Genomic DNA, 57,671 nt, shown 5'->3' on the forward strand with positions numbered 1-57,671 from the left:
CCGAGTCAACAAGAGACACATCAATATACTGCCCTTTTCCGGTTTTCAACCGGTAAATGTAGGATGTCAAAATGGATTGAATGGCTGTTTGGGCGGCAGCCAAGTCGTGAATGGCAATTCCGACTTTGACTGGCTTTCCGCCTTGTTCGCCTGTCATTTCCATGAGACCGGACAATCCTTGCGCCATAATATCGAACCCGCCTTTATTTCGATAAGGACCGGTTTGGCCATATCCCGATATGGAGCAATATATGAGCGCGGGATTTAATTCTTTTAAGGTGTCGTAGTCGATCCCGAGCTTCTTCGCTACCCCCGGGCGAAAGTTTTCTACGAAAACATCTGCTTTTTTGACTAATTCATATAAAATGTCTCGGCCTTCTTCCTTTTTGACGTTCAGGCACATGCCGCGTTTATTGCGATTGACCATCATATACATATGGCTTTCATTGTTGTGAAACGGTCCCATGGCCCGCGTATCATCGCCATTTGGATATTTTTCGATTTTAATGACATCTGCTCCCATATCGCCGAGCACCATCGTGCAGTATGGTCCGGCCAATACTTGTGACAGATCAATCACTTTCATGCCTTGTAATGCTTGATTCATGTCGTTTTCACCTGTTTCTAACTCTGTTAAAGTTCGGACGGCGCTTCTCTAAAAACGCCTGAATGCCTTCCTCGTAATCTTCGGAGCTGAACGAATCGAGAATGGATTTTGCCAATTCTTCATCTTCATCGGTGGCTCCGTCTATGATCTTGTGGATCACCTGTTTTATTCCTGAATTGGCCACCAAAGATTTTTCGGAAATGTTACGAGCAAACTGGATGCATTGTTCCTCCAGTTCGTCAGAAGCATACACATAATCGATCAAACCGATGTCGCGCGCTTCTTCCGCCCCGATTAATTTTGCCGTATAAAGCAATTCTTTTGTCTTAGTTACCCCAATTAGATTCATAAGCCGCTTCGTGCTTTTTACATTATAGATAATCCCGATATTGGCGGCTGTAATGCCGAATGTTCCGTCAGCAGATGAAAAGCGGAAATCGCATGAATTGGCCAGTTCCAGTCCACCGCCAATCGCAAGCCTTTGTATAAGGGCGATCGTTGGCCGGGAAAATCGGTACAACTTTTCAATCGCTTCTAGCGCGGCTTTATTATAGGCTTTTGCTTTTTCGGCCTGGTAGCGGACATCAAGAAATTCGGTAATGTCCGCTCCGGCGGAGAAGGCTGTTTTATCAACGCCGCGGACGATTAAAACTCTAATGGCGGGGTCCTTTTCCAGTTCATCCAAAATAGAAGACAGCTTGCGAAACATCTTGAGCGTAATGGCGTTTTTTTTCTCAGGGCGATTCAAAACGAGAATGGCAATATCTTTATTTCTTTCTACGTATAAAGGATTTGTCATTTGAAACCTCCGGTTGATTAATCGTTTCACTCTTACTCCCAGCTTACGATGATAGAGCCGCGGAACTCTTCTTCGATGAATGTTTTCACCTCATCAGATTGGTAAGCTTTCACAAGCTTTTTCACTACAGCGTCATCTTTATTTTCGTCCCTTACAGCAATGACATTTGTATAGGGCGAGTCCGTTGATTCCAGAAGGATGGCGTCTTCTTTTGGGTAAAGGCCGGCGTCGATGGCAAAGTTTGTATTGATCGCTGCCGCGTCGACCTCGCTGAGCTGCTTGGGAATTTGTGCGGCATCAAGCTCGATAAATTCAAGGTTTTTCGGGTTTTCTTTTATGTCTTTCAGTGATGCTGTCTCTTTCGCATCATTAGCCAGTTGAATGTGGCCGGCTTTTTCCAAAATAAACAGCGCCCGGGAACCGTTTGTCGGATCGTTGGGTAGTCCAAACTTGGCTCCCTTTGGAAGGTCATCAATACTTTGATAGTCTTCCGAATAAACCCCCATTGGATTTAAAATCGTTTTGCCTACAGATACCAAATCGGTATCGTGGTCTTTATTAAACTGATCCAAGAAGGGCTGGTGCTGATAGCTGTTCGCATCCAGTTCACCGTCAGCCAATGTTTTGTTTGGCAGGATATAATCAGAAAAAATCTTTAACTCAATGTCCAATCCGTCTTTTTTCGCCACTTCTTTAACCTTTTCCATAATTTGCTCATGGGGGCCGGCTGTAGCGCCCACAATAAGCTTTTCTTCTTCCGTCTTTGTTCCCGTCGCATTGTTTCCACATCCGGAAACAATAACAGCCAATAGTAATCCTAGTAACAATATTCTAATGTTTTTCATTTTCTTCCCCCCAGTTTTTTGGGGAATATCAAGAAACAAAAAAGCCTCTCTTCTTAAAAAAAAGAAAGAGAGGCTTAGTCATATACTCATCATAACTGGTTCCTCTCTTATCTTTCAAAACACATTCATGTTTTGCAGGATTTAGCACCTTTCTATTTTTAATAGATGGTTGCCGAGCTTCATTGGGCCAGTCCCTCAGCTACTCTTGATAAGAGAACGCTATTTCATTTACTTGTATTTCCCTATTATTTAAGAATGTAAAGCATGGGATAGATAATGTCAAGTTCATTTTTGGAAGTGGGCGAATATGGTACATTGTCAAAAGGCAGTGGTATAATGGACACATCAATATGCGGGAGAGAATGTAATGAAGAAATACATTGAGGCTTTAAAACCAACGGTTTACTCGTTGTTTGACCATTTTCACAACCATCCGGAGGTAAGCTGGAAAGAATATAAAACGACTGAATATATCCGGGATTTTTTAGTCAAAGAAGGATTTGCCGTTCAAACATTTGATGATGGCACTTGCACCGGTCTTGTAGCTGAAGTTGGAGCAGGAGAGCGGTGCGTTGCTTTGCGTACGGATATAGATGCTTTATGGCAGGAAGTCAATGGAAAATTTCAAGCAAATCATTCATGTGGTCACGATGCCCATATGACGATGGCAATTGGAACGATGTTGTTGCTCAAAAAAGTGGGATTTCCCGAAAATGCCAAGCTGAAATTTATTTTTCAACCGGCAGAAGAAAAAGGAACAGGCGCTTTAAAAATGTTGGAGAAAAAAGTGCTCGATGATGTAGATTATTTATATGGTGTTCATTTGCGACCTATCCAGGAACTGGAAGATGGTTATGCGGCACCTGCGATCCTTCATGGCGCCGGGATGTTTTTATCAGGTGAGATCAAAGGGGACGATGTTCATGCAGCAAGGCCCCATCTAGGAGCGAATTCCATTGAAATTGGCGCATCCATCGTGCAGCAAATCCAAGGCATTCATCTTGACCCGATGGTTCCCTATTCGGCAAAAATGACCAAATTCCAGGCAGGCGGCGCAGCGAGTAATATTATCCCTGGCAACGCATCCTTCAGTTTGGATGTAAGAGCGCAGACAAATGAAGTACTTGAGCAATTGGCCACAAAAATTGAACATATCGTCGCATCACTTGAAAAGCTTCACAACGTTAACATTCAGTTGGAGACGAAAGCGCATATCGCGGCTGCGAAAGCGAATCATGATGCCATTCGTATGATGAGAAAGGCGATTGTTGCAGCACTCGGAGAGGACAGATTGGAAGAGCCCATTGTTACATCCGGAGGGGAAGATTTTCACTTTTACACATTAAAAAAGCCACAGCTTAAAGGAACCATGCTAGGGCTCGGGTGCGGGCTTGCACCTGGTCTTCATCATCCGGAAATGACGTTTAATCGTGAGGCCATGCTTTCAGGTATAGAAGTTTTAGCTTACGCGATATTGAAGACATTGGAGGGAGGATTCAAGCATTGAGTTCGGAAGTACTCATTAAAACACTACAAAGTGTGGAGGAAATGGCTCTTGTAAAAGAATTGGAAGAATTGGTATGGAAGTGGGATGCCATTCCTGTTCACCAAACGGTTACGGCCATAAGAAATGGGGGCCTCATCGTAGGTGCCTTTCATGACGAGAAACTTGTTGGTTTCAGCTACAGTTTTCCGGGATTCTTGAATGGAAAGGTTTATTTATGCTCTCATGCGCTTGGCATCCATCCTGATTATCGGGTAAAAGGGATCGGCTATCAGTTGAAAGAAAGGCAGAAGTCTGAAGCAAGAAAGTTGGGCTATGACATGCTCACATGGACTTATGATCCGCTTGAAAGCCGAAACGCCTATTTGAATTTGACCAAACTTCGCTCAGTCTGCAATACTTATATCGTCAATTCATATGGCGAGGGGAAAGACGAGCTGAACAATGGCTTGCCGACAGACCGATTCAAAGTAGAGTGGTGGATCAATAGTGATCACGTAGAAAAGCCGTCTTCTTTTAAAGTAGATAAGAGTAACGCTTTTCAGGTGCCGTATCAGGAAGGTGAGGGAGGTTTACCGCGACTGGGAAATTTGGACCTTCCTTTTTCCGCCGAACAAATAGTAGTTCCCGTGCCTGCATTTTTCCAACAAATGAAAAAAGAAGACATGGGGCTCGCCATAGATTGGCGAATGAAGACAAGATCGATCTTCCGACAGCTTTTTAATGCTGGATACACGGCTGTGTCACTCATTCGCCATGAAGATGCGCCAGTTCATCACTACCTGCTTGTGAAAAGGTCTGAGCTGCAATTGGATGAAAAAGCAAATTAGTTAAACCGATTGCGGGGGTGAGAAAGTCCTCGACAGCCTCATTCGGCTTTTGATTGTGCCCAGTTTTCTGGAACGAAGAGGAGCCCTATAAAAAAGCTTGTAGAGAAAGAAGCGATTTTCTCTGCAAGCTCTTTTTTTACGGTATTGGGTGTGCCGTTTCAGCTGTTGAAATCCGTTCTTTATGGATGGTAACCCGATCCAATTTTTCACGGTCGACAGCAAAGCCGATCCCGGGACCAGTTTGCACTTGAATAATCCCGTGGTCCATCGTTACTTCCGGCTGGATGATGTCCTCAGTCCAATAATGGGAAGATGGCGCCGTATCTCCCGGAATCGTAAAGTTCGAGAGGGATGTCAAGGCGATATTGTGTGCCCTGCCAATCCCCGTTTCAAGCATGCCGCCGCACCAGACGGGAACACCGTTGTCTTTGCAAAGGTCATGGAGCCGCACCGACTCGCCAATTCCTCCTACGCGTCCAATTTTAATATTGATAATCCGGCAACTCCCCAACTGTAGTGCTTTTCTCGCATCTTCCAGGCTGTGGATGCTTTCATCGAGGCAGACAGGGGTTTGCAATTGTTCCTGAAGGGTGGCATGGTCGATAATGTCGTCATGGGCAAGCGGCTGCTCGATCATCATGAGATTGTATTGATCAAGTTTCTTCAAATGATTAATGTCATTTAATGTATAAGCAGAGTTGGCATCCGCCATGAGTGGAATATCCGGAAACTCTTTGCGTACGGCATCTATATAATCAAGGTCGGCGCCTGGAGCAATTTTCACTTTTATTTTCCTGAAGCCTTCATCCACATATTCAGCGACTTTTTCAACGAGTTTTACAGGCGAGCTTTGTATGCCGATGCTTTTGCCCACTTCAATCTCTGTTTTTGTGCCGCCGATCAATTCGGATAAAGCGATGTTGTTTTTCTTGGCAAATGCGTCCCAGATCGCGGTCTCAATCGCCGATTTGGCAATTTGATTTCTTCTGACAAAAGTCAGCATATCATGCACTTCAAGCGGATGTTGAATCGTTTTGTGCATCACTTTCGGAATGAGAAAATCTTTTAACATATATGTGGCTGTATACGTTGTTTCCTCATTATAATACGGCTCATCACTCGTAACCGTTTCGCCCCAGCCGGATACACCTGATTCGTCGACCGCTTCTACAAGGCACACATGTTTTTCCAATGCGGTGCCAAAGCTTGTCGTAAAAGGCGCAATCAATTTCATTTTAATCGTATGAAGAACAACCTCTGTCAATATGACGGGTTTCATTGTGACTCCCCCTTTGATTATTCGTAAATAAAGCATACGCTACTATCATCGCATTTTCAATTGACCCCGCAGGGCATTTTTATCTTCTAAACCAATCTGCATGTTCATCCATATGAACAAACGGGATGTCTGTATCCACTTCGCCTGTGATTCGTTCCATGGAAATGTCTTTTCCCGCGAGCCAAGCGCCAAAATCCAAGACAGTGGGAAATTGATCACCGCCAAGCGCAAACCAGACTTTCAATTCATTTGGAAAATAAGCGGCCGTATGAATCGTCCCTGCCCAGCTTGCATATAAATCGGAAAATATGCCTTTATCCGTGTCATTAAGCAGATGAAAGGCTTCTCGCGCTTCGCTCAAATGGGCCTGGTGTTCTTCCAAGATGGCAAGCCTTCTCTTTGAGTCGACGAGATGCCCCCGGTTTTCATGTTGTAATAGTTCAAAATGATTCGTACATATGCGTGATTCCCGAACTTTTACTTCACGTGGTGTCGCTTCTGCGATGAATGTTCGGCCACTGCGATCATGCATAATGTAACTAAAAGAATGCCGGTGGGGAATTTCTTTTAAAAGAGCCACGGCCTCCTCTACATGTGCACACGTTTCCAAAACAGTCCTGTTGATCATGCTGCAAATGAATCCGTCACCAGGTTTCTTCCGATTCATGAAATTATACCCCATAACCAATCCTTTTTCGTTCATCCCATCGGAGCGGCCCGTTATTCTTTGGCTTGGCCCGGCCGTTGCATATCCATGATCGGAAGGATGGAAAAATACAAACCGCCCTTCATATGTTTTCGGGTGGTAATCGTAATTACGTATAAAATAATCATTTCCCGTCAAAATTGAGCAACCGGAGCGGGGAATTTCCAGGCGGTAACCACCAAATTCCGTCAATACTTTTTCAATCGGCCACTGAAGCGCTTCTTGAAAACCAAGAAGCTCCTCCCAAATCGCGGGAGCAAACGAAGCGATCGCCTGTTTTGCTTCCGCGGCATTTATCTGAAATCTGGGTCTGCGGACTTTCCATTGATTCTCCCGATTTATAAGTGTAAGCGAGTCCTTTAAAAGCTGGCCTTGCATTTTGCCAAAATCGTAGTGCGTTCCGCGAAACGGGATGATGTCGCTATAAATAGTTTTCAAGGTATGCAACCTTCCTTTCCATTCTATACGGTTCATTTTATGGAAAGGAGGAAAGGAAAACAAATGGGAAGTCTTTAAGATAAAGTCAATGGTAAGTGAATGATAACAAGCGTTTTTACTTTTTCGATTAAAAAACCTTATCAGCAAAGTATTTTGACAGCGGGGAAGCAATCCTCGTATCTATTCTGGGTTCGCGCTTTGAGAATATTGGGGAAGAGAGAGAAGACGAAGAAACCTCGTTAAAAGTTCGAACGGCTTCACGCTCGCAGGCATGGTTGGTTTTCTGAAAAATAGAATCAAGATGAAGATGAACGGCTTTGACCTTGCCTTATTTTTGAAAACTCTTGGCAAGCGGTCCGACAATTGATCACCACTTGAATTGGAACGATTTCCTATTACTTTACTGTTGGAGTGTGGCAATGGCACATATTCCAGAAAGTGGCGGCAATCCTAAATGAACATCGGGCGGATCATCATTTATCTCAATGACAAAAGGAGCCGGGGATAAGAAGTCTTAAATGAACCTATATGAGTTTTCATGATGTAAAGAGGCATGGTGTCCAGGAGCCCAAAGTCAAAGTTATTTCCCCCAGATGAAAAAGAAAAAAGCACACGATGCGATAGGGCACCGAATGCTATTAAAAGGGAGATTAAACATGAAACCGTTTTCTAAACTTTCATGAACCTGTTATCATTCTAAGCTTACTGTTACGAAGGATAATGTTCAAAACAAGGTTCTTTTCAACACTTTTCCCCAACCATTTTCTTCTGTGGCGTAAAAGTCTCCTTTTACAACCCCGCCGCCAAGGATATGAAGCGGTTCTAGTAAATGTAAAGGTTCAGTCACTGTTTGTGTAACACGCAGCTGCACAGGATGGAATGTCTTTTCATGCAATATGAAATCAGGTGATGTATCTCTTTCGATAATCTCTTGCATGTATATCCCGCCATCCGGTTTTGAAATCGTTCTCAGATTCAAATGTGGAGTGGTAATCGGTTCTTCTAAAGCGGGCATGGTCTCGTTCAAATTTACTGTCATTTTAATCAGTTCTTTGCCATTTTTCCTGGCTGCTCCATGAATTTCCCTATTATTCTCTACTATTTGTATATTGGCATATTTTTTCGGATAACCCCATAAATCTCTGCCTGCCGCAATTGCTGCATCATTATTTTCATATTCATATATATAATATCCACCGTATTGATTGCCATATGCTGCTGGAACAACGAAGGCGCAATCCATAAACGATACTTTGTCCGTGTTGCTGAAGTCTGTAATGGAAATAACGATTTTGTTGGTCACATATTCAAAGGGTGTATAAGATAGGATGCGTTTGATTTCGGATTCATTTGCTTCTGCAACCGCAAATACCGATAAATAATTTTTACATGAATAGGGAACAAACGGATCCGGAAATAATGGCGCATGAATCGGGACGTTATTTGTTGCTTTATTCAAGAACATCTACCTCCTAAACATCTTTTTTACTTACCAATAGCAAGACAAGTGTAGAGGCAATAGCAGCCGGAACTAATTCATATAGATAATCTACCCATGGTGTGTTAACCCAAATGATTGTCACTACTGTTCCCGTGATGATGCTCCAAACGGCCCCCTTTTTGGTAACGATATTTGTATAAAGCAGGAAAATCAATAATGGCCCAAAACTGGCGGCGAGACCGGCCCATGCATACAAGACGAGTTGAAAGACAGACTGGAGATTTAACAATGCGATTAAAGTGGAAATGATGCCAAGGCTAACCATCGTTATTCTTGAGATGAGCATGGACTGTTCATTGGTAAACGTTTTATTTGTAATCCCTTTTAACAGGTCGCTCGCGAATGCTTGTGTTGCGATCATCACTTGTGACGAAAAGGTGGATTGGATCGCGGCAAAAATGGCGGCTAGTACAACACCTGCCAGAATTGGATGCAAAGTATCTACTGAAATCTTTGGAAAAACATACTCAGGATCATCTAGGGTCGGAACAATTATTCTTCCAATTAATCCTAGTAAATTAGAGCCAGTCATAACCACTATTACCCAAAACATGGCGATAAACGCCCCTTGCGTAATGGTTTGATCATCTTTGGCAGATAAAAATCGCTGGACAATATGTGGTTGTCCAGGTTCGCCCACTCCAAAAAGGAATAGGCCCAAAAACACACCAATACCCGCTGCTCCGGTTGCTCCTCCCAACGAAGAAACTAAAATGGGGTCAATGTCATGTAAAGTTGAAAAAAACTGTACCGGTCCTCCAAATTCAAAAAAGATCATATAAAGCGGAAAGAGGATGAGGACAGCCAACATAACAAGCCCTTGGGTAAAATCTGTCAATACGACTGCCCGATACCCGCCAAAAATGGCGTAACCGATCACAAAAGCTGCAGATAAAATAAGACCGATGTTGTAATCAAAAGAAATCGTTGCATCGAGTGTTTTCCCGGCGGCGGTTAATTGGGAGGCCATCGATGCCACAAAGAAAACGATAATGACGATACTGGAAATAATTTTAATTGTTTTTTTATCACTATCCAACTTTAAACTGAAGTAATCCGGTAAACTTAATGCTCCCAATGCTTCTCCTTCTTTTCTCAGTTTGGGAGCTATTACGAACCAGTTTAAGAGATATCCAATGATGAATCCAGGCAGCATCCACATAGTGGATATGCCGGCTGCATAGGAATAACCTGCAGCCCCAATAAATATCCAACCACTCGTGTCGGTGGCACCTGCACTGATGGCAGTCGCCCATGGACCGAAATTTCGATCTCCCAAATAAAATCCTTCTTCACTTTTAGATATATATTTTTCCGACATGACGCCAATGATAAAGACGATAATCAAATAGAGAATAAAAACGGTTATCATGAATGTCCCCCTTCTCTATTTTTATATTTAGTGAGAATATAGGTTGCTAAAAACCCGAGCAGTGGGACAATAATATACAGAAACACGATTAAAAATGTATTTTCCACCTTCACTCACTCCTTTTCTATTTTTAAAGATTATTTTGTTATCTCGTCTATCACTTTTCCATACGTCAATGTAAAAGCTCCTTCTATATACATAGCGCCTAGTATTTCTTTCACCCCTAGTTGGTATAGTGGATCAGCCGCTGATTGTTCCATTATTAATTGTGCTTTGCCGTAAACTTGTTTCTTCAATACCGCATTTTGCAACTCATTTTTGATAATTTTATTGATATCCGTGCCATCATGCTCCGGATGCGGCATTCGTTTTACTTGTAGTCTGGGAGATAAGTTCGGGATGACTATTTCTTGGTCATCTCTCTCGAACACAATATCAATCACTTTTTTTCCTTTTCTTTGAACGCTTCCTTTGACCATATGTTCATTGCACTCAAATTGTACTTCCGCCAGTTTTTTCGGGTAACCCCATATTTCTCTTCCCGCACAAAGTGAATCATCAGTATTCACATATTCGAATGCCACGCATGCGCCTGAAATTCCCTTGTAAGCACATGGGATCACTACGCCTCCCTCGCTGTATACATCCAAACCTTCAATTTCATTATTTTGTAAAATAAATACTTCAAATATATCAGAAATCAGTTCAAATTCTTTTGGCAAAAATTGCTTTAACTTTTTAACATCTCCCCGGCAATATACGCTCACTTTCTGATAATCCTTATATTCATAAGGAAGCTTTGGATATAGTGGTGAATATTCGGGTAAGATGTTGTATTCATAGTTTGACATGTTACATTCCTCCTTCTGTTTTGCCAATATAAAAAGCAAGTTTTATGCCAATAAAAAAACCCTGATTTTACAGGGTTTGATCATTGTATAACTAGATTTTTACCTATATTTCAAGTATTAAATTGAGTAATTACCCATTTTTGAGTAACTTTACTTCTAAAATATACGTTCCTAATTGATACTTTTTGATTTTATTGCTTAGTGACTGTTGGGGCATATCCAAATTTCTTGCAGCTTGTGAGATATTTCCCCCCGAATGAAGCAATTCTTTTTTGATGATGTCAATTTCCGTCTCTTCCATCATTTCTTTGAAGCTTTTTTCTCCGTGCGGATAAGAGGCAAGTCTCGCATAGGCCTTGTCAATGATGCGCAGATCTTCCAAAACATTGTAGTATTCAATGTCACCGGCTTCAATATACCCGGAATCTTTCACGTTCATGAGACGTTCGACGGCATTTTTTAATTGTCTAATATTCCCGGGCCACTCATAATGGAGGAACTTCTCATAAGCCTCTTCGGTCAAGCCGAGAATGTGTTTATCGAACAATCTATTATAGTGGTCGATAAAATGATTGGCCAAAAGAGGAATGTCGATTCGTCTTGCACGTAAAGGAGGAAGTTCAACATTGATCACACTTAAACGGTAGTAGAGATCTTCACGCAACTCATTGTTTAAGAGAAGTTCTTTAGGATTAACATTGGAAGCAGCAATGATTCTAACGTTAATAGGCAGTTCTTTCGTTCCGCCGACTCTCCGTACTTTTTGTTCCTGAATGACTCTTAATAATTTGGCTTGTAATTCTATTGGAAGTGAATTCAACTCATCTAAAAATAATATTCCTCCATTAGCCAGTTCAAACAAACCTTCACGATCAGTTGCACCCGTGAAACTTCCTTCTACTGTTCCGAAAAAATACGTTTCCAGCAAATCTTTAGGAATTGCCGCACAATTTTGTGTGATTAATGGCATTTGTTTTTTGCCGGCCTTATGGAGCGCATTCACATATATTTCTTTTCCGGTGCCAGTTTCTCCATATATGAAAATAGGGGAGGGGCTGTTGGCAATGGCCGGTATTTCCGCCTTTATTTTCATAATCATTTGACTTTCTCCGATAAAATCAGAAAATAAAACATCCATATTGCCACTATCATGATTCGCATCCGTATGTTTATGTTGTTCTACTTGCAACTTCCGTAATTGATCCGAGATATCTTGGAGGGTTGAAATGTCTTGAAAAGTTTCAAATGCACCCGTTACAGAGCCATTTTGGATTAAAGGATAGGTAGATGATAAAGTAGTCTTTCTTTCACCCCGATAAGTGATGAACGTTTGTTGCTTTTCTATGATCGGTGTTTTTGCTTCAAAAACATGACAGAAAGTACTGTTTTCTTTCGTCAGGTTTGGAAAAACCTCGAATATTGTTTTGCCAATGATGGATTCATGATCTAAACCAATTGCATGAATCGCGTTATTCGCGTAAATAAACTTAAATTGGTGATCGATGATCATGACGCCTTCTTTAATTGTCTCGATGACATGCTTAAACTTTTCTTCCACGTCGCCACCCCTTTTGCTTATATTATAAACATAGTGCAAGCGGTGATCATTGAACAACCTGTTTATGAATGGAAATTGCTATTGTAAATACCAACAGGCGTCCCGACTTGTCACCGTTCCTTTAATTCTGGATGTACACTTCAAAAATACAAAGTAATGAGGATCAACTGTCAGTAAACGCCCAATTAAGTAAAAGCTTCGTTAGCGACACACCGCAAGTTTTTCAAAACGATGGCGATCACAAAGGCATCGCGCTGTACAGGAAGTACGAGAGCAAGCGAAGTGACAGGAGAAGGAAAGCTTGGACAGCCATCGGTAATACGAGATTCGAGGACGTCGCTGCCTGAGCTTGCAACAGGACGCTTTTAATCTAGCTTTTGTGCCGCTTCTTATCAGCGGATCGCAGTCTTAGAACACCCACATCACCAGCACGACCTATATCCCGCGGGCCTAACGCCATTGATTGCAAGTTTCGCGCATCTTATGGTTGGGTGTCCCCGTTTATGCGTCGAAAAAACGAGCGCTTGCCCTTTTCTTTGTAATAATAGAAAGAACTGGAGATTGTTATGGTGCATTTTTCTCTTGTCACAAACGCTTCTGTTGATTATGATAATTGTGCAAAGATTTCCTAAACAGGGGTGAAACGGTTGGCGGATGAAGTTGAATTGATGATTGTGGACGATTTAATGGAGGCGATTGTTCAGGGGAAGTTTAAGAAAAATAAACGGCTTCCATCTGAAACGGAGCTTACGGATTATTATAAGGTACCCCGCATTAAAGTGAGAAACGCTTTCCTCAAATTGGAGGAGATGGGCTATATCTATTCCAAGCAAGGGAAAGGCCGTTTTTTGAAGGACAAGCACCAGCAAGTCGAACTGCATTTGACAGGGAGTACAAGCTTCACGGAAAAAATGTTGAATGCCGGTTTAACACTCGAAACGAAAAATATTAGTTGTGAAAAAATTGCTTATCATCCCCGAATATATAAGACTTTACAATTGTCCGAGGATGCCGAGGTATTTAAAATTTCCCGCCTCCGTTTGCTTGAAGGGAGACCCATTGCCTTGCATAGCTCTTACTTGGCCAAGTCCACTTTTCCACATATCGAACAGGAAGGAAAGGAACTGAAATCCATCTTTTCCTATTACCGGAAAATGGGTTTTACGGAATTTACGAGCGGTGAAAGCCTGTTAAGCATCTCTTTTCCTACAAGAGAAGAACGTACCATATTGGAATGTCCCGTGTTGGTGCCGCTTTTGATAGTGGAAAGCAATTGCATTGCGGTTCCGCAAGATAAAGTGTTGGAATACACAAAGATTATTTATCGCAGCGATTCCTTCAACTATTTTATCACTACAAAATAACATAAAGGTATCACTTTTCAATAAAAATACCGGATGAATCACAAGATGATTCGTCCGGTATTTTTATTGAGTGGAAAAACGCCCAAAGGCGGCTTTTTTCCGGCGACACCGCTCGAAATAGAGCGCAAGTAACTGGGAAGGTTTTTATTCGGATAGCGAGATGTTTTTTCATAAAGTCCTTGTCATAATCTGTCCGAAGGCTAGGCGATTATAACGCTCCGCAACTTTACGCTTTCTTTGTAAACTCTTTACACAGGCTAAATTGGCAACAAGTTAAGATGGGTTTGTAGGAGGTGGAGTCATGAATAGAAAAAGAAGAATGCACATTTTAATAGACGGCTCCCGTGATTTATCAAAAAAAATGGCTCGTCAAATAGAGGAAAGCCATTCTGTTGAAGTGTTGATGGAACCTCAGGAAGCATTGACGATGATCAAGATGAGAGAAACAGCCCAAAAGTCACTTTTCTACCTTGGAGAAGTGCTGGTGACAGAATGTAAAGTAAGCGTAAATCATCAAGTCGGGATGGGCATTGTGGTGGGCATAGAGCCGGATCTTGCCTATTATCTTGCGGTCATCGATGCGGCATTTGAGGCTCAATGCGGTGAAGTGGATGGGTGGTTGCCGTTGCTGGCTGCAGAAGAACAGCGGATTGCTGCTGAAAAGAACGTGAAAGCGTCGGCGATTCATAAAACAAAAGTGAGTTTTGAAACAATGGATGTTTAACAGGGGGTGGAGAGATGTCGATCGATATGGTTCATGATACGCAGAAAGTATTTCGCACGATCCTTCATTGCATGTCGAGACCTGGAACGATTGAAAGTTTGAAGGAGGTGACGGACCGCCTTACAACTGCGGTGGAAAGTCTTCCCGGAACTTTCGTAACGGCTTTAACAATACTCGATCGAGAAGCTTCTTTTGCGGTTGTTGGTTTAGATACGAAGAAGACTGAAGAACTGATGGTTGCTTACACGATGGCCGCCCAAGAAAAGATTTCCGAAGCCGATTATGTGTTTATCACAAAAGAAGCCGCGAAGGAGCAAATTGCTGATGTATTTCAGCAAGTGAAAATCGGAACGCTGGAGGACCCGCAACAGTCGGCAACGATTATTTTCGAGACAGAATTTAGCCAGGGAGGTAAATGGTCTTTGGCAGGGCCGGGCATTAAAACGACAAGAGAAGTCTCCATTCATGATGAGTGCGAGTGGCTTGAAGCGCGAAACAATTTAAACAAAGAGTTTCCGTTGGGGATAGACATGATTTTCGTAGATGAACTGTCGAATGTCATGTGTTTACCGAGGACGACAGTCATTAAGAGGTGTGAGGTGTAAAGGATGGCTTATGTAGCTGTAAAAGGCGGAACTGAAGCGATAGAAGAGTCGCTCAAGCGCTTGACATATGAACGGATTCGCTCGGAAGAAGCGATGGAAGTGAAGGCAATCATGGCCGGAATGCGAGGAATGATTGATCAGGTCATGTCGGAAAGCAGTCTGTATTCCGAATTGCTGGCTGCCCTGGCAATCAAGCAGGCTGAAGGAAATATGGAAGAGGCTGTTTTTCTGTTGCGCGCCCATCGCTCCACTTTGCCGAGAAATTACTATACACGAGTGATCGAGACGGAAAACATGTTTGTCGAAAGAAGGATTTCCGCCAGTTTCAAAGACATTCCCGGAGGCCAAATCTTGGGAGCCGCTTATGACTATACGCATCGGCTCATGGATTTTGATTTACTTTCAGAATCGAAGGAAACGATACAAGATTGGTTGAGTGCATACGAGAAGCAACACAGTTCACAATTGGAAAGCAATGGAACAGATTTACAGGCTTTGCCGAAAGTCGTGGATTATTTGCGCAAAGAAGGATTATTTTCTTCCTATGAAGAGGATGATACGGAGCCGCTTGATGTAACAAAGCGCAGCGTCCGATTTCCAACTACTCGCAGTGAACGCCTGCAAATGTTAACGAGGGGGCAAACAGGGGCTGTGACGTCCCTTGGATATGCGGCAATACGAGGGTATGGCGCGGTGCATCCGACGGTCGGCGAATTGCGTGTCGGAATGTTGCCTTTGAGCATCGCGGACCCAATCGACCCGACAAATGAAGAGGAAAACGATTATTATATCGGTCAAATAAAAGTAACGGAAGTAGAATCATTCATTCCAATTACATCTAAAAATGAACAAAATGAAGATGAAATTGAATTCGAAATCGGCTATGGCATTTGTTACGGCCAAAATGAAACAAAGGCGATCGCGATGAGCATATTGGATCAAGCGTTGGAGCATGGCAATAAAGATTATCCAACACATGATGAAGAATTTGTGCTTTTGCATATTGATTCAGTTGAATCAAGCGGATTTATCTCTCATTTAAAGCTCCCTCATTATGTCACCTTCCAATCAAAATTAGACAGTGTGAGGAAAATCAAAAAGGGAGATGAACAGCATGAAGAATAAACTTCACTTTGCTTTGCTTGATGAAGGATCAAAAAAAGAGATTCGCAGGACAATCCTGAAAGCAGTCGCCATTCCCGGTTATCAAGTTCCCTTTGCATCACGGGAAATGCCAATTGCGCGTGGCTGGGGCACTGGCGGATTACAAATCACTCTATCCATTATTGGCAAGGAAGATGTGCTGAAGGTCATTGACCAAGGAGCAGACGAATCAGTCAATGCCGTGAATATTAAAAAACTTGTGAATCGAACAACAGATGTCCAAACAACGACGGAAACGGAAGAGGCAACAATCATTCAATCAAGACACCGAATTCCCGAAGTGCCGCTGACAGAAAAGCAAGTGCTCGTTTTGCAAGTTCCCATTCCCGAGCCGCTTCGTTGGGTTGAACCAAGTGAACGGAAAACGAAGCAGTTACATGCGGAAAGAGAATACAGCGGTGCTTGGCTTATGCTGTTTGAACAGATTATGAAGTATGGAAAGACAGCCACAAACGCGGACCACCCGGTTCTTGTACACGACAGATACGTCATGGCGCCGAGCCCGATTCCCCGCTATGATAATCCAAAGATGGATCAATCGGAATCACTGATATTGCTTGGAGCCGGCCGGGAAAAGAAAATTTATGCGGTACCGCCATATACGAAGGTAATCTCATTGGCGTTCGAAGATTATCCGATGGAAACAGAATCGTTTGCAGGCAAGCAATGCCATTTATGTCATTCGACTGATGTGTTCCTGGATGAGTTGGTCAACCCGGAGACGGACGAGACCTATTACCAATGCAACGATACAAGTTATTGCCTTGCGACTTTAAATAACAATGAAAAGAAAGCCGGGGTGGCGGTGCAAGATGCAAGATGAGCCTATTTTAAAAGTGGTGAACTTGAAAAAACAGTATGGTCCGGGCTGTCAATGGTGCAGCAACGGACATGAGTCCATTTTTGAGAAAAACCGTTGTCTCCGCTGCGGTACAGTTTATGCCTGTAATGATCTTTCCTTTGAATTATATCCTGGAGAAATTTTAGGGGTCGTTGGGGAAAGCGGAAGCGGGAAGTCCACCATGATGAAATGTCTGTATTTTGATGAAGAAGTGACATCGGGAGCGGCGTATATTGGCACATATGACGATGGTGAAACAAATGTCTTTCAACAATCATCACAACAAAAGCGCCATATCCGCAACACGATTCTGGGAATGGTCTATCAAAATCCGGTATTAGGCTTAAAAATGGACTTTTCCTCGATCGGCAATATAGCAGAGAAGATGATTGCCGCAGGAGACCGTCATGTAGAGAGGATGGAGAACCGGAGCAAAGAATTGCTCACACATGTTCATATTCCCCTTGCCCGCATAAAAGATGAGCCGAAAAAGTTTTCGGGCGGCATGCAGCAACGTGTGCAAATAGCAAAAGCATTATCAAATCAGCCGCCGATTTTATTGTTGGATGAAGTGACAACAGGATTGGATTTATCTGTTCAGGCAAGTGTTTTGGATTTGATCAAAACGATCCAACAGAAGTTTGGAATCAGCATGATTGTCGTTTCCCATGATTTGGCAGTGATACGCATGTTGGCAGACCGAACGATTGTAATGCTGGACGGAAAGATTATCGAACAGGGATTGACAGATCAAATTTTGGAAAATCCCCAGCATGCCTACACGCAGCAACTTGTATACTCGTTGATATAACGGAGGGATTTTGTGTATTTACTAACAAATGGCCAACTTGTTTTGGAGAATCAGATTTTGAGCGAGCATGCCGTAGTAATTGAAAATGATAGCATTGTTGATATTATCCCTGAACAGGATGCTGTGAAATACAAAGGTTATAAAATCTTGGATGCCAATGGCGGGTATATCTCACCAGGTTTCGTCGATATTCATTCCGACTATATCGAGGGGATCATCTCTCCGCGTCCAACGAGCATGATGGATTTTACGTTGGGGATTCGTGAAGCGGAGCGAATCTTGATCAGCCACGGGATTACAACGATGTTCCATTCACTATCCATTTACAAAGATGACAGCTTTGGAAAAAAACCGATACGTCATTCAGAAAACGTAAATCGGTTGATCAATGCTATTAACGAGACACATACGAGCAAGCATTTGATCCGCAACAGAATGCATGCAAGATTTGAAATTGACAATATTGAACAAGTAGACATATTTATCCAAAACATTCAGGAAGAAAAAGTTCATCTTATTTCGTTTATGGACCATACACCAGGGCAAGGACAGTTTCGCAATTTGGAAATTTACCGGGAAACACTAAAAGGTTACAACGATATTTCAGATGCTGAAATAGATGAAATCATTACCAACGGTATGAAGAAAAACAAAATTACGCTGGAACAGATGAGGGAAATAAGCAAAATCGCGTTGGATAAAAATATTGCCATTGCTTCCCATGATGACGATGAAATTGAAAAGCTGACTCTGGTCAAGAGTTATGGCACATCCATTAGTGAATTTCCGACAAGTCTTGAAGTGGCGAAAGCGGCAAAAGAAATGGGGTTGTGGACCATTGCGGGTGCACCAAATGTCATGCTGGGAGGTTCACATTCCGGTAATCTATGCGCTACAGAAGCTATTCGGGAAGATGTCATTGATATTTTGTGCAGTGACTATTATCCACCCGCGCTTTTGCACGCGCTCTTTAAATTAAGCGAGGAACATGACATGGCTTTACACAAGATGTTTCAGCTTGTCACTTTAAATCCTGCCAAAGCAGTCCGGATGGATGATCAAATCGGCTCTATTAAGAAAGGAAAAAAAGCGGATATCATCATTATCGAAAAAATGGATGATGGTTATCCAGTCATAACAGCCTCGTTTGTAGATGGAAAACTAATAACAAGGACGAATTATCGATGAATACAAAAGAAGTGAAATTGGGCTATGAACCGTTCATTCATGAGCATGTCACACTGAAAAATGTTCAGTTCGGCCAATATAACGAGATCGGCCCGTACAATTATTTTGAAAATGTGGCGTTGGGTGACTATTCTTATACAGGCCAATTTTGTTTCATCCAAAACACTGTCATCGGGAAGTTTTCCAACATTGCCGCGATGGTCCGGATTGGGCCGACAGATCATCCTTATGAGAGACCTTCGCTCCACCATTTTACTTACCGCAGAAGGATGTTTGGCTTTAGTGAAGAGGACGATGAAGAGTTTTTTGAGCAAAGAGTGAGCCGGAAAGCTTTAATTGGCCATGATACATGGATTGGACACGGCGCCATTATTCATCCGGAAGTCACGATTGGAAACGGAGCAGTGATTGGAAGCGGTGCGGTAGTCACAAAAGATGTCCCGCCATATGCCATTGCAGTCGGCGTACCCGCCAAAATCATTAAATATCGCTTTCCAAGTGAAGTCATCGACAAACTCCAAAGTATTCAATGGTGGAATTGGCCGTACGAGAAAATCAAAGAACAGGTGGATGATTTTCATCTGCATGTGGAACAGTTTATTAAAAAACATAGTGAGAGGTAAGATGGAATGTCTCAATTGCTTGAAGTGAAATCATTGTACAAATCCTTCACCATCCATCATCTTGCCAACAATATTCAGGCACTGAACGACATCAGTTTTACGTTGGATGAGGGAAAATTCATCGGAATCGTCGGCAAGAGCGGTAGCGGTAAGTCTACTATTTTAAAGTTGATTTATCGAACATATTTGCCGGAGCGCGGAGAAGTTATTTACAACTCCGAACGTTTTGGAAGCATTGATTTAATGAAAGCCAGCGAAAGAGAAATGATCTATTTACGCCAATATGAAATTGGTTATGTTTCGCAGTTTTTAAGTGTCATGCCGAGAACGACAGCCCGTGAAATTGTTGAACAATCCGTTCTGGAAATGGGTAAATCGCTTGATACGGCAAAAGTGACAGCAGAGGAAGCCCTTGCCCATTTCGATTTAGACCCGGAGCTGTGGGATAACTACCCTGTGACTTTTTCGGGAGGGGAGAAACTGCGGCTCAACATCGCCAGCGCCATTGTCAAAAAACCACGCCTGTTATTGTTGGATGAACCTACTGCCAGCTTGGATAATGACTCGAAGGTAAAGGTTCGGGAAGTCCTTGAAAAGCTAAAAAAAGAGGGAACGACACTAATTGGTATTTTTCATGACTTGGAGTTTATGGAAGGACTATGCGACAAAGTCTATGACTTTCACAAAGGAAAATGTGTGGAGGGAATAAAAGTATGAAGGCCGATTTGCATGTGCATTCCGACTTTTCCGATGGATCGAATACAGTGGAAGAAATAATGGAATTGGCTGCCGAAAGAGGCATTACACATATCAGTCTTACCGACCATGATACAGTTAGCGGAATTGAGCATGCCCAAAAGGTCGGTAAGCATCGGGGGATTACAGTGATCCCAGGGATTGAAATTTCTGCTTATGATTTTAAGAGAGAGCGCAAGGTGCATATATTGGGCTATGCCTTTTGTAAAAGCGCCCACCATATCCAAATGCTTTGTAACCCTCTTCTTCAGAGGCGGCATGCGAATTCTCTATGGCAAATTGAGCAGCTTCAAAAAAATGGGATAGACATAGAGGTTCAGGAAGTGATGAGGCGCGCGGCCGAAGGCGGAATCATTTATAAGCAGCATATTATGTCTTGTTTAACGGATGATCACTTTACAACCCCGGCATATCAACAGTTGTACAAACAGCTTTTCAAAGGCGAGGGCATATGTGCAAGGGATATCATCTACGTCGATGCAATTGATGCTGTTCAAGCGATTAAAAAAGATGGTGGCTATGCCGTTTTGGCTCATCCGGGCCAACTGGATTCATTTGACATGGTTGAAGAACTTGTACAGCATGGGCTGGATGGCATTGAAAGAAATCATTACGATCACTCCGAACAGGACAAGAGCAGAACAGAAGCCTATGCCAAGAAGTTTGATCTGTTCATGACGGGCGGAAGTGACTATCATGGCAGCTTTGGTGCTCCGATCCAACTCGGGGAATTTGATAGCCCTACAGAAGCAGTTTATTCAATTATCTAGATATTGTAAAAACTACTTAAGAAATATGTAAAACACCTCTTTAAGCCGGCGGGATATGTTTGAATAGTAAGTAAAAGAAGTCCATCTGTATCAGTGGGGTGAAATCATAACGAAAAAAGAAGCAAAAATACTCCAAACGAGTAATAAGAACTATTTTTTTAAAAGGAGACAGTGATGAAAAAATCATTCTTACCATTAGTAATGTTAATCGTCATTTCTGTATTTCTGGGAGCTTGTTCGAACACGAAGAAATCTGCTAGTTCAGAAGAAATTACAATGGTATGGTATCCAAATGAATCTGGAAATGATTTAAAAGCGGCTCGTGATGAGATTGGTAAAGTGATAGAAGAGGCAACAGGAAAAAAAGTAACCCATAAATTGACAACGGACTATGCGGTAGCCATTGAGACGATTGCCAATGGCAACGCCCAAATGGCATTTATGGGTGCACAAGGATATATCGAAGCAAAGAATAAAAGCGAAGACATTGAACCCGTTGTCGTGCCAAGTGGCGCATCGGGAACGTTGGAGGATGCGGTTTACCATAGCTGGCTGGCTGTCAGAGCTGAAGATGCGGAGAAGCACAAGGAGAACGGCGAATTTACTATAGATAAAATCGTTGATTCCAAATTCTCTTTCGTGTCCAATAGCTCAACATCTGGATTTAAAGTACCTTCCAACAGTATCGTTACTCATTTCTCTAAACAAGATCAATGGAAAGACTTGACTCCGGAAGATTTAATGGAGGGCGGAAAATTCTTTAAAGAAGTGCTATATGGCGATTCGCACCAGGGTTCAGCTGTAAATCTGTTAAGCAAACGCGCTGATGTCGCGGCGTTTTGTGATACATGTGTTGGAAATTATGTAGAAGTAGCGGACGGTGAAGAAAATACTGCAGGGTCAACTTATAAAGTAAGAGATGACGCCGCTGAGCCTTTTAATACATTGACTGGCGAGGAGTTTACTTTAATTAGCGTGACTCCGGTATTAAACGCGCCTTTCGTAGCCAATGCATCCACTTTAAGTGAAGAAGATTTCAAAAAGATCCAGGAAAGCCTCGCTTCGGATGAAGTGGCAAATAATGAAACAATCTTTGTTCCGGAGGATTCAGAACAAGCAGGGTTATTCAAGAAAACAGACAAGGAGCGTTTTGTAGTTACGGATGATGCCTGGTTTGATCCAATTCGTGAACTGGCAAAATAGCAGATACAGTTGCAAAGGAGCGTATTTCTCAAACTTCCATACGCTCTTTTGTTTGAGTAAAAACGAGTGAGGAGTAATATAGATGCCGCTTTTAGAAGTGAAAAATATCTCTAAACAGTATGAACAGGATAAAAAGGTGCTGGAGGAAGTCAACTTTAACATCGAAAGTGGAGAGTTTGTATCTATTATCGGACCTTCAGGGGCCGGTAAATCGACATTGCTTCGCTGCCTCAATCGCTTGGTGGATATTTCAAACGGGAAAATTATTTTTCAGAATGTCGATGTCATGAATTTATCTAAACGAGACTTGCGTAAACATCGAACGCAAATTGGCATGATATTCCAGCATTATAATTTGGTGTCTCGTTTGACTGTCATCGAAAATGTACTGCATGGCAGATTAGGCTATAAGACCAATATTCAAGGCATTTTAAAGCGATATTCAGAGACGGAAAAAGAGGAAGCATTTACCCTGTTGGAAAAACTGGGCATGATGGAGCATGTGTACAAAAGATGCGATCAATTAAGTGGCGGGCAAAAGCAACGGGTCGGTATTGCCCGGGCATTGATACAGCATCCGCAAATACTGCTTTGTGACGAACCGATTGCCTCATTGGATCCGAATGCTTCCAAAGTAATTATGGATCATTTACAAAATATATCCCGAAGCATGAATATTACGTGTATCGTTAATTTACATCAGGTGGATGTGGCGAAACGGTATTCAGACCGCATTATCGGGTTAAACGGCGGCAAGATCGTATACGATGGTCCGGCAGAAGGGCTGACACCGGATATCATTCATAGTATTTACGGATCTGAGGCTGGCGACCTGATTATGGAATAGGGGGAAAACAATGAATATCGATGTGCTTAGAAAAAAGAATCGCCAATTAACGCTTCTCATACTCGTTCTTATTGGAATGACACTCCTATCAGCCAATATAACCAACTTTAAATTTATGCATAGCCTCTTATCTGTCTCTGAGGCTTTTAAATGGATTGCATCGAATCTTATGATAACGGGTGAATCGTTGCAAAAGCTGCCCTCCATCCTGGATAAGTTGCTGGAAACCATCATCTTATCCATCATTTCCACTACTACAGCAAGTGTCTTTGCCTTATTGCTTGCCATTCTGGGATCACAAGCAACGAGAGTGAATATGTTTTTTAGTACGTTAAGCCGCTTTATCGCCTCTGTATTTCGTAATGTACCGATTGTTGCTTGGGCCTTAATTTTATTGCTATCATTCGGACAAAATGCCCTTACCGGTTATTTTGCTTTGTTTTTAACAACATTGGGATTTTTAACACGTGCATTTACTGAAACGATTGATGAAACGAGCAACAGTTCCGTAGAAGCCCTTAAAGCAACAGGGGCTACTTATTTCCAAGTAGTGCACAATGCCGTAATCCCCGAATGCGCTCCACAAATCGTCAGTTGGATTTTGTTTATGATCGAAACGAATATTCGCAGCTCGACATTGATCGGAATTTTAACGGGAACAGGAATTGGTTTTTCCTTCGATTTATATTACAAGAGCATGGATTATAACATGGTAAGTCTGATTACCATGAGTATTGTCGTTGTTGTCATTGGAATAGAGCTAATCTCAAACTATGTAAGGAGGGTGATTTTATAATGATTACGGCCAAAAGCAGCCCGGCCTTGGAATTGAGGACAACCCATTCAGGTAAAATAAAGATCACGAACTGGAATAAATCAAAGATTGTCATGACAGCAACGTTTGTGAGCTTGGCGCTTCTAACCGTTTATGGGTTTTTTGCGCTTGATTATAAAGATATTCATTTTGCGCAGGCGACAATTGATACGCTAAACAATTTAAAACTGGTATTTCTGCAACCTTCCCTCAATAATTTTTCTTTGGGAGAGGCTTTATATCAAATAACCTTGACAGTCGGTCTGGGGTTTTTAGCTACGATAGCAGGTGCTGTATTATCTTTGTTTATTGCCTTATTTGCCGCCAGAAATCTCTCGCCAAAACCGATCGCCAATACAATCATTGTGATTGTGGCTTTTATCCGGGCTGTTCCTACAGTATTATGGGTACTTATTTTTGCGATTGCCGCGGGGCTGGGCAGCGAAGCAGCCGTCTTGGGCATGCTGTTCCATACCGTTGCCTTCTTGGTTAAGGCGTTCGCAGAGTCATTTGAGGAGCTGGATGACGGTGTTATTGAGGCTTTGCGTGCTTCCGGGGCAAGCTGGTGGCATGTTGTGACAAACGCTGTACTGCCTTCTGCGGCTACATCCCTGTTATCTTGGACATTCCTGCGGTTTGAGACAAACTTTACCGTAGCGGTTGCCATGGGAGCGGCGGCAGGTGCCGGAGGAATCGGTTTTGAATTGTTTATGGCGTCAAGCTTTTATTTTGACGTGCGGGAAGTCGGCTTTATTACGTACGCCATCCTTCTTGTCGCTGTGCTGTTGGAATTGACGTCTACTCGATTAAAGAAGCGCTATTTAATGAAAGAAGCTGTTCGATGATCGCAGAGCATCTCTACACATGATAAGTGATGGTTGTGTGTTTTTAATGATCGTAGATATACTTCCAGCTTTCAAAATTCTTAGGGACGATGAATAACACGCTGAGAAGAAGTCAGCCTGCAATACTACACTCTTGCAGGTTATTGGCTGTCCTATTTGATAGCACTACGTTTTAAATGAAGGGGGGAAGTCTAAGGGCCGAAAAATGGCTATTAGATCTCCCCTTCTTTTGCTGATCCATTCGACTATTCATATGAAGAGATACGAAAGCAATAACCATTGCTCCGTGCAAACCAAGGTAATCTCATCAAGGGCGATTGGCCGTTCCGTCTCTGGATTGTTGCGGAAAATTGGAAAGGTATACATGAAATCGGATGGATGACTACTTGAAATCTCCACTGCTATCAGAGGGAATCCTAACGATTTGATTTTAACCGCTTGCTTGATTCCAGCGGCTTTTTGACAACAGGAATGGTAAACAAGAAAGTCCATGAGCTTGATGTTTCATCCATTCTGCGCGTTAGAAAAACAAACAATGGGTTTTTTACGAACACAGCGATTTTATGCGACTGGTTATTTTAAAAATAGGAGGTAAGGTTTATGACACCGTTTAACCGGGAATGAAACAATGAAAAAGCAGGACAAATAACTAAAAAATCAGAATAAATGGTCGTGAAGGAGAAAAACCTCATCATATAAGAAAAAAAGAAAAATAAGAGAATGTGTCTAGTTATTTTCCACCTTCAAACAATTTACCAAAAAAAGGATAAATAAAGAGAGAATAGTAATGCTTCATAGAATGATTTTATTACTTTTGTTATATGTAAATGTTCATTGATAGGTACTTGTAAATGTATAAGCGTTTTTGATGGCGAATGAGGGCGCATTGACCTGCTGTACGGAAAGATGTTATTAACTATTATAGTAGGAAACTTTTTTTCTAACTTGATATTAAAGGAGTCACGAGGGAGAAAATGCTGGAATCGAAAAGAAAAGCGATTATATTTTTTTCTATATCCTTATTGCTGGCAATAACAGCAGGTATGCTCATATTAAAAAAAGTCCAAGCCCTAAATACAAATTTAGGAACAATGGTTCAAGTTGTGACTGCGAACCAAGACATTCCATCCAGAACTTTAATACGGCCTGAGGACATAACGTTTGAAGAGATTCCTCAAAAATATTTAAAAGATTACCATATTACTAACACCGAAAAATTGGTAAATAAAGTGTCTATGGTTCCTTTATCAAAGGGAGATATTATTACAGGCAATATGCTCAAACAAACTTCTTCCGTAGTTGAAGAGAATAACCGTCTCATTTCCGTCATGAGATCGGACAGAATTATTTTTGATGAACAGTTGGAAGCGTTGGATCGCGTTGATATTATTGTTTCCCATCGTTTCGATTCCAAAGAACAAACGACCTATTTTATGAAAGATGTAAAAGTTGCCCGCGTTTCGAAGGAAAAAAATAAATTTAAAGGTGTCCAGTTGGAAATTCCTACTGAACAGGCGCCACAACTGATACATATGCAAAATTATGCGGACAGCGTTCGAATCGTAAAGGCAAATGTGGGAAAACCGGGGGAAGGTCGAGATAAGGCCAAAGCAGCGCCGGAACAGCCAGCACCGGAAACACCAGCGGCGGAGCAACCAACTCCAGAAAAAAAGTAAAAACACCTGAAAGAAAATGGGGAAAAATAGCGCGAAAACGAAATAAAATGAGAGCAGAAGGCAAACCCAAAAGAAACAGCCTAATTGAATATCGCTGTTGATCGGCACGGAATGAAGAAAGCCGTGATTATAGTTGGAGGTAACCATGAATACGAGTAAAGCCATAGTAATAGTTGGTGAACAAAATGAACTTTACCAATCGATTGAACAAAGACTAGATTCGTACGAGCTGCAGTTAATCCATCCCAATCAAATTCAGTCTCAGTTTCAACAAGTCGGTCTGGCTATTTTAATAAAAAACGAATCAGCCTCACCGCTGGATATAATACCTCAATTGCTGGAAGAAAATCCACATATGGCGATTTTATACATCCACGACAGTCAAGACTTTCTTTTGCTTCGTGATGTTATCCGGCTGGGCGCAATTGACTATATTGTACTGCCGGATGAAATCCACGTGCTGGAAAATCGTATTCGGGAACTGAGCATAAGGGAAGAAACCATGGCGGAAACAGCTTCTACCAGCGGTTTCAAGAGAGGAACCGGGCAAATTTTCGCCTTTTACAGCGGAAAGGGCGGTTCTGGCAAGACATTTCTCAGCACCACTTTTGCCCAAACCTTAAAATTGGAATCTACAGCCCAGGTACTGCTTATAGATTTGAATTTACATTTTGGCGGGGCAGAGACTTTTCTGGGGATGGATAGCGAAAGGTCCATCATCGACTTAAAACCAGTCATAAAAGAAATTAACGAAAACCATATTCGAAATATCGCAGAAGGTGAACCTTCCTCCAAATTGGAGATGCTGATCAGTCCCCGTGATGCAGAATTGGCGGAAAGTGTTGACGGCGAATTTATCACCCGGCTCCTTCGAGCCTGCCGAAGAACATATGATTTCATTATTATTGATCTGCCGTCAACGATTGATGAATCGACATACGCGGCTCTCGTAGAGGCGGATCGCATCTATTATCCGATTACGATGGACACCCCATCTATCCGCCTATTAAAAAGCGTAGAAGATCTCTTTCAGCGGCTCGGCATTGCAACCGAAGACCGTTTCGAGTTTGTCATCAATAAAAAAGGCAGAGAGAATGAATTGACAAAGAAAGATTTGGAGAGATTTGTCTCCTACCCTGTCGCCGCAGAAATTAGAAGAGATATCAAAGGTGTTCAGGCAGCAATCAACAAAGGGAATCCTATTCGCACCCAGCCAAAAGAGAAGAAGATGATTTTGGCGGCAAAAGATATACATAAATGGGTACATTCCATGCTTAAATAAAACAGTAGTTTCAAAGAGTGAGGATAACACTAGGAGGTGCCGTCATTGTCGCTCTTTCGGAAAAAATTCGATCCAGTCAAAATTGAAGAGCTTGTTGAGGATCACCTTCATTTGTCTAAATCCAATCCGTTTATTGATGAATTGGTAGAGCACTATAAATTGCGCCTGTTGGCAGAAACGAATCTGGAACATTTGATCAGCTTAAGCGAAGGGGAAAGAAGGCTGACGATCGAACGGCTGATCAACCAGTTTATGGCCGAAGAAAAAGTCATCATTCCCCGAAGCGATAAAGATATTCTGCTATCACGCATTATTGATGAAAGTGTCGGATTCGGACCTTTGGAGTCCTTATTAAACGACGAAAGCATCACAGAAATTCTTGTGAATGGCCCTAATGAAGTCTTTATAGAAAAAAAAGGAAGATTAGAGCGGTCAAATATCACATTTAAGGATGAAGCACATATTCGTCACATCGTTGACAGGGTGATCGCCCCCCTTGGGAGACGGCTTGACGAAAGTTCGCCAATGGTGGATGCACGCTTGCCGGACGGCAGCCGTGTCAATGCGGTTATCCCTCCCATCAGCTTGAACGGGACGCTCATTTCAATCAGGAAGTTCAGAAAAACCCCATTTGAAATGGAGGATTTGATTTCCTTTGATTCTTTAAATGAGGAAATGGCCCGCTTTATTGAAGCACTTGTAGAGGTGAAAATGAATGTGCTGATCTCCGGAGGAACGGGAAGCGGGAAAACAACACTCCTAAATGCGGTGGCAAAAGCCATTCCGGGTTATGAACGTGTTATCACCATAGAGGATTCAGCGGAACTTCGCCTGAACCGTTCAAGTGTGGTCGGCATGGAAGCCCGCCCTGCCAACGTAGAAGGAAAAGGGGAGGTCACCATCAGGCAATTGGTACGAAACGCCTTGCGGATGAGACCCGATCGTATCATTGTCGGTGAAGTCCGCGGAGCAGAGGCTTTCGATATGCTTCAGGCAATGAATACGGGACATGAAGGATCATTGACAACCGTGCACGCCAACACGCCGGCGGATGCCATACGCCGAGTGGAAGGGATGGTGGTGATGGCCGGGATGGATTTGCCGCCCCATATCGTCAGGGAATATATTGTCGGAGCTCTTGACTATATTTTTCAGGCAGAAAGATTAAGTGATGGCTCGAGAAAAATTGTGAATATCGCGGAAGTTTATGTCGATGATCAAAATCGGATTAAAGTCCAGGATATTTTTCGTTTTAATAAAACCGGCATTGATTCTAAAGGAAAAGTAGAGGGGCATTTTACAGCAACAGGCGTCATCCCAAGATGCCTGGAACAAATGAACGTGCAAGGCATCCATATAGATCCTGCGGTTTTTGAAGCAAAAGGAGGAGCAGCCCATGAATCTAAGCATTCCTATTTTGTATAGCTTATCTGTTTTGCTCCTGTTGTTTTCCGGTTATTATTTCCTTGGTTATCGATCCCAAAAAAAAGAGTGGTACAAAAAAGTCCGCAGCTGGTTTCCCGAGGAACAAAGAAAAAGCTTTATCAGCGTATGGGGCGACCGCTACGATCAATCTAGAGGCGCGGAAAAGATCAGTGGCAAGCTCCAAAATGCGAATTTAAAAATTCTTCCTTCAGAATACATAGGAATCCACATCTTGGGCTTTCTTGTTTTCACGGTATTATTTTTAAACATTTTCAACATGCCTCCTATTGTAAGCATATTGATTGCCATAGGTTTGCTGATCGTTTCACATTATACATTATTTTATCTCAGAAAAAATAAATACGAAGAAAGATTCAATGAACAGCTTGGCGATGTTTGCAGAATGCTTGGAAACGCTGCCCGCTCCGGCCTGACGATCAGCCAAGGAATTGACTTGGTAGCGAAGGAAATTCCGGAACCGGCGGGAACAGAGTTTAAACGGATATCCCATGAATTGAAGCTTGGGGTATCACTGGAAAGTGCTTTAAAATCAACACAAAAAAAGAATAAATCAAGAGACTTTCAATTGTTTATTGCGACGTTGCTCATTCAAAAGAAAACAGGCGGAAACTTGGCTTTGACGCTGGAAACGATGGCCAATACGCTGGAGGAAAGAAAAGTTCTCACCCAGGTGATCAAGACGATGACATCGGAGCAAAAGTATATTTCCTATATTGTCCCGGCATTGCCGATCTTTCTTTTGCTCGTGATGAATAACATCATCGAAGGTTTTATTGAACCGCTATGGACAGCCCCGGGCTTGGTCATTTTGACTTTGTTTTTACTGGGAATTGCCCTTTCTTTTTTCCTGATCCGCAAAATTACAAATATTAGGGTGTAACACATGGATGCATTAATCATTTTATGCGTAATCCTTTTCTGGCTGACAATCATACTGACAATGAGCCATTTATCCGCTTATATCAAACAAAAACGTCTGCTGATTGACCACGTTTCCGAGGTCACCCATACAGATGCGTTCAGCAAGAAAAAGATGAAAAAAAGCAGTCGGGCAACCATCGTCCAGAAAGTATTAAGATATGCAGATGAATTTTCCGATCTGGGAGAAAGGATCAATTTTTTCAGTGAAAATGAAGATGTTGCCGTTTGGCTGAAAAAATCCGGGAATGTATATCAGTTGTCCGTTCAACAATTTCAAGGGATAAAAATATTCCTGATGGTGGTTGGCTTTTTTGTGGGAGTGCTATCTTTCATTATCGGGCTTCCTTTTTCCCAATATGGCTTGATCTTCCTTCCGCTTGCCGGCTACTTCACGCCGATTATCATCGTGCGGACACAAGCGAAGCAAAGGCAGGAAGCCCTGCGGCTTGATTTGCCGGATTTTCTCGATACGATCAGCACAAGTCTCCAGGCAGGAGTCAGTTTAGACCAAGCATTAAAGGAGGTGATTCGCTTCTTTGACGGACCTCTGAGGGAAGAATTTTCCCGTTTCCTTTATGAAATTAATTTAGGGGTGCCGCGCGATACAGCTTATCGGAATTTATTGGAAAGAAATGACAATCGGGAATTTCAAGGCCTCATTAAAGGTTTGATTCAAGGAGAAAGATTAGGTGTGCCAATAGCGACAACATTTAAAATCCAGGCGGAAGCCCTGCGTCAAATCCGTGAGGAGCAAATCAAGGAATTGGCGGCAAAAGCCTCGCCGAAAGTCACAATGGTGACCACTTTTGTAGTGGCGCCAGTATCCATTTTAATGATTGCCGGGTTGATGGTCTTGAACTTGATTTTTGGAGACAATAGCATTTTTAATTTATTAAATTAATAGTAGGAGAGATCAATATGAAAAAATTAACTGCATTATATGTAAAAAGCGTCAACAAAATGAATGGGTTCGTTCAAAATGAAAGAGGCTCGCAGACCCTTGAGTGGATTGGTATTGCCGCAGTTGTCGTCATCGCTGTCGGTGTTATTTCAACAGCTTTTTCGGGCGGGGATTTTGGTAACACGGTAAAGGATAAATTTGTAGAGTTTATTGATAAAATTGGATAAAAATTCAGATCGAGGGAGGTAACACAATGAAAAAATACGCATTCAGTTTGCTTTTTACCTTCCTTGTTCTTGCCGGCTGCAATGCCCAACAAGATGTGGACTCCAACAAGGATGATGTCAAGAAAGAACCAGTCCAAGAGGAAGCAAAAGATAAAGGATCTGAAAGAGAAAAAGATGGCAAACAAGCGGATAATGAAGAACAGCAGGAATCTTTTTTCTCCGACTTACAAGAAATACCGAAAAATGCAAACGATCTGATTAACCAGCCGGCAGGTCCGTTCGGAGACCGGGTTTTGGACTTGAATGAGGACAAGGAGAAAATCATCGAGGCCATAAAAGATATGCCTGCCTTGCCTAAAGAGGCGACGGAAGAGGATTATGACAAGTATTTTCGTTATGTATATGGCCAAGTGGCCAGCGACTTTCCCGATCCGCAAGATATAATGAGCAAGTGGGAATTTGCCATGTCCGGCAATCCTGATCTTCCAGATGAAAAATATCAATTCAAAGAAAACTATAATATTGAAGTCATTCTTGATTCGAGCGGCAGCATGGCAAATGTCATCAATGGAAAAACGATGATGGACCTTGCCAAAGAGACGATTACGGATTTTCTTTCAAGTGCTCCGGCAGAGGCGAATGTATCCTTGCGTGTGTATGGTCATAAAGGGAGCGGTTCAGATGGGGACAAGAAAATGTCTTGCTCCAGTATTGAGCAACTATATGGTTATGAAACCTATAATGAATCAACGTTTCAAGAAGCCTTGAAAACTCTTAAACCGAGCGGATGGACACCGATCTCAGGTGCTTTGAAGCAGGCGAGGGAAGCGATGGAAGCTTTTGATCCGAAAACAACTACCAACTTAATTTATTTGGTGAGTGATGGGGTTGAAACTTGCGACGGGGACCCTGTACAAGAGGCCAAGGCATTAAGCGATTCCGGTATTTCTCCCATTATCAATATTATCGGGTTTAATGTGGACTCGGACGCCCAGAAGCAGTTGAAAGAGATGGCAAGAATTGCTGACGGCACTTACACAACCGTCAACAATGGGGAGGAATTACAGGAAGAATTCAAACGTGCTGATGAAGTTTTGGAAAGATGGGAAGAGTGGAAGAAAGATTCCATTAGGGATGTTGACCATCAAAGAGTGGAACAGAGTTTTGAGATTATCGGGTTTTCTAATAATTGGGGAAGCAAAACGAGACAGCAGTTTCTGAATCTCAATAAGGTTCTAACAATCATGAAAGATGAAGGAAAGATCGATGTTCATCAGAAAGATGAATTAAGAAATAGAAATAAAGAGGTAGACGCACTGGCGAATCAGATACAGGATGAGATCAGAGATGAGTTGGACCAATTAAATGTGGAGAAAGCGGAAGAAATTAAAAAGCAAATAAATGAAAAATACCAATCGAATACAACCACTGAATAGACAGCCTTGGGTAATAAAGAGAGGAATCAAATATGAGGAACCCGAAAATATTAAATAGAACTGCTGCACTGATCGCGCTGTTTTTCATTTTGTTTCAATCGTTTGCGCTGCCAGTTGCAGCAGTCGCTCCTTGGACTGGCGATCCTTGGAAGGGTGACACTTGGGAAGGCGATACCTGGGAAGGTGATTCTTGGGAAGGTGATTCTTGGGAGGGTGACACCTGGGAAGGCGACACTTGGGAAGGCGACACCTGGGAAGGAAAGTCTTGGAACCAGGGACCCGGAGAAGGAGTCAGCGACTGGAACGGATCAGAATTTAACGGGAATCCGTGGAATGCCCCTGGCTATAACGGGAATCCGTGGAATGCGCCCGGCTATAACGGGAATCCGTGGAATGCGCCCGGCTATAACGGGAATCCGTGGAATGCCCCCGGCTATAACGGGAACCCATGGAATGCCCCCGGCTATAACGGGAACCCGTGGAATGCCCCTGGCTATAACGGGAACCCGTGGAATGCCCCCGGCTATAACGGGAATCCGTGGAATGCTCCCGGCTATAACGGGAACCCATGGAATACCCCCGGCTATAATGGATCCCCGTGGAACGCTCCTGGAAATTCCGGTGGAGGAGCCTCAACCAACAGTCCCACTGCTTACGATGTAACCAAATATATAGCCAACGATGTCGTGGGCGGTCAAGTTAGTATGATAGGATCCTATACGAGTGGCGGAAGCGGTGGTTTTGGCGCTGCCGGCGGTTATATGACCGGGATGCTATTAAATGGCGTAAAAATGGGCATGGGGGAGAGGATCCCGTGGTACGTAAACGCTGCTTCTGATGCCAAAGATTTTTATGATAAAGGGAAAGGCGTCTACGACGCGGGTAGTACACTTCACCAACTTCGCACGGGTGGAAGTTTTGGCTCGACAGTTGCAAGAGGGGCATCCACCACCGCCCCTGCGATAGGAGCTGTTTCTAAACTGTCAGCAGTGGGCGCGGGAATCAGCGCCGGATTCTCTGCCGTTGACACAGCAATAAATACAAAGAAGGCAATTGATGTATGGAATAGCAATGCCAGTGGTGCCGAAAAAACAGCCGCCACTGCAGATGCTACGGCAAGTTTTGGGGAAACGCTTTTTAATGCCGGTATGGTATCATCCGCCATTCCGGGCGGCCAAGCCGTCGGTGCCGGTTTAATGGTTGCCGGTGGAGTTGTTTGGGGAGCATCCAAAGTAACGAAATTCTTTGCGGATGGCACTGCCAAAAAGGCATGGAACAAGACCAAAGACGTTGCCAAGAATACTTGGAACAAGTTCAAAGGCTTGTTTGGCAAATAATGATTGCGTGTTGTAGGGACAGCCTTGTCTGACGCTAAACATTCATCCATATTTGTTTATGAGTGCCAATCATTTACGTTTTCAGATGAGAAGGTTGGGATACAGATGGAGCATAAAAAGTTAATGAAGGAAGCCGCACGCTATAAAAAATGGTTTGAAGGTTATACCTTAAACCCTTTTGCTTATGACATAAACGGCAGAAAATATCATTATGTTCTTTATCATGGAAACAAGACGAGTGACTTTAAAGGGTACGCCATCATATCACTTGATGGCGGCCCCAAAAGTGAGTACAGGGAGGCCATTTTTCCGCTCAAAATGATGTCGGCTGCTTCCGCCAATATTTTTGAGGTAGTCGGTCCGCGAAGCAAAGTGTTGCCCGAATACTTTAAAGGTGTTATTGACACAGTAGAAACCTATTTTTCAGATGACCCCACAATGCGGGAAGGAAATCAGCTTCTTAAGGAAATAATGGACCTGCAAGTCCGCTTCAACAGTATTTATCATGAATATGAGAGTTACTATGATCATCATATATTAGTGAAAAGAGAGATTACGGATCAGGATATTGATGACACGTTCACTGTTTTAGCAAAACTCGATCTCCTGCAATTCAAACAGGGGCTAATGCTGGAAAAACTGGACAATCAATTTTCGGATTTCTTTCAAAAGATCATGAAAGAAAGAAAAGTACTGTCTAATCAAAGCCGACAATTTATAAAAGGGATGCAGTCCAGCAAAGATAGCTTAGAACAAGGGTTGGCGGGGTTCACTTATGAGCGGGATATAATGCATCTTCCGGAAGCAGAGCAAATCGAGAAAAAGAAAGAATACATGATAAAAGCCGCTGAAAAATTCATACAAGACAGGGAAAAACACTTGAGAGGGCCCGCCGCCTTATAGTCGACACCTTACAGAAGAAGTTTTATCATGAATAAGCTGATTTCGTAAACAGTGAGGAACAAGATTTTACCCCGCATGTAAGGTGCCATATACACCACATCAAGACCTGAGTTGATACAAAAGGTCTAAGTGGGGAGAAAAAAAGCACCTAAATGGCCGATTCGTTCAACTAACATTCAGAAGGAGAGGGAAGAAAACTCCTACTGAATGAAGTTTCACTTTATAAGATGAAAAAGAAAACACAAACAAGAATTCAAGAAACAGGGCAATATAACAAGTGGATTTTCGGGACAATAGCCGAAACTTCATTTGAGTGGTGAAAGAGAAATTTGATAAAACAGTGAGCGTAATGATTACATATTGTAGCAACAGCCTAGCCTGATACTAAACATTTATCCATCATTTGTTGATGAGTGCCCGCCATTTATGCTTTGAGATGAGAGGGTTGGGATACAGATGGAGCATAAAAAGTTAATGAAGGAAGCGGCACGCTATAAAAAATGGTTTGAACGTTATAGCTTAAACCCTTTTGCTTATGACATAAACGGAAGAAAGTATCATTACGTTATTTATCATGGAAGCAAGACGAGTGACTTTAAAGGGTACGCCATCATATCACTTGATGGCGGCCCAAAAAGTGAGTACAGGGAGGCCATTTTCCCACTCAAATTGATGTCTGCTGCTGGCCACAATATTTTTAATTTGGCCGGCCCGCGAAGCAAAGTGTTGCCCGAATACTTTAAAGGTGTTATTGACACAGTAGAAACCTATTTTTCAGATGACCCCACAATGCGGGAAGGAAATCAGCTTCTTAAGGAAATAATGGACCTGCAAGTCCGCTTCAACAGTATTTATCATGAATATGAGAGTTACTATGATCATCATATATTAGTGAAAAGAGAGATTACGGATCAGGATATTGATGACACGTTCACTGTTTTAGCAAAACTCGATCTCCTGCAATTCAGACAAGGGCTTATACTGGAAAAACTGGACAATCAATTTTCGGAGTTCTTCCAAAAAATCATGAAAGAAAAAAAAGTATTTTCTACTGAAAGCCGACAATTTATAAAAGGGATGCAGTCCGGCAAAGATAGCTTTGAGCAGGGGATGGCCGAGTTCACATATGAGCGGGATATAATGCATCTTTCGGAAGAAGAGCAAATCGAGATAAAAAAAGAACGCATTATAAAGAACGCTGAAAAATTAATACAAGACAGGGAAAAGCTGTTGAGAGGTCCGGCGGCTTTATGAATGAATCCTGGAGAGTAAGGAGTTTTATATCATGAATAAGCCAATACCATATGCTTTTTCATTATTTGTCGGCAAGTATGAAAAATTTTTGTTGATTGCTTTTTTAGTGCAGGTTCCGATATTGCTCCTGCATTCATTTACAACCAATTACGTTCATGCAGTGACACCGACAAACGGTTCCATTTTTTCAGTTGCGGATATTTACTATGCCTACATTACAATGCTTCTATTAATCTATGCGATGGTTCCTTTTATCAAGTATACAGTTAATGAATATGAAGGAAGAGAGAATCCATTAAAAAATGCTTTCTATACATTTGCGGCACAGGGCTTCCATATCTTTCTGTTTTCGGCTGTTATTTCACTACTGACAGTATTGGGTTTTATTCTTTTTATTATTCCCGGGTTCGTCATATTGGCGGCATTTATTTCGGCTCCCATTATCGCAATCATGGATGGAAAGTCTGTATGGAAAAGCACGAAGGAAAGCTTTCAAATTTTTAAGAAGCATTCTTGGAAAATCATTTTGTTTATTTTCCTGATTAGCATATTGGAGTTTATCATAGGGATCGTATTAAATTTTCTTCTCTTATCAATAACGGATTCTTACGCAGCGGTGGTCATTACGCAAATCTTTTTAAATACGATCTTTTTTCCGGTGTTTGTCGTTATTTTAACCAGCTTGGTCATCAAATGGCGTGAAGGATTAAACTCTCTTGAAGTCAAAAATGAGGCGGTCATTTAAATGGAGGGGCTCACACATGATGAAGTGGATAAAAAAGTTAAAAGATGAAAAAGGCTCTGCCACCATAGAGTTTTTGGGAATCATGCCTTTTATGTTGCTTATTGCGGTCATTATATGGCAATTGGTTGTGACCATCCACGGCGTTGTGCTCATCCAATCTGCGGCGAATGAGGCGGGAAAGGTTTATTCCATTACGAAAGATAAAAGTGAAGCGGCTTCGGCGGCTCGGGATATTATTTCAACGGGCAGCGGTTATCTTACATTTCAAAGCGCGCCGATAAGTGGAGATCAGAATTATACGGCAGAGGTCAACGCGAAAATTCGGTTTGTGTTTCTTCCCAAAAAATATTTTGGTACAACCTCCTATCCTTTCTCTTCCACCGCAAAAGGCAGGGTTATTGAATGAAACAAATATGGAGCAAAAGGTTGAACAATGAACGAGGCAATGCGGCCATATTCATGATCGGCATTTTATCGGTTATGATGATCATGTTTGTTTTTGTGTTAAATTTATCCAAGGTATTGGCCGTAAAAGAGCAGGCAAACACGACTGCCCAACAGGCGAGCCTGGCGGCGACTGCCGTTTTATATGAACAAATTTGGGATTCAATTGATGCCTATGAAGATGACTTGAACAAAAAGCTGCTTGAGGGTTTAGATCCTGAATCGGAGACGACCATCAGTGAATTGTATCCGAAAACGATTGCCGAAAGAGTAGATGAAGAGACTGTAAAAATCCAATCAGCCAAACCCGAACTCAGTCAAAATGAAGCAAGAAGAAAAGCGATGAATCAAGTGATTTCAGATGAAATTAAGAATGGAAAATGGGGAGATATGTTACGGGATCAATTAGATGATGATTTGCGTTTTCACATTATACCCGCTATGAAAGCCGCGGCAAAAGATACAATCCATGAAAATAACGGAAATACGAGCGAAGCGGAAATTCGCATTTTTGAAAAAGAAAGAATCTATGTAAAAGCATCGAACAATGTGGAATCCACAGCTTATGGCGACTATCTCAAAGGAATCAAAAAGAAATTATTCCAAGAGTCAGCCGGACCCAAGATTGATTTTGTCAAGTTTTTATCGATTCGAGGAACCCATTCCCTGGATGAATAAAATGGAAAGTGGGTATGCGTGACATGACAAAGGAAAAGAAGTGGCGCAGAATATATCTGTTTATCATGATTTTTGTATACGGAATTTATACTCCTGTTACCGTCATCGAGTGGGTTGCAGGAGACGGTAAATTCCCGCTTACGGTAATCATTGCATGCCTGGCAATACCTTTCATAAGAAAGAATCATCTAATGAAGCTCAGAGAATAGTCGATCGTTTACCGAGCAGAGATAAATTTTCAAAAGTAATACAAAGCAGAAGGAGAAAATGACTTGGTTCTTTCTGCTTTTTTTACATGTTGGATCGTAAACAGGTCAGAAGTTCCATTTGGAAATGCAATGAAAATCAATGGCGGATGGTGTTTCATCAGGGAACTCTTCTTGCACAAAGATGATCACAGAGCTGTGCTTTTTTGGGGAAAAATTCAAATGAAGGAAAAGGAAATACTCTTTCACTTAGTAGGGGCCTATCGAGCCAAAAGAAATACTCTCCAAATGAGTAGTTATACGATCGAGGAAAAGAAAATATCCTCCAATTTGGAAATTGTGCTTTTTACAACATGAATCATTCTCATTTACATATACCCCGATAGGGTATATAATGTCGAAGAAAGGAGCTGGTATAGGAAATGAAACAATTCCATGTAGGAATCTTGATCTTCGACGATGTTGATGCCATGGACTTCGTTGGTCCATATGAAGTTTTTAATTTATCTACCAATAAAGAAAGTGATGTACCCAAGTTATTTTTAAATCAATTGCCCCTAAAGGAAAAGCCGTTCCTTGTAAATACTGTTTCGGTAGATGGCGAGCCAATAACGGTTCATAATGGCTTAAAAGTGCAGCCTGATTTCAGTTTTGATACAGCGCCCGGCTTTGATGTGATTGTTGTCCCGGGAGGGCCATATCGTGGCATCAAAAATGTATCTGGCCATGCAAGCATTATCGACTGGATCACGCAACAGTCAAAAAAGAGTTTGATTGTTTCTGTATGTACCGGGGCTTTTCTTTTAGCGAAGGCAGGATTGTTGAATGGAAAAAAAGCCACAACGAATCAAGCGGCGTTACATCTCTTGCAAAAGTCTTATCCTGAAATCGAGGTCATTCGAGACGTCAAATACATAGATCAAGGAGACATCGTGACATCGGCCGGCATATCATCCGGGATTGACATGTCCCTTTACATAGTTGAAAGACTTCTCGACGAAGAAGCGGCTATTCGAACGGCAAACACGATTGAATATCATTAGGAATATCTGAATATGCGGCTTTGTTGAACGAGAATGGCTTGAAGGATTGTGGAAAGTCACAAATACTATGATTATAAAACTATTAATTGGTTTGTATTTCCCAAGTTCGGATCGTATCAGTATCCCGTGCTGTCTTTAAAGACTGCATGGGTGCTTTCTCCTTCTGCATTTGGCTTCCGCACGCCCTGTCCTTTCTCCCCCTGCATGTGGCATGCGCACGCGTCCCTGTCCTTTCGTTTTTTTTCTTGCGTATTCACTTCCCGTATTTACCTCCCCGTGCTCAAAACATATTTAAGCGACGCTTTTTCCGGTAAGTTTGATGATTGCCTGTCCCCCAATGTATTGCTACAACTGTAGCAGTTTTGAACACTTCACTCGCTTTTTCATCCTCATTTTGTTTATTAATGTCTTATTCTTTAAAAACATCAAAAGTTTTTGCGCCATTTGCTATATGAAGAGATATACATTTGCCCTCATTTGTGAGTTTGGCGAGCTATCTATAATGGTCCTTAAAGCAGATGGCGAGCGCATTGTTAATCCGACTGCGGTCACACATGATGCGAGGCCACTAATAACTGGAAGCCGCCGCATGCTCGTATTTTCGTGAGGGATACAGTAAAAAAGATAAACGTAAGTGTATCCGAAGCGGAGGTCTCCTGATCGGAGAGGCAAGGGTAATAGGGAATATGCTGTCCGGACTGCGCATAACTACGCCCCGTCACTCTTTGGTATCCCATCCTTGATCACCAAAATAAAAGAACGGCATTATTTATTTAAATATCTCGCACAAGATTAAAACAAAGCTTGCATGGTTTTGTCGAATATGGGTGATGATCTTTTCAAATGTCTCTTAAACAGATGAGTTGATGGCCTCCATAAATATCGTACAGTTTTTTTAAAAATTGGCTTAAATGATAGTTGAAAATGACGTTACGTCATCTTGTATACTGATGTTAAACACTCTATGTGAGGTGAAGTTTTCATTGCTATCCATTAAAGAAGTAAAAAAGCGGACCGGGGTGACAGTGAGGACGCTGCGTTATTATGATCAAATCGGATTGCTTCTTCCGGCGGGCAAGACGGAAGGAGGACATAGGTTATATGGAGAAAGAGAACTGATAAAACTGCAAGAAATTCAATTTTTAAAGTCGCTGGGCTTCAGTCTTGGCGAGATTAAAGAGATGCTTTCGAATGAACGGAATTGGACTGAGTGTTTGCAAGATCAGTTGACTTTTGTTTCCAATGAAAAGAAGAAATTGGAACAAATGGAAATGACCTTGCAAGGGTTATTAAACGAAATAGCGATAGATGGTGAAGTGGATCTATTGAAAGTTCAGCACTTAATTAAGCTATATACAAAGGACCCTAACAGCAGAGACATATACAGGAAACAGGTATTTAATGAATCAGAAGTGGAGCTATTGAGACAGCTGCCCAACATCAATCGAACCGATCCTGATACATTGGAGTGGATTTCCTTGCTAGCGCAATTGAAGAAACATATGGACAAGGGGCCGGAAGCACCACAAATCCAAAAAATCATCAGACGCGTATTTGAAAAGTCGGAAGAAGCTTTTGGGAATAACGACGAATTTCTGGAAAAGGTCTGGCAAGTCCGGAAGTCTCCGGAAGCATCGGAAAAGGCCGGATTTTATCCGATTGAACCGGAAGTGCTGGATTTTTTTGAAGCGGCTTCCGATATTTATTTGAGTAAAAAAGGAGATTTGTGATGAGTACGGCCTTATTGCTTTCAGTAGGGGCATTGGCGCTGTTGGATACACTAAGCCCGACGATTTTGGGGGTTACCGTCTATATGCTCCTTTCGGAGAGAAGCAAAGTTACGGGCAGGCTGATGGTCTATTTGGGTACTGTTGCGTGTTTCTACTTTGTGGCCGGGCTCATTCTCATGTTGGGATTAGATACTATAACCAGGGCTATTTCCAATATAACCGACAACATGATAGTAAGCAGAGGTATGTTCATCATTGGACTGGCTCTATTGATTGGCAGTTTCTTTGTGCCAACAAAAAAAACTGCTCCTAAAGTGCGGAAGCCGAAGAGTGCAAGCATGCTGGCGATGGTGGCGCTCGGATTCACAACGGGAGTGGTGGAAGTCGGGACGGCGTTGCCTTATTTTGCGGCTATAGGCATTATGACGGCTGCACATTTACATCCGGTGGAGTGGCTCCCCATGCTGGCGGGCTATAATGTGATCATGGTTCTTCCAGGGATTCTGTTGCTGGCGGCACATTGCTTGTTTAAAGGGTGGCTGCAAGGACCATTGGAAAGAATCAGATTATATATCGAAAAAAACTCGGGGTCCGCTCTTTCATGGATGATGACGATCGCCGGCTTGATTTTATTATTGAATTCGTAGTTTTTTGGTGTGTAATAGGGAGGCGAGCAAATTGAAAAAGAAGATGTGTATCTGTTTGGTTTTATCGGTTTTGCTTTTGGCTGGCTGCGCGACTGGTGGCGGAAATAAAAAGGAAACGGCCGATCTTAATAAAATCGAAGCAATCTATATTGATCATGGCAGTACGAACGTTCATATCAATAGTGTGAATCAATCTCAGTTAGAGGCATCTCATTCAAAATTAATCATGGATAAAAGAAAAAAAGAAATCTCTATCAAATTGGAGAAAAGCTTCTTTAATATTGGTCCAAAAATGAACTTTAATAAAAATCTTCACGTGAACATTCCAAAGGATTATAAAGGAAAAATCTTCATCAACGGAGGTTCGGGCAATATCACATCGGAAGAATTAGAAACGGAACATATCGAAGCGACTACAAAGAGCGGCAACATCTCCCTTGAATTTGCCGATTTTCACAGTGATGTTTTTGCCCAAACGGCAAGCGGCAATGTAAATCTTTTATTACATGAAAAGGAGGAACCCGATATCCAGTTAACAACGAAGACGGCTAGTGGCCAGCAAATCATTTCTGTTCCGCTTTTCATTAAACATGGAGATAAAAAAAGAATCGAGGGCAAAGGGGGAAAAGGCTTGTATCAGGTTGATATTGAGACCGCTTCAGGAAACATTACCGTACAGTAAAGCACCAGGCGGCGTAAAAACAGAAGTTTTTAAATGGAAAGGAAGAAACGGTTGGCACGGATACAAATGGAGATGGTTTGTTCTTGTATCGAAGTTGAGGCATTAGCCGCTCTTTTGAATATCATATCAAGAACTTGAACAAAAGGGCGGGAATGAATGTGGAAAGCACCTATCTTAATTGTCTGGCTTTTTTCGGAGTGGGAGGCGCCCACCCAGGCGGTCTGCAATTGACAAAAAACATCTTATCCAGGGAAAAAATCGGTAGCACTACAAAAATCCTTGATGTGGGCTGTGGAACAGGGCAAACTTCTGCCTATATTGCAAAAAAGTACGGCTGTCACGTAACAGCCCTTGATTGTCATACAATTATGATCGAAAAGGCAAAAAAGAGATTTCGCTCGCTGCAGCTTCCGGTCGTGACTTGTTATGGAAGTGCCGAACACCTGCCTTTTGAAGACGAATCATTTGATATGATTTTGTCCGAATCGGTTACTGCGTTTACAGATGTCTCCAAGTCCATACCAGAATACAAACGGGTGTTAAAGCCAAATGGCATATTGCTGGCTATTGAAATGACACTGGAAAATTTGATTACCGAAGCTGAGTTAGCCCAGATTCTTCACTTTTATGGGGTGAGGCAACTACTGAGCGAGGCAGAATGGTGTGCCCATTTTCAAAAAGCCGGTTTCCGACAAGTTCTTTCAGAAAATTTCAAGTTGCATCCAGACGCACAGAATATGTGCCATGCCTTGGATTTCTCACTTTCAAAAAATATAGATCCATCCTATTTTCACACACTTCACCAGCACCAATATTTATCCATGGTGTATAAGGATAGATTAGGATGCCGCATATATAGATGCCAGTAAGCTTTCTTGATGGAGAGGAGTTGGTTTTGAAAAGCATATTTTTACAAAAAGCGGAGTGAAAAGCCTTCGCTTTTATTTTTATTCCCAGCGACTTTGTCTAATGTCTTTCTTGGACGGCCCGAGTCCAGAGTCTCATCGCACTCGATACATTCCCTCCTTTTTGCACAAAATCCCAGTACTGAATCATTTTGTATATGTGCTACTATAAGATAAGGAACTGCCTAAACAGAAAACTTGAATTCACATTCGGATGGTGACGAACAAGTGACAACCATTTTAGTAGCCGACGATGACCAGGATATTGCTGATTTAATATGTCTGCATTTGGAAAAGGAAGGCTTACATACTATCAAAGTGTACAATGGCAAAGAAGCGCTTCATGCCATTCATTCGCAACATATCGACTTGGTCATATTGGACATTATGATGCCGGAAATGGACGGTTATGGGGTCGTTCAGAAAATAAGGGAGCAATATTATCTTCCGGTGATTTTTTTAAGCGCCAAAGCATCTGATTTGGATAAAATAACCGGACTTGTCATGGGGGCGGATGATTACATGGTCAAGCCATTTAATCCGATGGAGTTGGTAGCCCGCGTGCAGGCCCAGCTTCGGCGTTCGAAACTGATAGGTTATTCCACGGAAAAAAATGAAATCATTTCCGGAGGATTGGTTCTGAACGCCGATGAGCGGACCGTTAAACTGTATGGTGAGTCCATCGAATTAACGCCTAAGGAATTCGACATTCTTCATTTGTTGGCAAGCTATCCCAATAAGGTATTTAGTACGGAAAATATTTTTCAGAATGTATGGGGCGAAGCTTATTATGGAAGCAGTAACACCGTGATGGTACATATTCGCGGTTTAAGAAAAAAGTTGAAAGAAGATGGGGATAAAAACAAGTTCATTAAAACCGTTTGGGGAATAGGGTATAAATTCAATGCGTGACATCCTGCGGAGCTTTCGAACCCAGATGATTATCCGTCTCTGCATGAGTATGGCTGCCGCCGGAGGCATCACATACGGACTTTATAAAATTCTTCAGTTTTATTATCAAAAAGAGGTGAGAGCAGAGGATCCTCTTGCGCAAGTCCGCTTGAAGATAGCCGAGATAGGGGATATAAATTTTTTCCTGATCATTTTTATTCCGCTTGCCATCCTGTTTTTCTTCTTTTTCACTAAATCTTACAGTTCTTATTTTAAAGAGATTTCCACTGGGATTCATCAACTGGCAAATGGAGATTTTAATACCCGCGTCCGTATAAGGACAAAGGACGAATTTGGCGACATTGCGGAAGATATTCATAAAGCGGGAGAGAAGTTAAAAGACTCATTGGAACGTGGGGATGTTGCCGAAAGCAGTAAAGATCAGTTAATTGTCAATCTAGCTCATGATTTACGTACACCGCTGACATCCGTTTTGGGATATTTGGACTTGGTTTTAAGAGAGACCGATCTAACCAAAGATCAAGTTCAGCACTATTTGACAATTGCCCATACGAAATCTGTACGGCTGGAAAAGCTTATTGATGAGCTATTTGAAGTGTCGCGGTTAAATTATGGAATGTTAAAAATGAAAAAGGAACTTTTAGATCTCGGAGAATTGCTCAGGCAACTAAAGGAGGAATTTTACCCGGAACTTGAAAAAAAGCGATTGACAGCCAGAGTGGATGTGACGCCTGATTTACAAATATCCGCGGATGGAGAAATGCTGGCCAGAGTTTTTGAAAATCTGCTTTCGAATGCGGTTCGCTACGGCGTGGACGGCAAATACATTGATATAAAGGCGTATGTTGATGAAGGAGATGCTGTTGTAGAAGTCGTTAATTATGGAAGTTATATTGCTCCCGAAAACGTGGCCCATATTTTTGACGTCTTTTTTACGGAGGAAAAGTCCAGATCTGTCGATCAGGGCAGCACAGGGCTTGGCTTGTTTATTGCCAAAAATATTGTGGAACAACATGATGGGAGCATAACCGCCAAGAGTGATCCCGTTCAAACGATCTTTACGGTGAGACTTCCCATGAAAATTTAAGAAAAACTTAATCATTTCTTCCTGCTTTCTTAAGTGTCCTTTCCTACGATTAACCTTATAGGAGGGAGATTTATATGAAAAAGGCAGGCTCGATTATTTTTATTTTATTTTTATTAGGGCTTACTGTGGCATTCATTGTTTTGGAACCGGAAAGCGACGTCCGGAAACCGAGCAACACAGCCGGGAAATCCACCATAGCCATTGATAAAGATCATATTTATACGGGCCATCTGTTATTAATCAATCATGACCATCCTGTCCGAAAATCCGGCGTGATGAAGGACATTATCGACTTATCGGAAAATGCCTTCGTATCAGAAGGATATGGATTGTCGCGATCAGATATCAGGCTTTCAGAACATGTAGCGAATGAATTTTCGAAAATGGTCAAAGACGCTGAGAAAGAAGGCGTTGGTCAATTTATGGTGAATAGCGGCTTTCGCACCTTTGAAGAACAAAACCGTCTCTACTCGCAAATGGGAGCAGAGTACGCCATGCCGGAGGGGTATAGCGAACATAATGCGGGAATCGCATTGGATGTCGGTTCTTCTGAAATGAAAATGGAAAAAGCGCCCGAGGGAAAGTGGCTGGAAAAAAACGCATGGAAATATGGCTTTATCCTGCGCTATCCCAAGGACAAGTCCGCGATTACGGGAATACAATATGAACCGTGGCATTTCCGATATGTCGGTTTGCCGCACAGTGCTGTCATCCATCAGGAAGGCTTTGTCTTGGAACAATATTTGGAGTATGTCAAACAGAAAAAGCATCTGCTGGTACGCCTGGATGGGAAAGAGTATGAAGTATCCTATTATGAATTAACCGATCAACCTACCATTGAGGTACCTGTCGGCAATACATTTGAGATATCGGGTGATAATATGAGCGGGGTCATCGTTACAAATTGGGAACCATAAGTGAAACTTCATTCAGCAGGGCTCCAACTGAATGTTAGTTGAACGAATCGGGCATTTAGGTGCCGTTATCTCCCACTAGGACCTTTTTGTATTCACTCAAGATTTTGCAGTGGGAGTGTTACGGCACCTTACATGCGGGATAAAGTGAAACTTCATTCAGTAGGAGTTTTTTCCATCTCCAACTGAATGTTAGTTGAACCAATCGGGCATTTAGGTGCCGTTATCTCCCACTTGGACCTTTTTGTATTCACTCAAGATTTTGCAGTGGTAGTGTTACGGCACCTTACATGCGGGATAAAGTGAAACTTCATTCAGCAGGCGTTTTCCCTACTGAATGTTAGTTGAACCAATCGGGCATTTAGGTGCCGTTATCTCCCACTTGGACCTTTTGTATCCACCCAAGTTTTGCGGTGGGAGTGTTACGGCACCTTACATGCGGGATAAAGTGAAACTTCATTCAGCAGGCGTTTTCCCTACTGAATGTTAGTTGAACCAATCGGGCATTTAGGTGCCGTTATCTCCCACTTGGACCTTTTTGTATTCACTCAAGATTTTGCAGTGGGAGTGTTACGGCACCTTACATGCGGGAAAAAAAGATCGTTCGATCTTTGCAAATACGGATTTCATCTATTCCGGACATTTGTTTCCAACTTCGTTCATTGAGTTACTTGTTGAAATGGACTTTGATAGAATAAAGGGAAGTCTGGATGATTCCCCCTGCACATGGGTTATATGGAGGAATGCACATGTCGAAAATCATTTTTACAAAGGGAAGAATACATACTTTTGATCAACGTCATCCGGTAGTGGAAGCGGTCGTTGTTGAAAATGGAAGAATCGTAGATCTTGGTGCACATAGTGATATGATGTTGCAGTGGGGAAGAAATGAAGTACAAGTCATTGATTTGCAAGGGAAAATGGTGACGCCGGGCCTGATTGACAGTCATATGCATCTGTCGGGAGTTGCTTTTCAGTTTTTGGATTTGAACTTGACAGGAGTCGGGTCCAAAAGAGAGTTGCTGGAAAAAGTCAGGCAAAGGGCAAATACGACTCCATCAGAAAAGTGGTTGTTAGGAATGGGATTTGATGAAAATCTTTTTGATGATGGCGGAATCCCCACGATTCAGGAACTTGATGAAGCGGCTCCGCACTGTCCGGTTTTTATCAAAAGGATTTGCCATCACGCCTTCCTTGTGAACAGTAAAGCACTCGAAATGGCCGACTATCATTCTTCGATGGACGTTCCGGCGGGTGGAAGCGTTGTTCTTGACCCGAATACGAAGAAGCCTACGGGATTGCTGCTTGAAACAGCCTCCAAATTGATTACGGACCGCATTCCGGAAAAGTCATATGAAGAATTGAAGAACGGGCTGGAGCAGGCGATGAAATATTCAATGGAACGGGGATTGACCAGTGTCCATACGAATGACCCGAGCTATTTGGGCGGTTTGGATCAAACATATCAATTGTACGATGAATTGATTAATCGAGAGAAAAATGGGCTGCGCTGCAATTTATTGATCGACTACCCCTTTCTTAACCGCTTAAAGGAAAGAGGAATGTATGCCGGGTATGGCAATGCGTCATTGCGGATCGGCGCGATTAAAATTTTTGCGGATGGCGCATTTGGAAGAAGGACCGCGCTGCTCTCCGAGCCCTATCATGATGCGCCTGGCGAGTACGGTGAAGCGATCCATGATCAGGAAACCCTTTTTCAAATAGTCAAAAATGCCCGGGAATATTCCATGCCGATTGCTGTTCATACAATCGGGGATCAGGCGGTGGACAATGTACTGCGCGTACTCGAGCAATTTCCCAGAGTAAAAGTTCGCGACCGCATCATCCATGTATCGTTGCTAAGAGAGGATGTAATACAACGTTTGGCGAAACCAAGCTTGGTGGCGGATATTCAGCCAAGGTTTGTAGTTGGGGACTTTCCTTGGATACAAGACAGGCTTGGTGAGGAAAGGATACCGTATGTATATGCGTGGAAATCCTTGCTTTCCGCCGGAGTGTTATGTGCAGGCGGATCTGATGCGCCCATCGAACCTGTTGATCCGCTCTTGGGCATTCATGCCGCTCTTACACGGAGGCATCCTGGAGAATCTCACGAGGGCTGGGGTGAAAAAGAAAAACTATCCATGAAAGAGGCCTTGAAGTTATTTACCATTGGCGGAGCATATGCGACGAATGAAGAAGCTGTCAAAGGGACCATTTCAAGAGGAAAGCTGGCGGATATGACCGTCTTTTCAAAAGATCTGCTGGCGATTGACCATGCGGATGAATTATTGAATATAGAAGTTGAAATGACCATCATCGGTGGAGATATTGTTTTTCAAACCTAACAAAGGCGGTGCTGTCCGAAAAGTAATATTTCACCTTGAAAATTAAAAAACAAAACCCAAGAACGCTGGAAAATCAACATTCTTGGGCTTTATATTTTTTAGTGGATTTACTTTAAGTTGGACTTTTTACACAGCCCCTCTTGCATAATGGAAGAAAGTGCTACATGAAAAAGATGAAACTTTTTTTCTCCTAATTCAGTATATAAGTATAAGAAATATATTTTTTAGGAGTGTTTAAATGGGGATTTTAGCAAGGTTTAAGGATATTATGGCCAGCAATATGAACGCCTTATTGGACAAAGCAGAGAATCCTGAGAAAATGATTGATCAGTATATGAGAAATGTAAATAGCGACTTGGGAAAGGTAAAAGCTGAAACAGCTTCCGTCATGGCGGAGGAGCAAAGGTCAAAAAGAGCGTTAAATGAGTGTTCTGCTGAAATTGAAAAAATGCAGCGTTATGCGGTGAAAGCATTGGAAGCGGGAAATGAAGATGACGCGCGGAAGTTTTTGGAGAAAAAAGCAACTTTAACGGAAAAAGAACAAGAGTTGCAGCAAGCATACAGCCTGGCCGCCTCCAACGCCATTCGCATGCGGGAAATGCATGACAAGCTTGTGGCTGATATCGGCGAGCTGGAAGCCCGGAGAGCGATGTTGAAAAGCAAGGCCGCCGTTGCCAGGACTCAGGAGCGGATGAATAAAATGGGGTCATCTGTAACAGGAGCGAACGCCTCCATGGCGGCATTTGGTAGAATGGAAGAGAAAGTGGAACGGGCGTTGGATGAAGCGAATGCCATGGCCGAGTTGAATATGGCGCCAAAAGATGACATAGAAGAATTGACTGCCAAATATGATCGCAAGCCGGATGTAGAAGATGAGCTGACAGCTTTAAAAAAACAACTTGAAAATAAAGAATAATATTTTATGAGAAGGCGCTTGAACACAAATAGATAACCTTAGTGTGAGCTGTAGCCCGGGCTGCAGCTTTTGCGCTGTTTTAGCAAGTGATTTGAGCGATGAAAGGGGGAGTATCGGTTGGTAATTCATTATAAATGTGCGAATTGCGGGGATGATATGGCCTTTGACAGCGAGACGGGGATGTTGGCTTGCCAAAGCTGTGGAAGGCAAGATCATATAGATCAAATATCAGAAAACTTAAAGACAGTCGTTTTTTCAGATGATGAAGCAAAGGAGTATCATTGTGAAAATTGCGGAGCCGCCTTAATCACAGAAGCGGAGACAGCAGCAACGAATTGCAGTTTCTGTGGCGCGGGGGTCGTTTTGCAGGATCGTCTGTCCGGTGTATTGGCGCCGGCAAAGGTGATTCCTTTTAAAATTAGTAAGGAAGAGGCGATGAGCGCTTTCAAGAAATGGTGTAAAAACGGTCTTCTTACACCAAGAGGATTTATGTCGGCCGACAGGGTCAAAGGAATCACCGGGATGTATGTTCCTTTTTGGCTTTATGACGTAAGCGGCCAAGCAGAGGTGGAGGCAGTCGCTACGAAAGTCAAAAGGTACACAAAGGGAGATTATGAATACACTGAGACGAAATATTATGAGGTGTACCGGGATATCGATTTGTCCTATGTGAAGGTTCCCATTGATGCATCTGAAAAAATGGACGACAAAATCATGGATAAACTGGAACCTTTTCCTTATGATCAATTAAAAGACTTTAAAACAGCTTACTTGGCAGGATATATTGCGGAAAAGTACAACTACGATGATCAAGAGCTTTTCCCTCGTGTTCAGTCCAAGATCAAACCATTCATAGATTCATATATCAGCTCTACCATTTCGGGGTATTCTTCTGTTACATATCGTCGAAAAGATATTGATACTACAAAGGTTCGCAGTGATTATGTCCTGCTCCCCGTCTGGATGGTTTATTATGATTATGATAAAACGGAACATACTTTTGCCATGAACGGTCAAACCGGCAAGATTGTCGGCAAGCCGCCAATCAGTTATTCAAAGGCAGCCGCTTGGTTCGGAGGGATCGCAGGCACTTCATTTATCACGTTGAAGATCGTCTCTCTCCTCATGGGAGGTGGCTTGTGGTGAGGAACCACTTTTTAAAAAACATTTTGCTGATGGCTGTTCTCTTGTTGTTGTCCCTTTTGGTTTTTACAACCGCGGCAGCAAATTCTCCGGAAAAACAAAGAATCTTTGATAATGCCGAACTTTTGAACGAAAGTGAAGTTAGAAAGCTTGAAGCGCTGGCCAAAAAATATGGGGCGAAAAGAGATACGGATTTTATCATATTGACCACCAATAACGAGGAAGGCCAAGACACGAAGGAGCTTACCCAAGATTTTTATGATCAGCAGGCGCCGGGCTATGATAAGCCTAATGGAAATACCGTTATACTGACGCTTGATATGAAAAATCGGAACGTATATGTAGTCGGTTTTTACAAGGCGAAAAAATATTTGAACGATGAGCGGGCAGATCTCGTCCGAAAAAAAATAACCCCGGACTTAGCGGATGGCAATTACGACAAAGCGTTTCAATCATTTATTAAGACGTCTTCCAAGTACATGGGATTCAGGCCGGGAGTGAATCCGGATAATATCTTATTTAACGGGTGGTTTCAAATCATCGCTTCGCTCGTGATCGCATTAGCGGCGGTTGGCATAATGGCTTTCAATACAGGTGGAAAAGTGACTGTCAACGCGCGCACATACCACGACCAGAAGAATACAAAGGTAAAACAAAGAAAAGACCAGTACATCCGAACAAAAACAACGAAACGAAAAAAGCCTTCCAACAATAGCAGTGGCGGGAGTGCCGGTTCTGGCGGCGGCGGGACCACAAAAAGCGGACATTCCCACAGCGGCAGTATGGGGAAATTTTAGGTTTGAAAGGAATGATCATCGGTGGTATTTTTTAAAAATCAATTTGCTAACGTAGTTGAGTGGGAAGAATTCAGGGACGATATGATTTTTTGGAAATGGAGCAACCGGGAAATCAAAAAAGGAAGCCGGCTCATTATCCGGCCCGGCCAGGATGCGATCTTTTTAAATAACGGCAAAATTGAAGGGATCTTTCAAGAAGAAGGAGATTATAATATTGAATCACAGATTATCCCTTTTTTATCGACTTTAAAAGGATTTAAGTTCGGCTTCAACAGCGGCATGAGGGTTGAAGCGTTGTTTGTCAACACGAAGGAGTTTACCGTGAAATGGGGAACGAAAAACCCCATTAATATTCCCACGCCCCAGCTTCCGGGCGGCATGCCAGTCAGGGCCAACGGTACTTTCCAATTTAAAGTCAATGATTATATCGCGCTGATTGATAAAATTGCCGGAGTAAAAAACAGCTATCTCGTAGAAGATGTAAAAATCAGGATCATCTCCATTCTTGATCAGCTTTTAATGAAGTGGATTTCAAAAGAAGGAAAAGACATGTTTAATTTGCAGGCAAACGCTTTTGAAATTGCCCGGGGAATTCAGGAAGATCTTGACATGCAAATTCTTGATAGCGGCATGACGATCACGGGCTTCCACATTATGAGCTTCAATTATCCGAAAGAAATCCAAGACATGATTACGAAGACTGCTTCGCACGGCATGATCGGAGACCTTCAAACCTATCAGCAAGTATCAATGACGGATGGCATCGCATCCGGTAAGGTTCAAGGCGGCGGAACCGCTGCGGATATGGCCGGAATGATGATGGGGATGAGCATGGCCGATAAAATGATGAAAAATATGAATCAAGACCAGCAGGAGGCGCCCCATCAGACTGGCCAACCGCAAGCAGGGGGAGGAAAATTACCGAATTTCTGTCCGAATTGCGGGGAGAAAACAAGCGGCGGGAATTTCTGCTCGAGCTGCGGGCAGAAGCTGGTGTAAGCGAATGAGAAAAAGGGGACTGTGTAAAAAGTCCAATTTAGAGTTAATACACTAAAATGTAAAGCCCAAGAATGTTGATTTTACGGCAATCTTGGGTTTGTTTTTTAGTTTTCATGCTGCAATATTCCTTTTCGGATAGCCCCTTCAACTATTGGAAAGTAGCTGGCAATTCCCCAAAGTCATGAGTAAATCTAAAAAGTCGCTGACAATTTTCCGAAATCGTGATTAAATCTGCCGCTGGCAATGCCCCAAAGCCGTGAGTGATTCTAAAAAGTCGCTGACAATTTTCCAAAATCGTGAGTGAATCTAAAAAGTCGCGAGTAATGACCTGGAATCGGCGAGTAAATTTAAAAAATGGATAGTATTTTCCAATAGTCGCTAGTAAACCGAAATAGTGGATAGTAAATGAAAAAAGTCGCGAATAATCCTAAAAAAGACGAGCAAATTCCAAAGAGTGAATGGATTTAAGCTTTCGAGGGTTTTTTGACAGTCTAAGGCTCCTTATGGATCAGATGAAGGAGCCTTAGCTTTTTATGCGGGAACAATTGGGTTTCTGACGATTTTCACTTCGTAGAAAGAAATGTAATTATCAATGATATCATCAGGTCTGCCTCCGGGATCACGGGAGTGCGCACACCTGCCAAGATGGATGATCATCACCAAGTGATTGTAACGGCGCCTATCTCAGCGTGGTTAAGGGGAATGTGCACTCTTTACAATGCCCTTAACTTGCAAATAGCTTTTGCACATTATCCGCAAACTCGTCGGCGGATTTTTTAACGGTTCCTTTCATTAAAATATCTCCCAATGTAGCTAAACGACCTGTCATTTGCAGATCCATTTCATAATGGATTTTTGTAACATTTTCTTCCACTTCTTCAAGCTGAACAGTCATTTTTGACTTAAATAAACCAGCCAGTTTCATCGGTTTGCCAACCATTTCAACTTTCAGTTCTTCACCTTCCACAGCATCGGCCAGAACCCCATTGGCTTTAAATTTAATGGTCATGAATTTTGTTTTGACAACCATATCTGCTTCATATTCCGTATCACTATGAGCGACTAAATTTTGACATCCTGGTACGCAACTGGCCAGTTTTTCAACATCCATAAAAACCGTCCAAACATCCTCTTTTGCCGCATTGATCGTAAATGAATCTTTTATCTTCATGAAAGTCGTTCCTTTCTTTACTGAAATAATTGCTTCATACTTGCCTCGATTCGTTCGCTAGCCACTTCGAATTGATCGGTGCAATGGCCAAAAGCCAGTATATTTTCCACGCTCGTTTGACCCGCATGATCGGTCACAACAAAGTGTTGATCATTTAATTCAATCCCGGTGCCTTTGAGGAAGAACGTTGACGGTATGAATCCTTCACTAAAAATGAAACTATCACAATCCAATGATTCCATTTGGTCATTATGCTTATTTTTTATATCTACTTTTTCAACACGTGATGTCCCATGAATCTTGTGTACAGCATAATCATCTGCTTGGACCGTTACGACATCAACGCCTTGCTTTGCTAAAATGGCAGAGACAGCACGTGAGGTTTTACTGTTTTCATATACAGCTACTTTTTTTCCCGGGAGTAAGTTTCTGTTCATTAAGCCGATTGCCATCGTTGGCGTCATCACGCCGGCCGGTCTTGTTCCATAGATTTTATGCGCTTCTCTTGGTTTTTCCAGAGCGCCCGAGCAAATAATGATTTTTTCGGCCGTTATATCTTTTGTTCCCGAAGGCGTCTGGATATTCAATTCGTGATTTCCTCCGGCAAATGCTTCAAATAAACCGGTCACCGTTGCCTTCGTCCATTTTTCATAGGGCAGATCCTTGAATGTTTCGACTAACTTTTTTTCTGATTCAAATCCCTCTTCATGAAAAAGTGGGTTGCAAAAACCGCCAAATTCATCGTTATAGTCGACGACTAACACATCTTTCAGGCCTAACTCATGCGCTTTTAATGCAGTCTCGATTCCAGTTAAACCTGCGCCTATAATGACAAGTTCATACTTCATCTTTGTGGGCCCCCTTTTACGGCAATCGTTGAATGTTGGATACCTTTTAGAGGCACCTTATGATCATCCAATCCATATTCATGAAGGATATCGACGATTTTTGGAATGCAGCAGTTGCCTTGACACTCGCCCAAAGTCGCGCCAGTTCTCCTTTTGACTCCGTCAATGGTTGTTGGTGGAACAGGGCCTTCCATGGCATTTGTAATTTCGCTTCTTGTAATGGTCCGGCATAAACAAATAATTTCTCCCACATTTTCTTCTGAATCATCAAATAAGTTGGGGATCTCCAGTTTCGCCTCATGATTTTTTTCCAGTTCCAATCCGGCACTTTGTAATTGCTCAGCCACAACTTCGGCTATACCTGGTGAAGCGGATAAACCAGTAGAGCGAATACCGGCAGCGTGGATAAATTGTTTGTTTTTTTCTGAAGGTCTAATGACATAATCGCCTGTACTGCAGACGGCTCTAATGCCGGCAAATTGCCGGATGCTATCATATTCTCGTACTTGAGGGATGAGCTTTTCACAACCAGTTACAACTTGCTCCATTCCTTCCGTGCTTGTGGATTTATCCTCTTTATCTTGCTGGTCTTCTGCTGTCGGGCCGAGTAAAAATCCGCCAAAAACGACTGGTGAAACTAATGTGCCTTTTGATTTGGCAGTCGGCACCGGCAAAATAATTTGTGAAATGTCAATTTCTTCTTCTGTTAAGATAAATTGTCCTTTTCTTGGTGAAATGGTGAAACTCGTATCACCGATCATCCGGCTAATGTGATCCGAATACACACCCGCCGCGTTCACGATATACTTTGTCTTGATTTCCCGGCCATCTTCTAATATGACGGAAAAGCCATTCTCGATCTCTTTTATATCAGTGACGCCCGACCCTAAAAACAGTTCAGCTCCGTTGATGACTGCTAATTCGGCATAAGAACGGGTGGCGGTAAAAGGGTCACAAATCGCTTCACCAGGAATGGAAAGAGCGCCGACTACTTTGTCTGTAACAGCCGGATTCATTTCCAATACTTCGTCTCTATCTAACCATTGGACATGAGCACCGTTTGCTTCGGCATTGGGGATATATTTGTTTTCAATGATGTCCTTTTCTTCTTCGTTTGTAGCGACCATAATGGCACCACAAGGAATGTAAGGAATTTTTAATTGTTCTGTATAATCAGGCCATAAATCACGGGAACGTTTCAAACACTCCGCTTCCAAAGAATTGGGGGGCGCATCAAAGCCTGTATGGATAATTCCGCTGTTCGCCTTACTCGCACCTTCACAAACATCAGGCTGTTTTTCTACTAAAGCAATAGACAAATGATACAGGGATAGTTTTCGTAATATGGCAGTTCCTACAACTCCGCCGCCAATGATTACTACGTCTTTTATTTCATTCTGCATTTGTTTTCTCCCTTCATCAAACAGATCATGTTGTTAAAACTATTATACAATCAACATAAATACACGTCAAATTGTAATAAATACACAAAAAGTAGTCAAGAGCTTCAGCAAAAAGGGCTGGGACTCATGCAAATATGAAATAGCAAAAGCCGAACAATTCATTTATAATTGTTCGGTTTATTTGTGTTAAAAAAATCCCTATCATCGCTACGTCAACATATTTCGCTTTCCGCGGGTACGGCTTCCTCGGAAAGCAAAAGTCGCTTTCCTGTGGGATCTTCAGCTTGAGCTATTCCCGCAGGAGTCTACATATTTTGACTACGCTAAAGCTTGCGCATTATACACTAGGACAATTTATCCGGCATGTAAGGTGCCGTAAGACTCCCACTTCAAAATCTTGAGTGAATACAAAAAGTCCAAGTGTGAGAAAACGGCACCTAAATGCCCGATTGGTTCAACTAACATTCAGTTGGAGATGGAAGAAAACGCCTACTGAATGAAGTTTCACTTTATCCCGCATGTAAGGTGCCGTAAGACTCCCACTTCAAAATCTTGAGTGAATACAAAAAGTCCAAGTGTGAGAAAACGGCACCTAAATGCCCGATTGGTTCAACTAACATTCAGTAGGAGATGGAAGAAAACGCCTACTGAATGAAGTTTCACTGTATTGTCCGTTTTTTCATCAGCTGATTTAGTTGTGTCCCGGCCCCTTTCACGTTACTGTTACTCAGAGGTCCAATTTTTTGAGCGTTCCACTGCTCTTTTCCAGCCGGTCATTAATTTTTCTCTTTCTTCTTCTGTTATTTTTGGCGTATATCGTTTGCTTAACTTCCATTTAGAGGCGATTTCATCAAGGCTGTTAAATTCCCCAATCGCCAAAGCGGCTAAATAAGCCGAACCAAGGGCAGTCGTTTCGGTGATGACAGGAACATCAATCGGTATGCCGAGTAAGTCTGCTTGGAATTGCATTAAAAAGTCATTCACAACTGGACCGCCATCCACACGCATCACTTTTATGCTGATTCCCGAGTCTTTTTCCATGACATCCATGTTTTCCTTCACTTGATAAGCAATGCTTTCCAGTGTCGCCCTTACTATATGGGCTCTAGTTGTTCCGGCAGTAATGCCAACCATTGTACCCCGGGCATATGGATCCCAATGAGGTGCGGCCAAACCAACAAATGCAGGCACAAAATAAACTCCGCCTGTATCTGGAACAGACTTTGCCAAGTTTTCTGTTTCTTGAGCCGTTTCAATGATGTTAATTCCATCTCGCAGCCATTGAATAGCTGCTCCCGTAATATATATGCCGCCATCTAAAGCATAGGAAGTTTTATCGTTGATATTCCAAGCAACTGTCGTTAATAAACCGTTCTTGGAATCTACTATTTTTTCTCCCGTGTTCATTAGCATAAAGCAGCCTGTTCCATAGGTCGTTTTAACAGTACCTGGCTCAAAGCAAGCTTGCCCGAAAAGAGCGGCTTGCTGATCGACCACATTTCCGGCTATGGGAATTTCTCCGCCTAAAAAGCTCCCCGGATCTGTTTGTCCATAATGTTCGCAGGAAGGGCGAATCTGGGCCATCATTGATTTCGGGATGTTTAATTTTTCTAAAATATCATCATCCCAACAACCTTTATGAATATTCATTAACATCGTTCTGGAAGCGGTTGAATAGTCGGTAATATGGAGCCGTCCATTGGTCATTTTCCAGATGAGCCACGTATCTATGGTTCCGGCCAACAAATCTCCTTTTTCCGCTTTTTCTCTTGCCCCATCCACGTGATCCAAAATCCATTTTATTTTCAATGCGGAGAAGTATGAT

At 42.4% G+C, this 57,671-nt stretch carries 55 protein-coding genes and 1 riboswitch (2 of these 56 running past the window's edge); of the genes, 42 read left to right on the forward strand and 13 right to left on the reverse strand.

All coding sequences use genetic code 11. The features are described 5' to 3' along the window. The 3 genes in view from NST31_RS13475 to NST31_RS13485 are tightly spaced (at most 32 nt apart) and all read right to left on the reverse strand, a layout consistent with a single transcriptional unit that may run on beyond the window. A protein-coding gene (locus tag NST31_RS13475; RefSeq protein ID WP_339161240.1) for a CoA transferase crosses the window boundary here: on the reverse strand, positions 1–607 show its 5' portion. 584 nt of this gene lie to the left of the window's left edge; 607 of the gene's 1,191 nt are visible here — the first part of the coding sequence; the start codon lies at positions 605–607; its stop codon lies beyond the left edge, outside the window. 7 nt (positions 608–614) lie between these two features. Then, complete coding sequence (locus tag NST31_RS13480; protein ID WP_339161243.1) at positions 615–1,406, reverse strand: enoyl-CoA hydratase/isomerase family protein; 792 nt, start codon at positions 1,404–1,406, stop codon at positions 615–617. 32 nt (positions 1,407–1,438) lie between these two features. Beyond that, positions 1,439–2,251, reverse strand: coding sequence for a MetQ/NlpA family ABC transporter substrate-binding protein (locus NST31_RS13485; RefSeq protein WP_077112938.1), 813 nt, complete (start codon positions 2,249–2,251; stop codon positions 1,439–1,441). A 104-nt stretch (positions 2,252–2,355) separates the two neighbouring features. Further along, a riboswitch (SAM riboswitch) is annotated at positions 2,356–2,466 on the reverse strand. 152 nt (positions 2,467–2,618) lie between these two features. Between NST31_RS13485 and NST31_RS13490 the strand changes: the two genes are divergently transcribed. Together NST31_RS13490 and NST31_RS13495 are read left to right on the forward strand one after the other, a co-directional pair. After that, on the forward strand, positions 2,619–3,758 hold the full coding sequence (locus NST31_RS13490; protein WP_077112937.1) for a M20 peptidase aminoacylase family protein: 1,140 nt from the start codon (positions 2,619–2,621) through the stop codon (positions 3,756–3,758). Further along, entirely contained in the window at positions 3,755–4,585 is an 831-nt protein-coding gene (locus NST31_RS13495; protein ID WP_236017112.1) for a GNAT family N-acetyltransferase, read from the forward strand. The genes NST31_RS13490 and NST31_RS13495 overlap by 4 nt, the downstream gene beginning before the upstream one ends. Before the next feature lie 136 nt (positions 4,586–4,721). On the opposite strand, the gene menC is transcribed toward NST31_RS13495, so the two are convergent. The 6 genes from menC to NST31_RS13525 form a co-directional block, all read right to left on the reverse strand. Beyond that, the gene (menC, locus tag NST31_RS13500; protein WP_339161248.1) at positions 4,722–5,864 is read right to left on the reverse strand and encodes an o-succinylbenzoate synthase; all 1,143 of its coding nucleotides are present in this window, start codon (positions 5,862–5,864) and stop codon (positions 4,722–4,724) included. Positions 5,865–5,943: 79 nt separating this feature from the next. Next, positions 5,944–7,008, reverse strand: coding sequence for a C45 family peptidase (locus NST31_RS13505; RefSeq protein WP_339161250.1), 1,065 nt, complete (start codon positions 7,006–7,008; stop codon positions 5,944–5,946). 724 nt (positions 7,009–7,732) lie between these two features. After that, positions 7,733–8,467 carry an acetoacetate decarboxylase family protein gene (locus NST31_RS13510; protein WP_339161253.1) on the reverse strand — a complete coding sequence of 245 codons (735 nt, stop codon included), beginning with the start codon at positions 8,465–8,467 and terminating at the stop codon, positions 7,733–7,735. A 13-nt stretch (positions 8,468–8,480) separates the two neighbouring features. After that, a complete protein-coding gene (locus NST31_RS13515; RefSeq protein WP_077113630.1) occupies positions 8,481–9,881 on the reverse strand; it encodes a sodium/proline symporter in 1,401 nt (466 codons plus the stop codon). A 137-nt stretch (positions 9,882–10,018) separates the two neighbouring features. Continuing rightward, a complete protein-coding gene (locus NST31_RS13520; RefSeq protein ID WP_077113631.1) occupies positions 10,019–10,732 on the reverse strand; it encodes an acetoacetate decarboxylase family protein in 714 nt (237 codons plus the stop codon). 130 nt (positions 10,733–10,862) lie between these two features. Next, complete coding sequence (locus NST31_RS13525; RefSeq protein WP_083717699.1) at positions 10,863–12,290, reverse strand: sigma 54-interacting transcriptional regulator; 1,428 nt, start codon at positions 12,288–12,290, stop codon at positions 10,863–10,865. A 638-nt stretch (positions 12,291–12,928) separates the two neighbouring features. Here NST31_RS13525 and NST31_RS13530 point away from each other — a divergent pair. From NST31_RS13530 to NST31_RS13725, 40 genes are all read left to right on the forward strand, one after another. Beyond that, positions 12,929–13,654: a GntR family transcriptional regulator gene (locus NST31_RS13530; RefSeq protein ID WP_321189697.1), complete on the forward strand. Its 726-nt coding sequence runs from the start codon at positions 12,929–12,931 to the stop codon at positions 13,652–13,654. A 301-nt stretch (positions 13,655–13,955) separates the two neighbouring features. Further along, complete coding sequence (gene phnG / locus NST31_RS13535) at positions 13,956–14,378, forward strand: phosphonate C-P lyase system protein PhnG (protein WP_077113633.1); 423 nt, start codon at positions 13,956–13,958, stop codon at positions 14,376–14,378. Positions 14,379–14,392: 14 nt separating this feature from the next. After that, complete coding sequence (phnH, locus tag NST31_RS13540; RefSeq protein ID WP_077113634.1) at positions 14,393–14,983, forward strand: phosphonate C-P lyase system protein PhnH; 591 nt, start codon at positions 14,393–14,395, stop codon at positions 14,981–14,983. A 3-nt stretch (positions 14,984–14,986) separates the two neighbouring features. After that, entirely contained in the window at positions 14,987–16,108 is a 1,122-nt protein-coding gene (locus tag NST31_RS13545) for a carbon-phosphorus lyase complex subunit PhnI (RefSeq protein WP_077113635.1), read from the forward strand. Further along, the gene (locus NST31_RS13550; protein ID WP_077113636.1) at positions 16,098–16,970 is read left to right on the forward strand and encodes an alpha-D-ribose 1-methylphosphonate 5-phosphate C-P-lyase PhnJ; all 873 of its coding nucleotides are present in this window, start codon (positions 16,098–16,100) and stop codon (positions 16,968–16,970) included. The genes NST31_RS13545 and NST31_RS13550 overlap by 11 nt, the downstream gene beginning before the upstream one ends. Then, positions 16,960–17,799 carry an ATP-binding cassette domain-containing protein gene (locus NST31_RS13555; protein WP_077113637.1) on the forward strand — a complete coding sequence of 280 codons (840 nt, stop codon included), beginning with the start codon at positions 16,960–16,962 and terminating at the stop codon, positions 17,797–17,799. Before NST31_RS13550 ends, NST31_RS13555 begins: the two co-directional genes overlap by 11 nt. Before the next feature lie 12 nt (positions 17,800–17,811). Continuing rightward, the gene (gene phnM, locus NST31_RS13560; protein ID WP_339161264.1) at positions 17,812–18,987 is read left to right on the forward strand and encodes a phosphonate metabolism protein PhnM; all 1,176 of its coding nucleotides are present in this window, start codon (positions 17,812–17,814) and stop codon (positions 18,985–18,987) included. After that, positions 18,984–19,610: a chloramphenicol acetyltransferase gene (locus NST31_RS13565; protein ID WP_077113639.1), complete on the forward strand. Its 627-nt coding sequence runs from the start codon at positions 18,984–18,986 to the stop codon at positions 19,608–19,610. The genes phnM and NST31_RS13565 overlap by 4 nt, the downstream gene beginning before the upstream one ends. A 6-nt stretch (positions 19,611–19,616) precedes the next feature. Beyond that, a complete protein-coding gene (locus tag NST31_RS13570; protein ID WP_077113640.1) occupies positions 19,617–20,327 on the forward strand; it encodes an ATP-binding cassette domain-containing protein in 711 nt (236 codons plus the stop codon). Further along, a complete protein-coding gene (locus NST31_RS13575; RefSeq protein WP_077113641.1) occupies positions 20,324–21,136 on the forward strand; it encodes a PHP domain-containing protein in 813 nt (270 codons plus the stop codon). Before NST31_RS13570 ends, NST31_RS13575 begins: the two co-directional genes overlap by 4 nt. A 174-nt stretch (positions 21,137–21,310) precedes the next feature. Continuing rightward, positions 21,311–22,339: a PhnD/SsuA/transferrin family substrate-binding protein gene (locus tag NST31_RS13580; protein ID WP_077113642.1), complete on the forward strand. Its 1,029-nt coding sequence runs from the start codon at positions 21,311–21,313 to the stop codon at positions 22,337–22,339. 82 nt (positions 22,340–22,421) lie between these two features. Then, positions 22,422–23,186 (forward strand): phosphonate ABC transporter ATP-binding protein, encoded by a 765-nt coding sequence (gene phnC / locus NST31_RS13585; RefSeq protein ID WP_077113643.1) that lies wholly within the window; start codon positions 22,422–22,424, stop codon positions 23,184–23,186. Positions 23,187–23,196: 10 nt separating this feature from the next. Further along, complete coding sequence (locus NST31_RS13590; protein ID WP_339161270.1) at positions 23,197–23,982, forward strand: ABC transporter permease subunit; 786 nt, start codon at positions 23,197–23,199, stop codon at positions 23,980–23,982. Then, positions 23,982–24,845 (forward strand): ABC transporter permease subunit, encoded by an 864-nt coding sequence (locus NST31_RS13595; protein ID WP_077113645.1) that lies wholly within the window; start codon positions 23,982–23,984, stop codon positions 24,843–24,845. The genes NST31_RS13590 and NST31_RS13595 overlap by 1 nt, the downstream gene beginning before the upstream one ends. A 974-nt stretch (positions 24,846–25,819) precedes the next feature. After that, positions 25,820–26,521 carry an SAF domain-containing protein gene (locus tag NST31_RS13600; protein WP_339161274.1) on the forward strand — a complete coding sequence of 234 codons (702 nt, stop codon included), beginning with the start codon at positions 25,820–25,822 and terminating at the stop codon, positions 26,519–26,521. A gap of 145 nt (positions 26,522–26,666) precedes the next feature. After that, positions 26,667–27,803, forward strand: coding sequence for an AAA family ATPase (locus tag NST31_RS13605; RefSeq protein WP_339161277.1), 1,137 nt, complete (start codon positions 26,667–26,669; stop codon positions 27,801–27,803). A gap of 81 nt (positions 27,804–27,884) precedes the next feature. Next, a complete protein-coding gene (locus tag NST31_RS13610; RefSeq protein WP_339165560.1) occupies positions 27,885–29,228 on the forward strand; it encodes a CpaF family protein in 1,344 nt (447 codons plus the stop codon). Continuing rightward, a complete protein-coding gene (locus NST31_RS13615; RefSeq protein ID WP_077113648.1) occupies positions 29,200–30,129 on the forward strand; it encodes a type II secretion system F family protein in 930 nt (309 codons plus the stop codon). Before NST31_RS13610 ends, NST31_RS13615 begins: the two co-directional genes overlap by 29 nt. Before the next feature lie 3 nt (positions 30,130–30,132). Continuing rightward, on the forward strand, positions 30,133–31,071 hold the full coding sequence (locus NST31_RS13620; RefSeq protein WP_077113649.1) for a type II secretion system F family protein: 939 nt from the start codon (positions 30,133–30,135) through the stop codon (positions 31,069–31,071). Between the two features lie 17 nt (positions 31,072–31,088). Beyond that, a complete protein-coding gene (locus NST31_RS13625) occupies positions 31,089–31,298 on the forward strand; it encodes a hypothetical protein (protein ID WP_339161282.1) in 210 nt (69 codons plus the stop codon). 26 nt (positions 31,299–31,324) lie between these two features. After that, positions 31,325–32,734 carry a VWA domain-containing protein gene (locus NST31_RS13630; RefSeq protein WP_339161284.1) on the forward strand — a complete coding sequence of 470 codons (1,410 nt, stop codon included), beginning with the start codon at positions 31,325–31,327 and terminating at the stop codon, positions 32,732–32,734. Positions 32,735–32,766: 32 nt separating this feature from the next. Beyond that, a complete protein-coding gene (locus NST31_RS13635) occupies positions 32,767–34,071 on the forward strand; it encodes a hypothetical protein (protein WP_339161287.1) in 1,305 nt (434 codons plus the stop codon). A 105-nt stretch (positions 34,072–34,176) separates the two neighbouring features. Continuing rightward, positions 34,177–34,974, forward strand: coding sequence for a hypothetical protein (locus NST31_RS13640; RefSeq protein WP_077113653.1), 798 nt, complete (start codon positions 34,177–34,179; stop codon positions 34,972–34,974). A gap of 456 nt (positions 34,975–35,430) precedes the next feature. Next, entirely contained in the window at positions 35,431–36,228 is a 798-nt protein-coding gene (locus NST31_RS13645) for a hypothetical protein (protein WP_339161291.1), read from the forward strand. A gap of 31 nt (positions 36,229–36,259) precedes the next feature. Next, on the forward strand, positions 36,260–36,973 hold the full coding sequence (locus NST31_RS13650; RefSeq protein WP_077113656.1) for a hypothetical protein: 714 nt from the start codon (positions 36,260–36,262) through the stop codon (positions 36,971–36,973). Positions 36,974–36,989: 16 nt separating this feature from the next. Continuing rightward, a complete protein-coding gene (locus tag NST31_RS13655; RefSeq protein WP_339161294.1) occupies positions 36,990–37,379 on the forward strand; it encodes a TadE family protein in 390 nt (129 codons plus the stop codon). Further along, positions 37,376–38,095 (forward strand): Tad domain-containing protein, encoded by a 720-nt coding sequence (locus NST31_RS13660; RefSeq protein WP_077113657.1) that lies wholly within the window; start codon positions 37,376–37,378, stop codon positions 38,093–38,095. The genes NST31_RS13655 and NST31_RS13660 overlap by 4 nt, the downstream gene beginning before the upstream one ends. Before the next feature lie 628 nt (positions 38,096–38,723). Then, the gene (locus NST31_RS13665) at positions 38,724–39,344 is read left to right on the forward strand and encodes a DJ-1/PfpI family protein (protein ID WP_077113660.1); all 621 of its coding nucleotides are present in this window, start codon (positions 38,724–38,726) and stop codon (positions 39,342–39,344) included. 983 nt (positions 39,345–40,327) lie between these two features. Beyond that, positions 40,328–41,074 carry a MerR family transcriptional regulator gene (locus NST31_RS13670; RefSeq protein ID WP_339161296.1) on the forward strand — a complete coding sequence of 249 codons (747 nt, stop codon included), beginning with the start codon at positions 40,328–40,330 and terminating at the stop codon, positions 41,072–41,074. Then, a complete protein-coding gene (locus tag NST31_RS13675; RefSeq protein ID WP_339161299.1) occupies positions 41,074–41,721 on the forward strand; it encodes a GAP family protein in 648 nt (215 codons plus the stop codon). The genes NST31_RS13670 and NST31_RS13675 overlap by 1 nt, the downstream gene beginning before the upstream one ends. Positions 41,722–41,752: 31 nt before the next feature. Then, complete coding sequence (locus NST31_RS13680; protein ID WP_077113663.1) at positions 41,753–42,403, forward strand: DUF4097 family beta strand repeat-containing protein; 651 nt, start codon at positions 41,753–41,755, stop codon at positions 42,401–42,403. A gap of 227 nt (positions 42,404–42,630) precedes the next feature. Further along, positions 42,631–43,272 carry a class I SAM-dependent methyltransferase gene (locus tag NST31_RS13685; protein ID WP_339161302.1) on the forward strand — a complete coding sequence of 214 codons (642 nt, stop codon included), beginning with the start codon at positions 42,631–42,633 and terminating at the stop codon, positions 43,270–43,272. A gap of 264 nt (positions 43,273–43,536) precedes the next feature. Further along, positions 43,537–44,220, forward strand: coding sequence for a response regulator transcription factor (locus NST31_RS13690; RefSeq protein ID WP_339161304.1), 684 nt, complete (start codon positions 43,537–43,539; stop codon positions 44,218–44,220). After that, complete coding sequence (locus NST31_RS13695) at positions 44,213–45,307, forward strand: HAMP domain-containing sensor histidine kinase (protein ID WP_339161306.1); 1,095 nt, start codon at positions 44,213–44,215, stop codon at positions 45,305–45,307. The genes NST31_RS13690 and NST31_RS13695 overlap by 8 nt, the downstream gene beginning before the upstream one ends. 74 nt (positions 45,308–45,381) lie before the next feature. Further along, on the forward strand, positions 45,382–46,224 hold the full coding sequence (locus NST31_RS13700) for a M15 family metallopeptidase (protein ID WP_339161308.1): 843 nt from the start codon (positions 45,382–45,384) through the stop codon (positions 46,222–46,224). A gap of 746 nt (positions 46,225–46,970) precedes the next feature. Beyond that, positions 46,971–48,569, forward strand: coding sequence for an amidohydrolase (locus NST31_RS13705; RefSeq protein ID WP_339161310.1), 1,599 nt, complete (start codon positions 46,971–46,973; stop codon positions 48,567–48,569). Between the two features lie 238 nt (positions 48,570–48,807). Then, entirely contained in the window at positions 48,808–49,485 is a 678-nt protein-coding gene (locus tag NST31_RS13710) for a PspA/IM30 family protein (protein ID WP_339161312.1), read from the forward strand. 117 nt (positions 49,486–49,602) lie between these two features. Further along, positions 49,603–50,631, forward strand: a complete 1,029-nt coding sequence (locus tag NST31_RS13715; RefSeq protein WP_339161314.1) for a TFIIB-type zinc ribbon-containing protein — start codon at positions 49,603–49,605, stop codon at positions 50,629–50,631. Further along, entirely contained in the window at positions 50,628–51,425 is a 798-nt protein-coding gene (locus NST31_RS13720; RefSeq protein WP_339161317.1) for a TPM domain-containing protein, read from the forward strand. The genes NST31_RS13715 and NST31_RS13720 overlap by 4 nt, the downstream gene beginning before the upstream one ends. A 21-nt stretch (positions 51,426–51,446) precedes the next feature. Continuing rightward, a complete protein-coding gene (locus NST31_RS13725; RefSeq protein ID WP_339161319.1) occupies positions 51,447–52,424 on the forward strand; it encodes an SPFH domain-containing protein in 978 nt (325 codons plus the stop codon). A gap of 724 nt (positions 52,425–53,148) precedes the next feature. On the opposite strand, the gene NST31_RS13730 is transcribed toward NST31_RS13725, so the two are convergent. The 4 genes from NST31_RS13730 to glpK form a co-directional block, all read right to left on the reverse strand. Next, positions 53,149–53,595 (reverse strand): SRPBCC domain-containing protein, encoded by a 447-nt coding sequence (locus tag NST31_RS13730; RefSeq protein WP_077113673.1) that lies wholly within the window; start codon positions 53,593–53,595, stop codon positions 53,149–53,151. A gap of 17 nt (positions 53,596–53,612) precedes the next feature. Further along, complete coding sequence (locus NST31_RS13735) at positions 53,613–54,443, reverse strand: FAD-dependent oxidoreductase (RefSeq protein ID WP_339161322.1); 831 nt, start codon at positions 54,441–54,443, stop codon at positions 53,613–53,615. Beyond that, a complete protein-coding gene (locus NST31_RS13740; RefSeq protein WP_339161324.1) occupies positions 54,440–55,846 on the reverse strand; it encodes an NAD(P)/FAD-dependent oxidoreductase in 1,407 nt (468 codons plus the stop codon). The genes NST31_RS13735 and NST31_RS13740 overlap by 4 nt, the downstream gene beginning before the upstream one ends. Positions 55,847–56,569: 723 nt before the next feature. Further along, positions 56,570–57,671: the 3' portion of a glycerol kinase GlpK gene (gene glpK / locus NST31_RS13745; protein WP_339161327.1), read on the reverse strand. The gene runs 392 nt beyond the window's last position; the window shows 1,102 of its 1,494 coding nt (coding positions 393–1,494); its start codon lies beyond the right edge, outside the window; the stop codon is at positions 56,570–56,572.

The organism is Siminovitchia sp. FSL W7-1587 (assembly GCF_037963795.1).
GTDB classification, from domain to species: Bacteria; Bacillota; Bacilli; order Bacillales; family Bacillaceae_C; genus Siminovitchia; species Siminovitchia thermophila.

Coding starts and splice junctions, on each gene's coding strand:
- NST31_RS13480 (WP_339161243.1), bottom strand. CDS start 1,406: ATGACAAATCCTTTATACGTAGAAAGAAATAAAGATATTGCCATTCTC.
- NST31_RS13485 (WP_077112938.1), bottom strand. CDS start 2,251: ATGAAAAACATTAGAATATTGTTACTAGGATTACTATTGGCTGTTATT.
- NST31_RS13490 (WP_077112937.1), top strand. CDS start 2,619: ATGAAGAAATACATTGAGGCTTTAAAACCAACGGTTTACTCGTTGTTT.
- menC (WP_339161248.1), bottom strand. CDS start 5,864: ATGAAACCCGTCATATTGACAGAGGTTGTTCTTCATACGATTAAAATG.
- NST31_RS13515 (WP_077113630.1), bottom strand. CDS start 9,881: ATGATAACCGTTTTTATTCTCTATTTGATTATCGTCTTTATCATTGGC.
- NST31_RS13520 (WP_077113631.1), bottom strand. CDS start 10,732: ATGTCAAACTATGAATACAACATCTTACCCGAATATTCACCACTATAT.
- phnG (WP_077113633.1), top strand. CDS start 13,956: ATGAATAGAAAAAGAAGAATGCACATTTTAATAGACGGCTCCCGTGAT.
- phnH (WP_077113634.1), top strand. CDS start 14,393: ATGTCGATCGATATGGTTCATGATACGCAGAAAGTATTTCGCACGATC.
- NST31_RS13545 (WP_077113635.1), top strand. CDS start 14,987: ATGGCTTATGTAGCTGTAAAAGGCGGAACTGAAGCGATAGAAGAGTCG.
- NST31_RS13550 (WP_077113636.1), top strand. CDS start 16,098: ATGAAGAATAAACTTCACTTTGCTTTGCTTGATGAAGGATCAAAAAAA.
- NST31_RS13555 (WP_077113637.1), top strand. CDS start 16,960: ATGCAAGATGAGCCTATTTTAAAAGTGGTGAACTTGAAAAAACAGTAT.
- NST31_RS13565 (WP_077113639.1), top strand. CDS start 18,984: ATGAATACAAAAGAAGTGAAATTGGGCTATGAACCGTTCATTCATGAG.
- NST31_RS13570 (WP_077113640.1), top strand. CDS start 19,617: ATGTCTCAATTGCTTGAAGTGAAATCATTGTACAAATCCTTCACCATC.
- NST31_RS13575 (WP_077113641.1), top strand. CDS start 20,324: ATGAAGGCCGATTTGCATGTGCATTCCGACTTTTCCGATGGATCGAAT.
- NST31_RS13580 (WP_077113642.1), top strand. CDS start 21,311: ATGAAAAAATCATTCTTACCATTAGTAATGTTAATCGTCATTTCTGTA.
- phnC (WP_077113643.1), top strand. CDS start 22,422: ATGCCGCTTTTAGAAGTGAAAAATATCTCTAAACAGTATGAACAGGAT.
- NST31_RS13590 (WP_339161270.1), top strand. CDS start 23,197: ATGAATATCGATGTGCTTAGAAAAAAGAATCGCCAATTAACGCTTCTC.
- NST31_RS13595 (WP_077113645.1), top strand. CDS start 23,982: ATGATTACGGCCAAAAGCAGCCCGGCCTTGGAATTGAGGACAACCCAT.
- NST31_RS13600 (WP_339161274.1), top strand. CDS start 25,820: ATGCTGGAATCGAAAAGAAAAGCGATTATATTTTTTTCTATATCCTTA.
- NST31_RS13605 (WP_339161277.1), top strand. CDS start 26,667: ATGAATACGAGTAAAGCCATAGTAATAGTTGGTGAACAAAATGAACTT.
- NST31_RS13615 (WP_077113648.1), top strand. CDS start 29,200: ATGAATCTAAGCATTCCTATTTTGTATAGCTTATCTGTTTTGCTCCTG.
- NST31_RS13620 (WP_077113649.1), top strand. CDS start 30,133: ATGGATGCATTAATCATTTTATGCGTAATCCTTTTCTGGCTGACAATC.
- NST31_RS13625 (WP_339161282.1), top strand. CDS start 31,089: ATGAAAAAATTAACTGCATTATATGTAAAAAGCGTCAACAAAATGAAT.
- NST31_RS13630 (WP_339161284.1), top strand. CDS start 31,325: ATGAAAAAATACGCATTCAGTTTGCTTTTTACCTTCCTTGTTCTTGCC.
- NST31_RS13635 (WP_339161287.1), top strand. CDS start 32,767: ATGAGGAACCCGAAAATATTAAATAGAACTGCTGCACTGATCGCGCTG.
- NST31_RS13640 (WP_077113653.1), top strand. CDS start 34,177: ATGGAGCATAAAAAGTTAATGAAGGAAGCCGCACGCTATAAAAAATGG.
- NST31_RS13645 (WP_339161291.1), top strand. CDS start 35,431: ATGGAGCATAAAAAGTTAATGAAGGAAGCGGCACGCTATAAAAAATGG.
- NST31_RS13650 (WP_077113656.1), top strand. CDS start 36,260: ATGAATAAGCCAATACCATATGCTTTTTCATTATTTGTCGGCAAGTAT.
- NST31_RS13655 (WP_339161294.1), top strand. CDS start 36,990: ATGATGAAGTGGATAAAAAAGTTAAAAGATGAAAAAGGCTCTGCCACC.
- NST31_RS13660 (WP_077113657.1), top strand. CDS start 37,376: ATGAAACAAATATGGAGCAAAAGGTTGAACAATGAACGAGGCAATGCG.
- NST31_RS13665 (WP_077113660.1), top strand. CDS start 38,724: ATGAAACAATTCCATGTAGGAATCTTGATCTTCGACGATGTTGATGCC.
- NST31_RS13675 (WP_339161299.1), top strand. CDS start 41,074: ATGAGTACGGCCTTATTGCTTTCAGTAGGGGCATTGGCGCTGTTGGAT.
- NST31_RS13695 (WP_339161306.1), top strand. CDS start 44,213: ATGCGTGACATCCTGCGGAGCTTTCGAACCCAGATGATTATCCGTCTC.
- NST31_RS13700 (WP_339161308.1), top strand. CDS start 45,382: ATGAAAAAGGCAGGCTCGATTATTTTTATTTTATTTTTATTAGGGCTT.
- NST31_RS13705 (WP_339161310.1), top strand. CDS start 46,971: ATGTCGAAAATCATTTTTACAAAGGGAAGAATACATACTTTTGATCAA.
- NST31_RS13710 (WP_339161312.1), top strand. CDS start 48,808: ATGGGGATTTTAGCAAGGTTTAAGGATATTATGGCCAGCAATATGAAC.
- NST31_RS13730 (WP_077113673.1), bottom strand. CDS start 53,595: ATGAAGATAAAAGATTCATTTACGATCAATGCGGCAAAAGAGGATGTT.
- NST31_RS13735 (WP_339161322.1), bottom strand. CDS start 54,443: ATGAAGTATGAACTTGTCATTATAGGCGCAGGTTTAACTGGAATCGAG.
- NST31_RS13740 (WP_339161324.1), bottom strand. CDS start 55,846: ATGCAGAATGAAATAAAAGACGTAGTAATCATTGGCGGCGGAGTTGTA.